Source organism: Roseovarius gaetbuli (genome assembly GCF_900172365.1).
GTDB lineage: Bacteria > Pseudomonadota > Alphaproteobacteria > Rhodobacterales > Rhodobacteraceae > Roseovarius > Roseovarius gaetbuli.
Genome location: NZ_FWFJ01000030.1, coordinates 1 through 46,139 on the forward strand (window position 1 = coordinate 1; position 46,139 = coordinate 46,139).

Genomic DNA, 46,139 nt, shown 5'->3' on the forward strand with positions numbered 1-46,139 from the left:
CGATCAAGGACGCGACCGTGAAACGTTTCCACTACGACGACCACAATCAGCTCCGCACCCACCTGGCGGACTTCATGGCAGCCTACAACTTCGCACGCAGACTCAAGACCCTCAGCGGGCTCACGCCTTACGAATACATCTGCAAGATCTGGACATCTGAGCCAGACAGATTCATCTTAAATCCGATCCACCAGATGCCGGGACTGAACACCTAAGAAAATACGCAAAAAGGAAGAAGCAAGGCCAACCCTGCTTCTTCCCTTCTTCTTGGCCAAAATACTCCGGGGGAGTCGCCGCTTGCGGCGACGGGGGCAGCGCCCCCGCCTTACGTTTGGATCAAACGCGACCCTTCCACGGCACAAGCCAGTTTTCCGCCTTTCGCATCATGATGTCGATGCCATAGCCGATGATCCCGATCAGGATGATCCCCATGATCACGATATCGGTAAGCTGAAAGCGGCTGGCGACCATGATCATCATGCCCGCGCCTTTTTCGGCCGCGACAAGCTCGGCGGCGACAACCGTGCCCCAACAGACCCCCATCGCGACACGCGCGCCGGTAAAGATCTCGGGCAGGCTGTTGGGCACGATCACATAGCGCATCAGCTGCCATTTGCTAGCCCCAAGGGAATAGGCCGCATGCACCTTGGAAATCGCCACGCCGGACACGCCTGCGCGCGCCGAAATGGTCATGATCCAGAGCGCCGCCAGGAACAGCAGGATGATCTTGCCGCTCTCGCCAATCCCCGCCCAGATGATCACCAGCGGGATCAGGGCAAGCGGCGGCACCGGGCGCATGAATTCGACAATCGGGTCGAACCAACCGCGGAACCAGTCACTTAGTCCCATGGCATAGCCAAGCGGAATCCCCACCAATGCGCCAAGCGCAAAGCCGACGATGACCCGGAACAGCGACCAGTAGAGATGCTCGAAAAGGGTAAAGTTCTGATAGCCCTGCTCGGAAATCTCGGCCACGCGCGAGACCACCGATTCCGGCGGCGGAAGCCAGATCGGCTCCATCTGCATGCCCTTTGCGGGCGCGAAATTCATCGAGCCCTTGGCGGTGATCACAACCGTGCCATTGGCGACCTTGGCGGTATCACCGGGACCAACGGGCTGGCCGTCAATCGCCACGACTTTGGCGCCCTCTTTGCGGGTCACCTCATCGTTCTTGTCCATCAGCAAAAGCGACGAGCGCCAGGCGCCGACGGTGATGACGTCATTCTTGGCGATGCCATCGCCGGGCTCGATCTCGCGATCACTCACCTCTTCGCCCACCTTGAAAACGCGGGCATAAACCGTGGCGTCATCGCGGGTGCCGTCAGGGCCCTCAAGCGTATAAACGAACTCGGTATCGCCAATAAACGGCCCCGGTGCATGGATCGGCACCCATTTGCTTCCGGTGAAGGCGCCCCAGAGCAGAAAGATCGTCAAGACTGAAATCACGCTGGCCCAACGATCCGGGCGCACGGCGCTTTCATCGCCAAAGGTCACCGTCTTGAGCGAGGTGTAATCGTTCATCTGGCGGAATTTGCTGACACCCTTGCGCACGGCGAAAAAGGCGGCCACGAAAATAGCAACATAGATGATCAGAATGGTCATGCCTCTGCCTCCTCGGTGCGGCCCATGATCTCTTCTTCCATATCCCAGATCATCGACAGGATTTCTTCGCGCTTTGCGCCAAAGTCGGGGTGTTTCTTCACTTCGCGCAGGTCTTGCCCGACCCCCATTTCAGCAAAGGGCAGGCGGTATTCCTTGTGAATGCGGCCCGGTCGCGGCGCCATCACCAGCAAACGTTCGCCCAGCAACAGGGCCTCTTCCACCGAGTGGGTGATAAGCACGATCGTCTTGCCGGTCTCCTTCCAGAGCTTCAGAACCAGCCCCTGCATCTTTTCGCGGGTCAGCGCATCAAGCGCACCAAGCGGTTCGTCCATCAAGATCACATCCGGGTCATTGGCGAGACAGCGTGCAAGCGCCACGCGCTGTTGCATGCCGCCAGACAGTTCGTAAACCGCCTTTTCCTTAAAATCCTTGAGCCCAACCACCTCTAGCAGGTGGTCGACATTGCCGCCGTACTCCGCCTCGCGTTGCCCCTTCATGCGGGGGCCAAAGCTTACGTTTTCGCGCACGCTCATCCATTCAAACAGCGCGCCTTGCTGAAACACCATGCCGCGCTCTGCGTCCGGGCCGGTGACGCGGTGATCGTTCAGCGTGATCTGACCCTCGGTCGGGGCCAGAAACCCGGCCAGAATGTTCAAAAGCGTGGTTTTGCCACAGCCCGACGGGCCAAGCACACTCATCAATTCGCCTGTCTTGAGTTCAAGCGAGACATCCTGCAGGGCCTGCACGTGCGTACCGTTCGGCAGGTCGAACCGCATCGAGATATTTTCGATGGAAAGTGTAGACATCCCCACCCCCTGTTTTCGTTGGAATTGATTGTGCAGAGGCCCGCCCGCGGCACGGACGGGCCCCTGTCTGTCACGTCGCTCGCGGCTTACATGCCGTTGGCAGCGGCCAGCGGACCAGTGTTGACGTTGTTTTCATAGGTCTCAAGAGCGGCGTCGATACTCTTGGCTTCGACGAAAACGTCCGCCACGCCTTTCATGAACTCCTGTGCGCCGCCGCCCAGCCATTTGGCCGAGAGCTGCTCTTCCACAGAGGGGAACACAAAGGTGTCGATGGTCGAGGCCGTGGCCTCTACATCCATGCCGCTGTCCTTGGCGATCACCGGCAGCATCTCGTCGCGATTGGCCGCATCGGCCCACATCGCGTTCGCATCTGCGGTCACCTTGAGGAACTTGGCAACCAGATCGGGGTTTTCCGCGACAAAGCCAGCCGGGGCACTGGTCACGTCAAACACCAGAATGCCAAGCGCTTCTTTTTCGGCACCAGTCAAAAGGACATTGCCGTGCTCCTTGGCACGACGCAGGCTTCCGCCCCAGCCACAGAACATGTCAACAGCACCCTGCGCGATGGCTGCGGCACCCTCGGGCGGGGCCATGTTGACCACGTCCATGCTTGCGATATCGACGCCGAAATGGCTCATCTGCTTGAGGAAACCGTAATGCGCGGCGGTGCCAAGCGGCACGGCCACTTTCTTGCCGGCGAGCTCGCCCGCGTTGGTCTTGTCGATCTCAAGCGCTTCGGCGACGACACAGTTGTCGTTCTCGGCATAAGACACGGCCACATCGAGAACCTGAAGATCCTGACCGGCACTTGCGGCCACAACGAAGGGCGGCACGCCCTGGCTGACCGAAAGATGCACATCGCCGCTGGCCATGGCCGCGCTCATCGCGGTGCCGGTGTCAAACGCACGCCAGTTTACCTTGACGCCCATCTCTTCGTCATAGGTGCCCTTTTCCTTGGCGTATTGGAACGGCATCGGCCATTCGAGGAAATACGCCACGGTGATTTCCTGTGCTGTCGCAGCACCGGCAGTTACCGCAAAGGCAGCACCGGCTACGGCCGTCATCAGCTTTGATTTCAATTTCATATCGTTCATCTCCCGTTGGTTACGTTGCTTTTTATACCTGATACCGCACTTTTCGGCGGGTTAGGATGCGTCCGGCCCTTGATCAGATCGGCACACTTGGCGGCAGGCACCGCCAAAGAGTGAACCCGATCCAACGGAACCGATCAACGCAATAATAGCAGACCTAAGATCATTTCAGCATTTCAGAAAAGAGGTTTTCGAATAGCATCAAACTCGGCAAGTTACCGCCGCCTGCGGAGCAAAATCATTTTTTATCAATAGATTACTCGGAGATTTCATGGTCAAATCTGATTTTTGGCCTTAAATATTGGCCTCATCTGGCCCTATTCGCATGGCGGATTTCACGGCTGATATATAGTCAGAACCAAATGGACAACGATCACAGGCTCGCGCGTTGCGCCGGGCCTTAACCCGATGGAGCATCACGATGGACGGCAAAATTCTCGACAATGACATCTCTCGCGTGGTCGAGGCCGACCGCGCCCATGTCTGGCATCACCTTATTCAGCACGCGGCCTGGACCGGCGAGGCGCCCAAGGGCGACCCGCGCATCATCGTCGAAGGGCGCGGCATGCGGGTCTGGGATCAAAAGGGAAAAGAGCACCTTGATGCCGTCTCGGGCGGGGTCTGGACCGTCAATGTAGGCTATGGCCGCGAACGGATTGCCAATGCGGTGCGCGATCAGCTGATCAAGCTGCCGTATTTCGCAGGCTCGGCCGGCTCGATCCCCGGTGCGCAGTTTTCCGAGCGGCTGATTGCGAAAATGCCGGGTCTGACGCGGGTCTATTACACCAACTCGGGCTCCGAGGCGAACGAGAAGGCGTTCAAGATGGTGCGCCAGATCGCGCACAAGCGCCATGGCGGCAAAAAGCACAAGATCCTCTATCGCGAGCGTGATTATCACGGCACCACCATCGCCTGTCTTTCGGCCGGCGGCCAGGACGAGCGCAACGCCGAATACGGCCCCTACACCCCCGGTTTTGTGCGCGTCCCGCACTGCCTTGAATACCGCGCGCAATGGGATCTTGAGGGCGAGGACTACGGCATCGCCGCCGCCAATGCGATCGAAGAGGTGATCCTGGCCGAGGGCCCCGATACCGTCGGCGCGCTCTGTCTTGAGCCGGTCACGGCAGGTGGCGGCGTGATCGTTCCGCCCAAGGGCTACTGGCCCCGCGTTCAGGAAATCTGCCGCAAGTATGACATCCTGTTGCACATCGACGAGGTCGTCTGTGGCGTCGGGCGCACCGGCACCTGGTTCGGCTATCAGCATTACGGCATCGAGCCCGATTTCGTGACCATGGCCAAGGGCGTTGCCTCTGGCTATGCCGCCATCGCGTGCTGCGTGACCTCCGAGCGGGTGTTCGAGATGTTCCGCGATGAATCCGGTGATCCGATGAGCTATTTCCGCGATATCTCGACCTTTGGCGGCTGTACGGCCGGTCCGGCGGCGGCGCTCGAAAACCTCTCGATCATCGAGGAAGAGGATCTGTTGGGCAATACCGTGGCGATGGGCGAGTATATGCTCGACCAGTTGCGCGCGCTTCAGGACAAGCATGCGGTGATCGGCGAGGTGCGCGGCAAGGGTCTGTTCCTTGGTGCCGAACTTGTCAGTGACCGCACCAGCAAAGAGCCCGCCAACGAGAAACAGGTTCAGGCGGTGGTGGCCGATTGCATGGCGCAGGGCGTGATCATCGGGGCGACCAACCGCTCCATTCCCGGCTTCAACAACACGCTGTGCTATTCGCCCGCGCTGATCGCGACCAAGGACGATATCAATCAAATCGTCTCGGCGACCGACGCGGCGCTGACCCGGGTGTTCGGCTAGGCAAGACGCACTTTCATTTACGGATCACCCCCAGCACTGCAACATGTGCCGGGGGTTTTCATGTCCCGCGGTTGCCCCTAGGCAAATGCCATCCAGATCGCCACCCCGCCAAGCATCGCCGCCAGCCCCCGGTTCAGCAAAACCGCCTGATCGGGGCGCGACCAGAGCCGCGCAAGCCGCGTGCCAAGCGCGGCCCAGAGGGCAAAGGCCAGCATGTTGTTGAGGGTAAACACCGTCGCAATCCCCAGCACACCAAGGCCGGGGACCGCGCTGAACTGGGTGAACATCAGCGCGATGATCACATAGGCCTTGGGGTTGAACAGCAAAAGCACCATGCCGCCACCAAACCCCATCGGCCGCGCGGCCCGCACATCGCCATCCCGCATCGTCCCGGCCCGCCAGAGCCCGAGCGCAAGGCACATGACATAGCCCGCGCCGATAACCTGAAGCACCTGCGCCACGCCCGGCGCGGCTTGGGTTGCGGCACCAAAGCCCAACCCGATCGCCAGAGTCACCGCCCATGTCGCAATGTGATAGCCAAAGCTCGCAGGCCATGTCGCCGCCAGACCAAAGCGCGCGCCCATGGCGGCAAAGATCATGTTGCCCGGCCCCGGACTATAGGCCAGCGGCAACAAAAAGATCAGCAAGGCAGAGATCGGAGGCCCCATGACGGCACTCCTTTACCGACAAGAGGTACCGCAATCGTTTTGCCAGGCGACCCGTTTCCTGCGCAAAGCAAAGCCCGGATGTTGCCATCCGGGCCGCCAAAACCGAGACGCGCAGGCAAGAGCGCGGCGAGGGTCGCCTTAGAGCATGTCGCGTTCACTCAAAATTCACGCGACATGCTCCAACCTATTGATTTCGCATGTTCGAGAAGCTCAAAACCGGTTCCCACTTTTGAGCAACATGCTCTAGATCACCACGACCTCAAGCGGCGGAAAACCGTTGAACCCAACCGAGGAATAGCTCGACGTATAGGCGCCACAGTTGCGGATGATGATCCGGTCGCCGGACTGAAGCCCAAGCGGCATGGCCACCGGGCGCTTTTCGTAGAGCACATCGGCACTGTCACAGGACGGACCCGCCAGAATGCAGGGGCCAGTCGCCTCATGCTCGCGCTCTGTCAGAAACTGATAGCGGATCGCCTCGTCCATGGTTTCGGCCAGACCCGAGAATTTGCCGATATCAAGATACACCCAGCGACAGATATCATCCTCGGATTTGCGGCTCACCAAAAGCACCTCGGCGGCGATCATGCCGGCCTCGGCGACCATGCCGCGACCCGGTTCTGCCATCACGCGGGTGGCACCGGGAAAGCGCGGCTCGACCATCGCCATGACCTGCGCGGCATAGGCCTGCGGGGCTTCGATCTCTTCGCCGTAAAACGCCGGGAACCCGCCGCCGATATTGATCATGTCAAGGTCAAAGCCGGTCGCGCGGGCCTCGGCCCAAACGCCTGCAACCTGATCCAGCGTCTCGCGCCACATTTCGGCGCGGCGGGTCTGGCTTCCGACATGAAACGACAGCCCAACCGGCTTGAGGCCAAGTTCGCGGGCACGGCCCATCAGGTCGCCCGCCATTTCAGGCGCACAGCCAAACTTGCGGCTCAGCGGCCAGTCGGCGCCGGTCGCACCCACCAGAAGACGAATGTAAACCTCGGCGCCCGGCGCGTGGGTCGCGATTTTTTCAAGCTCCATATCACAATCTGCCGCAAACAGGGTGATCCCTGCGCCGTGGGCAAAGGCGATGTCGCTTGCGCGTTTCACGGTATTGCCGAACGAGATGTGCGCAGGATGCGCGCCAAGGCCTAGGCAAAGCTCGATCTCGCCGCGCGAGGCCGCATCAAAGTGGCTGCCTTCGGCGATCAGAAGCTCGATGATCTCGCGGGTCGGGTTTGCCTTGACGGCATAATGAATGTCAGCCCGGCCAAGACCGGCCTTGAGCGCACGATACTGACGCGCGACCGTGTCACGGTGAACCACCAGCGTCGGGTGATCAAAAGTGGTGCGTCGGATGTAATCGACGATCACGGAAGAGGTGTCAAAGGGTGCAAAAACGGCGTCGCCGCCCGCAAGGGGGTTCACGTAAGCGTTCATGGTCATATCTCCAATCAGACCCGGGCTTTCACCCGACCAGTTCATAACGGGAGACGTTACCGTCGCTACGTAAACACGTGTGGCAGAACCACCGGCCAGAGGCGCGTGCGTTGGCGTCTATAAAGCGCACTTAGGGCTGCGATTGAGTCGGTGCAACAATTTTCTCGGACCCGCGCCATTATTTTCTGTGTGGCGGCAAAATCGACAAAAAAACCCGCGCCTCTCGGCGCGGGTTTCTTGATGCTGTTGCGCATGCTTGTCGGCTTAGCGGCTTTCGTCCTCGTCCTCGTCGTCATCATCTGACGCATCGGGCAAGTTGAACAGGCTTTCGGCATCGTATGTCTTTTCGCGCTCTTCCGGCTGGTAATCCTGGCCAAGCGTGAAGGATTCGAGGCCTTCGATCGCGGTCGGGATCTTGGGCTCTGACTCCATGCCAAGGCTCTGCTCGGTGCTCAGCAGCTTGCGACGCTCGTCATCGCTCATCGCCGCGCCTTCGCGGGCCTTCTTGGCGCTGGCCTTTTGCACGGCGGCATCAAGCTCGGATTGCTTGCACAGCCCAAGGGCGACCGGGTCAATCGGCTGAATATTGGCGATGTTCCAATGGGTCCGCTCGCGAATCGCCTGAATGGTCGGCTTGGTGGTGCCGACGAGGCGCGAAATCTGGCTATCGGCCAACTCGGGGTGGAACTTCACCAGCCAGAGAATCGACGCCGGACGGTCCTGGCGCTTGGACAGCGGAGTATAGCGCGGGCCACGGCGTTTTTCCTCGCCCTGCGCGGCGGCGTTGAACTTGAGCTTAAGCTTGTGCAGCGGGTTTTTCTGCCCGGCTTCAATCTCTTCCTCGGTCAGCTGATTGTTGGTGACCGGGTCAAACCCCTTGACGCCTGCGGCCACATCGCCATCGGCAATGCCCTGCACTTCAAGCTCGTGCAGCCCGCAGAAATCCGCGATCTGCTTGAAATTCAGCGTCGTGTTATCCACCAGCCAGACGGCGGTGGCCTTGGCCATGATTGGTTTAGACATCTCAGGTCTCCTTCACGCATATCTTTCCCGTCGCCTGGAGGGGCGGTTCCGGTCTGGCCGGAACGGGTTTCCATTGTCGGGGAACTTGCCGAGTATATAGTAGCCTCAGAAGCAAAATGAAAGTCCAAAGAATGCTGGTGTTTCTGCTTGTCATCTTCAACCTGTTCAGCGCGCCCGCTTTGGCACAATCGGATCGCGCCGGAGAGTTCGACTATTACGTTCTCTCGCTGAGTTGGTCACCGACATGGTGCGCGCTCGAAGGCGACGCGCGCCGCTCGCCGCAATGCGAAGAGACCACCGATCATGGCTGGGTGCTGCACGGGCTCTGGCCGCAGTATCACCGCGGCTTTCCCGCCCATTGCCAAACCGCCGAGCGCCCGCCGTCACGCCAGATGACAAACGCCATGGCCGATATCATGGGCACACCCGGCCTGGCCTGGTATCAGTGGAAAAAACACGGCGCCTGCACCGGGCTTTCGGGGCCGGATTACTATGCCCTGGCGCGTCAGGCCTATAACAGCGTCACCCGTCCACCGGTCTTTCGCAAACTCTCGAAACCGGTAAAACTGCCCGCTTCGGTGATCGAAGAGGCCTTCCTCAAGGCCAATCCGGGGCTGGAGCCCGATATGCTGACCATCACCTGCCGCGAGGGCCGCATTCAAGAAGCGCGGCTTTGCCTCTCAAAGGATCTCACCCCGGTGCCCTGCGGGCGTGATGTGGTCCGCGACTGCCGCATGAAAGACGCGCTGTTTGATCCTATCCGGTAACGGCTCGGCACCATCTCACCCTGGCTTTCATCGTTCCATAAATACTCAAAATCCGGCGCTCACCATGCTCCAACCACCCGCAGGATCAGAACCACGATCGTCACCGGCACCAGAATCGCATGCAGCACGTGATCAAACCAGTTGCTGCTGCCCCAGCCCATGACCCAAAGCGCCTGCCCCATCACCGCAACGATCGGCAAGAACACCTGCCCCGTCAACGCGCCGTATCCACAGAGCGCCAGCACCATCACCGCCACAGGCAGAGGCGCATAGCCAAACCGGTAAAGATCGACAGGCACCACCCCCATGGCCGAGGCCAGAAAGACAAGGTAGGCCAGCAGGAACACCACCAGCTCAAAGCTACCGAAGGGGATCACCGCAACGCCCATGCCCGCCGCAATCTGGCGCAGAGCCAGCGCCGGTAACATCACGCCCAAAGGCGCCAAAAGCGCCATCAGCCCCGCCACCGGCAACCAGCCGCGCAGCAAAAGCACCACAAGCGCCATCGCGCCGACGCCAACCGGCCCCGCTATTGCAAAACCAACCCAAGCCATCACCAGGGCAAGCGCGATCCATTCTATCGCCGCGCTCATTGCGCCGCCACCCAGGGACCGTTGAACACATGCACGCGGATACCGCCTTTGCCGCCGGTGGAATAGGCCAGCGCAATATCATCGCCAACCCGGCGCAGCATCGGATAGCGCAGTGCACCCTCGCCGGTGAAGCGGTACACCTCGTGCCAGGTTGCGCCCTCATCCCCGCTCAGCACGAGCCGAAGAACATCAGGGTGATCCGCATCATCATTCATCGCCACCAATATCCGCCCCTCGCCAAGCGACAGTGCCGCGACCGGCGCGCTTGGGTTGGCGATTTCAAGCGCCTCGGCGCGCGACCAGCTTTGGCCGCCATCGCTCGTTCGGCTAAGCCAGAGCGTCCCGCTGCGGTCAAAATCGCGCAGAAAGGCAAGCGCGCGGGTCGCGTCAAGCGGCACGATCATCGGCTGAATGGGTTTCACCCCGGTGCCGGTCATGCGGCGCTGATCGCGAACCCGTCCTCGCGGATCAAAGCGCACAAGCGCACCATAGGTCGAACCCATCTCGAAATAGGTCGGCAGGGCGTGGCTGCCATCGCCGTAGGCGACCATTGGCGATTTCACCAGAAACGAGCGGTTGAGGATCGGCGAAAGGTTAAGCTTGCTGGCCCTGACAGGCCCGCGCGCGCCCATCGCGACCCCTGCGATTGCGGCCATGGCCCAGCCCCCGACCGATACGGCGGTTGTATAGAGATGACCGGGGGCGGCGTCATTTTGAATGGTATTGCCAAGGGTCACCACCAATTGGCGCGGCTCGAACGCGTCCGCAAGCGCGCCTCGGGTCAGGTGGCGTTCGGGGGCTGAGGCCTGCCAGCCATCACCGTCGCGCGTCACATGGCTGGCGAAGATATCGACATCCGGCTGTGCTTCGGCCGAGCCCTGAAACCAGATCACCGAAAAGCCGACAGGCCCCTGTATGATCGCGGGCGCGTGGGCCTGCCCTTCTGGCGCGGTGTAATCCAACACCGTTTCAAAGCGTGGCGCGCCCACCTCGGGCAAGGCCTCTGGCAGGGCAAACCGCCAGTTGAGCGGCACATCGCGCCGGATCGCCCAGAGGCTCAGGCAAAGGCTTAGGCCCGCCAGTGCAAGGATCGACAGGACCAGCAGTGTCACCCTAGCCGACCTTCAGGACGATCTTGCCGATATGGCCGCTGGTTTCCATCCGGGCATGCGCCTTGGCGGCATCGGCAAGCGCAAATTCGGAATCCATCACTGGCGCGATCTTGCCCGCCTCAAGCAGCGGCCAGACGTTGGCCAAAAGGGCCTCGGCGATCCGTGCCTTGGCCAGATCGCTTTGCGGGCGCAGGGTGCTTCCGGTGATTGTCAGGCGGCGCATCATCACCGGGGCGAAGTTCAGCTCGACCTTCGGCCCTTGCAGGAACGCGATCTGCACCAGCCGCCCGTCGTCGGCCAAGGCCTTGACGTTGCGCGGCAGGTAATCGCCGCCGACCATGTCGAGGATAAGATCGGCCCCGCCCTCGGCGCGGATCGCATCGACGAAATCGTCGCTGCGATAGTTGATCGCCCTCTCGGCGCCAAGATCTTCGCAGACCTTGCATTTGTCATCCGACCCGGCGGTTGTGAAAACGCGCGCGCCAAATTCGCGCGCGAGCTGGATCGCGGTGGTGCCGATGCCGCTTGACCCGCCATGCACCAGGAACCGCTCACCGGCCTTTAGGCCACCGCGCTGAAACACGTTCGACCACACCGTGAAATAGGTCTCTGGCAGACAGGCCGCCTCTTTTAGCCCCATGCCAGTGGGCACCGGCAGACAATGCGCGGCAGGCGTGGCGACATATTCGGCGTAGCCACCGCCGGGCAAGAGCGCGCAGACCTGATCGCCAAGGGCAACCCCGCTTACGCCTGCGCCAAGCGCGACAACCTCGCCCGCGCCCTCGAGACCGGGCAGATCGCTTGCGCTGGCGGGCGGCGCATAAAGCCCGGCGCGTTGCAGCGCATCGGGCCGATTGACCCCGGCATAGGCCAGCCTGATCACCACCTCGCCGGTGCGCGGCTCGGGGCGCGGGCGGGTGGTTGGCACCAAAACCTCGGGGCCGCCCGCGCGGGTGATTTCAACCGCCTGCATCGTCTTGCTCATGTCTCTGATTCCTTGTGGTTAGGTGGGGCCGTTCCAACGCCCCGGCATGCCAGTGGTCGCGCCACCCTGCGGCGCACGAATCCGGGTCAGAAAGCCAAGCGGCCCGGCCATCAGCCCCGACATCAGGCGATTGTCGCGCGCCTGTGCCTTGAATTTTTCGATCTGCATGACATCCTCGATCCTGCGATCAAGGAATTCCCATGTGCGCGCACTGTCCTCGCTGTCGTCGCCCAGCCAATAAAGCACAGTCGCGCCGTAAACCCCCGAGAGCGTTGCGCGCTTGGTGTACCAGTTCACGTCATCCGAGGTATCGCCGAGCGCCAGCCAGATCCGATCACAGGTCTGCCAGATGGCGCGGGCGCCGTCGGCGGCATAAATCGGCAATGAAAACAATGTCATACCGCGGCGCACCAGCTCTTTGTCCTCGACCGCCTCAAGCCGGGCGCGGACCGCGAAGGCAATTCGGTCACGAAACCGCATGTCGCCCAATTCAGCCGCCTCAAGGCGCGCAAGCATGGCCTGATCGCCCGCCTCGTGATAGGCCAAGGCAAGATCAACCGCGCCGCGCGGACAGATCGCAGCGACCAGTCCGGGATCAATATCCGCATCACTTGCAGCCGCCTTCAAGGTCGCCTCGCTCCAGCCGTCAAACGGCACATGCATCTTGGCGGCATCGAGCAGTCGGGTGATCAAATCGGGGTCATGCATGGGCTTTTCCTCTTCGCTCTGCGCACACTAGACAAAACTGAGGTGCTTTGCTATACGGCGCCTTCCTGCAAATCCTTGCAACTCAACTTAGAAAGGTGGTGAAAACCACATGCAGGTTAGTGTTCGCGACAACAATGTCGATCAGGCGCTTCGTGCCCTGAAGAAAAAGCTGCAGCGCGAAGGCGTTTTTCGCGAAATGAAGCTCAAGCAACATTTCGAGAAACCGTCCGAGAAAAAAGCGCGCGAGAAAGCTGAAGCGATTCGGCGTTCCCGCAAGCTGGCGCGTAAGAAAGCACAGCGCGAAGGGATGGTCTAAGGACCGCTCAGGCAGTTTTTGCCGACACGGGGTTTTCGCATCCCGAAAATAGAAGACCGGTTTTCGGACCAGATGCGTGAAGCTTTTGACGACCCCCGAGCCTATGCTTCGGGGGTTTGTCGTTTTGGGACCACCGTCATCGGGGGCGCGGCCCCCGTCGCGCAAGGCGCGACTCCCCCGGGATATTTAGAGCAAGAAGAAACCAGCCGGGTTTGGCCAGTCTCATTTGGCCGGTCTCAGTTGAGTTGGCAGATCGGCGCGCCACGCAACAAAGAGGTGACAAAGCGCCCTTCGGCGGTGTCGCGGATTGCATAGCCATAGCCGCGAAGCCGGTGTTTCCATTCGCGCTCAGACACCGCCAGGTGGCGCTCACGCATGACCATGTCACGGATGCTTGCGGGGGTTTCTGTTGTTTGACGTTCCATCGTTTCCTGCCTCACTACAATTAAGCACTAAGGCAGGGATAGTTTACGCTTGTGGCGGTAATTGTACTGGAATGTGGCGGGCTCGGGGTATTGTTTGGACTACTTACATGGTCGCATCGACCTTGGGCAATTGCGGGGTCACGTCGCGGCGCGCGGCGGCGGCGGCCACGAGTGCGCGGAAAATCCCCATCTGGCGGTGCGCGTAAAAAAGGTGCTCGGGATGCCACTGAACGCCGATGGCAAAGGGCTCTGACACGCGCTCGATCGCCTGGATCATGCCACCGGTGTCACGCGCGGCAACCCTCAGGCCGCGCCCCAGACGATCCACCGCCTGAGAGTGCAGCGCATTCACCTTCATCGGGGCCGTGCCCGCCACGCCGGCAAGCCGCGTGCCCGGTTCCAGACAGACGGTTTTGCGCGGCAAGATGGTGCGGATATGATCGCTTGAGGTATAGGTGGCATAGGCATCCTGATGCAAAGACCCGCCCAGCGCGATGTTGAGCATCTGACTGCCGCGACAAATGCCAAGCACCGGTTTGTTGCGCTCGAACGCTGCCAGAACCATGCCGCGTTCAAGCGCGTCGCGATCCGGGTCAAGCCGGGCCGTGGTGACAATCCGCCCGCCGTAAAGATCGGGCGAGATGTCGTCACCACCACCGATGATGATACCGTCCACCGCGTCGATATCCGCGTCGCGCCCGGCCACCCACCGGGTTGAACGCCCGCCCGCAAGCCAGACATTCAGCGCGATCAGCGGATAGATCCGCCAGCCGGAGCGCCGCGAGGTGGTCACGCCGATCAGGGGTTTGCGTTTGCTCATGCCGAAATACGGTCCAGCCCCGCCGCCTTGAGAATCGTGCCGCAGCGCGCCGCCCAGCTCTTGCGGCTCAGGGTCAGAACCCCGTGATCATCGTCCCAGGCCCTGGACAGCTCTGCCAGCAAACCGGCGTCTTGCGCCACGCGCTCGACCAAAAGCCAGCGGTTCCATTCATCGACAATGGACCAGTCGGCCTCGTCTATGCGGCAATCTGGCAGGCGAAAGTGAAAGGTCGGGCGCGCCGATGTCTTGTCGGAAATCGCCGCCGCGATCCGGTCGGGATCGAAATGCGCAAAGATCGGCAGCATATCGAGTCCGCGATTTCGGCTTGGGGTGTATTCAAGGTAGATGCCGGTCACCTGATCGCGGCTGGCACCCGGCCCGGCGGCGATAAGCGCGCGCACAAAGTCGGTCGGATACGGATCGGTAAAGGGCAACACGCGACGCGCATCGTCAATCGGGTTGGCGGTGCGAATCCAATCCTCGATCAAGGCATAGGCCAGAAGCGGATGCACGATATCGGCGTCAGACTCACTTGCGATTTCGATGTTGAGGTGCAGACCGAAGCCAAAGAACCAGCCGGCACCGCTTCCCAATCCGCCCGCCGCGCGCAGGGCGGCGCGCAGATCATCGAGCCGACGCAGGCCCGCCTGATCCAAAGGCTCGGTCACGATTTCAACCGGGATCACCTCGCGGCCGATATCAAGCGCCAGATCGCGCAGCTTGCTTTGCTGGGCATTGCGAAGAAAGACGTCGAGGTAAATTTCGACATCGCCGATTTCGCTGTCTTTGATTGTCCAGAACGGGCCGTCACCCTGCTTGGCCGTCCCGCCAAGCGTGTCGGCGCAAATGCGCGCGACGCGGGCCTCATCCAAGCCGCCAAGTTCGATCTCGACCCCGACAAGGCGGGGATCGCCCTTGGCGTTAAGGGGCTGCGGCAGAGGGGTAAACTCGGGCATGATGCGGTCGCCTTTCACAAATCGAGAGAGCCGCCTAACAGGCCGATCACCGGGTATCGCCCCTGACCCTGCGTCGGCCTAGCCGCCAAGCCCGGCATCGGCCTCGATCTCGCGCCGCGATTTGCGGGCGCGTTCGGTGGCCGACTTGAGCTGACCACAGGCGGCCATGATATCCTCGCCGCGCGGGGTGCGGATCGGGCTTGCGTAGCCGGCGTTGTAGATGATGTCGGCAAAGGCACGAATCCGGTTGTTGCTTGAGCGCTCATAGGGGGCACCGGGCCATTCGTTGAACGGAATAAGGTTGATCTTGGCCGGAATGCCCTCGATCAGCCGCACAAGGCGGTGCGCATCCGCGTCGCTGTCATTGACGCCCTTGAGCATCACATATTCAAAGGTAATGCGCTCGGAGTTGCTGACCTTGGGATAGCTGCGCAGGGCCTCAAGCAGCACCTCGAGGTTCCATTTCTTGTTGATCGGCACAAGGCGGTCGCGCACCTCGTCGGTGGTGGCGTGGAAGGAAATTGCCAGCTGACAGCCGATTTCCTGCGCCGTGCGGGCAATTTCCGGCACCACGCCCGAGGTCGACAGGGTGATGCGGCGACGTGAGAGTTGGATGCCCTCGGGGTCCATCGCGATCTTCATAGCGTCGCGGACGTTCTCGAAATTATAAAGCGGCTCGCCCATGCCCATCAGGACGATGTTGGACAAAAGCCGGGTTTCATCCTTGGGCGCGCCCGGTTCAGGCCATTCATTCAGATCGTCGCGCGCCATCATCACCTGGCCGATGATTTCGCCAGCGGTCAGGTTGCGCACCAGCTTTTGCGTGCCAGTGTGACAGAAAGAACAGGTCAGCGTGCACCCGACCTGGGAAGAAATGCACAGAGTGCCGCGCGTTTCTTCGGGGATATAGACGACCTCGACCTCATGACCGCCTGCGATGCGCACAAGGTATTTGCGGGTGCCATCCTCGCTGACCTGCTTGCTGACGACCTCGGGGATGGCGATCACGAAGCTCTCGGCAAGCTCGGCGCGAAAGGCCTTGGACAGGTTGGTCATTTCGGCGAAATCACGCACGCCCCAGCCATAGATCCACTGCCAGATCTGGCCGACCCGCATCTTGGCCTGCTTTTCCGGCGTGCCATGCGCGATCAGAACCTCGCGCATCTGCTCTCGGGTCAGGCCGACAAGGTTCATCGGCCCCTCGGGCATCTTGCGGGGGATCGTCAGCACGTCCTGCGTGATCGGGGCAGTCTGGGTCATGGTCATTCGCGCGGTTAGGGTATGGATGCATCCACATATAGGATTCGCGCGGGAATTACACACCTTTCCGGGGCTTCAGGCGCATAGCCGCCACGCTTTGTGCGCAAATCGCCGCCGCTTCGTCAGGTGCAGCTCAATCAGGTGCGCGGCGCCTGCCCAAGTCGCGCGACCGGCAGGTGACAGGGACAGGTGACCAGATGGTCGTTGACCATGCCCACCGCCTGCATGAAGGCATAAACGATGGTCGGCCCGCAGAATTTGAAACCACGTTTCTTCAAATCCTTCGAAATTCTTACGGAAAGATCGGTCTGCGCCGGAACCTCTGCAAGGCTCTGCCACTTGTTCTGAATCGGGGCGCCGCCAACATAATCCCAGAGAAAACGATCGAATCCGCCCTCGGCCTCGATTTGTTGCCAGACACGGGCATTTCCAATCGCCGCTTCGATCTTGCCACGGTGACGGATGATGCCCGGATCACCCAGCAGGCGAAGCACGTCTTCCTCGCCCCATGTGGCGACAATATTGGGGTCAAACCCTTGAAAGGCCGCGCGAAAATTCTCTCGCTTGCGCAGGATGGTGATCCAGCTCAGCCCCGCCTGAAACCCGTCGAGGATAAGCTTCTCCCAGAGCGCGCGGCTGTCATATTCGGGCACGCCCCAATCGGTATCGTGATAGGCCTCGTAAAGCGCATCCATCCCAACCCAGCCGCATCTTTCCATCGCGCCCATGCCCCCTTTTTCCGAACTCAAGCAAATATGTTTAAAATCAAACTTTTAAGCCTTGCTTAACGGAAATACCCCAACTTGTGAAGCACGCCATTTCGGAGATACGCATGGGGCAGAAGAATAAATGGGCCGACGTACCGGCCGGGCACGACAACCCGCTCGCCTATGCCATTACGGCGCGGGATCGGTCCGTCATAGATATGGTCAATCAAGCGGTGCAGCATAAACAGGTCATGTTGGCCTATCAGGCGGTCGTGCCTGCGGGCAGGCAAGACAAACCGGCCTTTTACGAGGGGTTGATTCGGGTTCTGGATGACACCGGTCGGGTCATTCCTGCGCGGGGATTCATAAACGAGATAGAAACAACCGAAACCGGCCGAATCGTTGACTGTCTGGCGCTGGAAAAGGGTCTGAAGACGCTGACAGAATATCCTGATTTGCGGCTGGCGATCAATATGTCCGCCCGCTCGATCGGCTATACCCGCTGGATGCGCACTCTCAAACGCGGCCTTGGTGAAGACCCGACAATTGCCGAGCGGCTTATTCTTGAAATCACCGAGAGTTCGGCAATGCTAGTGCCAGAGCTGGTGATTGGTTTCATGAATGAATTGCAGCGCAAGGGCATCAGCTTTGCGCTTGATGACTTCGGCGCGGGATACACGTCGTTTCGCTATCTCAAGGATTTCTACTTTGACATCCTCAAGATCGACGGGCAGTTCATCCGCGATATCGCAAATGATCCCGACAATCAGGTGCTGACCGCCGCCCTGACCAGTGTTGGCCAGCAATTCGATATGGTCACCGTCGCCGAGAGCGTCGAAAAACCCGCCGATGCCGCCTATCTGACAGAGCTTGGGGTTGACTGCCTTCAGGGATATTACTTTGGCGCCCCGACGATAAGGCCGCCCTGGCTTGATAGTGCCCTTGACCAGGCCAGCGCTTGAATGTGACACTCCGTCCGTTGCCGCAATGCGGCATCTACTATATGACGCCGCGTAAAGGCAGAGATGGTTTCGGTCGCCGCACCTAACGCAGGCATCCCGCACGCCACTCTGCGCTGGCAAATCCTGGTGGAGGACACACATGACCAACGTAGTAATCGCATCCGCAGCCCGTACAGCTGTCGGATCATTCGGCGGCGCATTCGCCAACACACCCGCACACGATCTGGGTGCCGCCGTTCTTGAAGAGGTTGTCGCCCGCGCCGGGATCGACAAATCTGAAGTTTCCGAAACCATTCTCGGCCAGGTTCTGACCGCGGCCCAGGGGCAAAACCCAGCCCGCCAGGCGCATATCAATGCCGGCCTGCCGATTGAAAGCTCTGCCTGGAGCATCAACCAGGTTTGTGGCTCGGGTCTTCGCGCCGTGGCCCTCGGCGCCCAGCATATTCAGCTTGGCGATGCCGCCATCGTCTGTGCCGGTGGTCAGGAAAACATGACCCTCAGCCCCCATGCCGCCAACCTGCGCGCAGGGCACAAAATGGGCGACATGAAGTATATCGATACGATGATCCGCGATGGCCTTTGGGATGCGTTCAACAACTATCACATGGGTCAGACCGCCGAGAACGTCGCCGACAAATGGCAGATCACCCGCGATATGCAGGATGAATTCGCCGTTGCCAGCCAGAACAAGGCCGAAGCCGCGCAGAAGGCCGGCAAATTCGACGACGAGATCTTGGCCTTTACCATCAAGACCCGCAAGGGCGACATCGTGGTTGATAAAGACGAATACATCCGCCACGGCGCGACCATGGAAGCCATGCAGAAACTGCGCCCGGCCTTCACCAAGGACGGCAGCGTAACCGCCGCCAATGCCAGCGGGTTGAATGACGGTGCCGCCGCCACCCTGTTGATGAGCGCCGACGAGGCCGAGCGTCGCGGGATCGAGCCGCTCGCGCGTATCGCATCTTATGCCACCGCCGGTCTTGACCCGTCGATCATGGGCGCGGGCCCGATCCACGCCAGCCACAAGGCGCTCGAAAAAGCCGGTTGGTCGGTTCAGGATCTCGATCTTGTCGAAGCCAATGAGGCCTTTGCCGCACAGGCCTGTGCCGTCAACAAAGAGATGGGCTGGGATCCGGCAATCGTGAACGTAAACGGCGGCGCGATTGCAATCGGCCACCCGATCGGTGCCTCGGGCTGTCGTGTTCTGAACACGCTGTTGTTCGAAATGAAGCGTCGTGGTGCCAAAAAAGGCCTCGCAACGCTTTGCATCGGCGGCGGCATGGGTGTCGCGCTCTGCGTCGAGCGCCCCTGAGCCTGAACGGCCAAGCTGCGATTCGCAGTCAAGGGGCGCCTGAACCGGCGCCCCTTTTTTAAAGCCCAAGGGCATTATTCTTTACAGAGTTGACCGCATAGCGGGCATTTTACCGCGCAATAATGTTGCGCATCCGCACGCACAATAGTAACCAAGTTACCAACACCTAAGCCAGATTGGAGGACACCATGGCAAGAACTGCACTCGTCACCGGGGGAACACGCGGGATCGGCGCGGCCATCTCGAAAGCCCTGAAAGCCGAAGGACACAACGTCGCCGCCACCTATGCCGGCAATGACGAGGCCGCCGCCGCCTTCACCGCCGAAACCGGCATCAAGACCTACAAGTGGAACGTCGCCGACTATGACGAAAGCGCCGCAGGCATCGCACGCGTCGAGGCCGAAGTCGGGCCCATCGACATCGTTGTCGCCAATGCCGGCATCACCCGCGATGCGCCGTTCCACAAGATGACGCCCGATCAGTGGCATCAGGTGATCGACACCAACCTGACCGGCGTTTTCAACACGGTTCACCCGGTCTGGAACGGCATGCGCGAGCGCAAATTCGGCCGCGTCATCGTTATCAGCTCGGTCAATGGCCAAAAGGGTCAGTTCGCGCAGGTGAACTATGCCGCGACCAAGGCCGGTGACATCGGCATCGTGCGCAGCCTCGCCCAAGAAGGCGCGCGCGCCGGCATCACCGCCAATGCCGTCTGCCCCGGCTATATCGCCACCGAAATGGTCATGGCCGTGCCCGAGAAAGTGCGCGAATCGATCATCGCACAGATCCCGGCCGGTCGCCTTGGCGAACCCGAGGAAATCGCCCGCTGCGTGACCTTCCTTGCGTCAGAGGATGCCAGCTTTATCAATGGCTCGACGATTTCTGCCAACGGCGCACAGTTCTTCTCGTAATGCGCCGCGCAATTTGCGCAGGTTAAAATATCAAAGGGCCGGTCCATGCGACCGGCCCTTTTTCATGAGAGTAAGTGTTCGTACCATCATCGCCTAAACTCAACCCCTCCCTGCCGACCTATGGGGCCCGCAGGGGGTGACTGGCGATGCGACTGCGAGAGGTCAGGCCGAAACCGAAAGTCTTTCGATTTCTTCCTTCAAGCGCAGTTTCTGTTTCTTGAGTTCAGCAATTTCCAAAGTGCTGGTGCCCGGGGCGCGTTGTGCCACCTCCACCTGTTCCGAGAGCGTGATATGTTTTTTCTTCAGTTCCTCGATGTGTGAACTCAAGCTCATGGGCCGTCTCCTCTTCGGTTTAAAGTCAACTCCACCAGTCCACCACAGTTTTACAAATCTGTCACGCTGCGCGCGCAGCATAAGCGGAAATTTTCCGATAGAATTGTCGTTAAATCAGACGGGAAAAGGCAGAGCCGCCGCATTTCGCAGCACCTGATCGGTCAAATCGGTATATTTTTCACCATCCTGCACGTGCTCGGGACCCTCATGCAAGAGCCAGCCATCGTGCAGGCAAAAACCGGCCCGCCCGCCTTTGCGCCCACGCAACAGAACAAGCCGCGCCGCACGACCGCGCCGGGGGATCAGTGGCAAAACCTCAAGGCTTCCCAAATGCATTGCGGCGGCCGCCATAAGATCAGGCAGGCGTTCGGCGCGCTGAATAAAAGTGACGCTGCCTTTTTGCGCCACCCGCCGCGCCGCCGCGCTTATCCAATCGCCAAGCGACAGATCCTCGCCCATGGCCCGTTCGCGGCCTGCGTCGCGCGCGGCGGTGCTTTGGCGGCGATCAAAATAGGGCGGGTTGGCGATGACATGGTCAAATTGCTGCTGGCGCAGGGCGTCGGGCATGTTGGATAAATCGCCCGTCACCACTTCAAGCGCGATATCGTTTGCCTTTGCATTGCGCCGCGCAAGATCGCCGTAGGCCGGTTGCACCTCTAGCCCTGTGAGGATCAAACCGGGCACCCGCGCCGCAAGGCACAGCCCCGCAACGCCCCCGCCACAGCCAAGATCAAGCACCCGCTCGCCCGCGCGCGCAGGCACGCTGGCGGCCAGAAGAACCGGATCGACCCCGGCACGATAGCCGACTTTGGGTTGGGCAATCACAAGACGCCCTCCAAGAAAGGCGTCATGGCTTAGCTCGGTCGCGTCAAAGCCGTCACGCCTCAAGGTCGAACCCATTGTCTAGAAGGGTCACACGCGCCGCCGCAAGATCATCGTCGGCCACCATAAGACGGCGCGGGAAAATCCCGATTGAACCCTCAAGGCTGCTCATATTTACGTCTATTTCAAAGCAGTCTATACCCTCGCCCTGAAGCAGGGCCTGCGCAAAAGCGATGGACGTCAGATCATTCGTGCGTAAAAGCTGTTTCATGGAACCGACATAAGGACACCAAAGGCGATTTGTCGAGTGGTGTTGACAGGAGTGTTATGGGATTGGATCAAGCCGCCACCAAGCCGCACGAACAACTGGCCGCGCATCTGGCGGGCAAGATGGATGCGGTCAATACCCTGATCCGGGCGCGCATGGCCTCGCGGCATGCGCCGCGCATTCCACAGGTCACCGCGCATCTGGTCGAGGCGGGCGGCAAGCGCCTGCGCCCGATGCTGACGCTGGCGGCGGCGGATCTTTGTGGCTATGGCGGCGACTATGACGTGCATCTGGCCGCCACGGTCGAGTTCATTCACACCGCCACGCTTTTGCATGACGACGTGGTGGATGAAAGCGCACAGCGGCGCGGCCGCCCCACCGCCAACCTGCTCTGGGACAACAAATCAAGCGTTCTGGTCGGCGACTACCTGTTTTCGCGCGCCTTTCAATTGATGGTCGAACCTGGATCGCTTCGGGTACTGGATATTCTTGCCAATGCCTCAGCCACCATCGCCGAGGGCGAGGTGCTTCAACTGACGGCCTCGCGCGATCTGGCCACGACCGAGGATATTTATCTGCAAGTGGTGCGCGGCAAGACCGCCGCGCTTTTTTCCGCGGCCACCGAGGTGGGCGGCGTGATTGCCGACGCACCCGAGGATCAGATCAAAGCGCTGTTTGACTATGGCGATGCCCTTGGGATTGCGTTTCAGATCGTTGATGATCTTCTGGATTATCAGGGCGACACCAAGGCGACGGGCAAGAACGTCGGCGATGATTTTCGCGAACGCAAGCTGACCCTGCCGGTGATCAAGGCGATTGCCGCCGCCGATGCCGAAGAGCGCGCATTCTGGAAACGGGTGATCGAAAAGGGCGATCAGCGCGACGGCGATCTTGAGCATGCGATAGGCTTGCTGAAAACTCATGGCGCGCTTGATCAGACCCGGCAAGAGGCGCTCGAATGGGCCGCAAAGGCCAAGACCGCACTGGCCGCCCTGCCCGAGAATCCGGTGCGTCAGATGTTGCTTGATCTTGCCGATTACGTGGTGGCGCGGATCAGCTAAAGCATGTTGCTCAAAAGTGGGAACCGGTTTTGAGCTTCTCGAACATGCGAAATCAAAACCTTAGAGCATGTCACGTGAATTCGAATGAAGACGACATGCTCTAAGCGGCGTTTAGCCGGGTTGCCACAACCCACCAACCGGGGCGATCCTGTGCCAGCCGTCCGGCGGCAGCAGAGGCGCGTTCGGCACTGTCGTAAAGCCCGAAACAGGTGGCGCCAGACCCCGACATGCGCGCCAACTGGCATCCCGGCGTATCAAGCAGGGTCGCAAGCACCTCTGCGATGATCGGCTCTTTGGCGATAGCGGGGGCTTGCAGATCATTGCGCTGTGTCGCCAGCCACGCCATGAAATCGCTGGTCTCCGGCCAGGTCGGCAGAGGCTCGGGCATGGCCGGATTGTCGCGCGTCGTCAGCCCGGCAAAGATCTCCGGCGTCGCCACCGCAACGCCCGGATTGACCAGCACCGCATAAAGTGGTGGCACCCCGGCAAGCGGGGTTACATCCTCGCCAATGCCGCGCATCCACGCCGCGCCGCCTGCAAGGCAAACCGGCACATCCGCCCCAAGCGACAGCACATCGCACGGCACCGCCACACCCGCCATCTCGGAAAGCGCGCGCAGGGTCGCGGCCGCGTCACTTGACCCACCGCCGATCCCGGCGGCGGCAGGCAAGTACTTTTCAAGCATGATATCAGCCGAAACGCCGATCAAAGCGGCGGCTTTCAGCACCAGGTTACCAGCATCGACCGGAACCCCCGCCGCCATTGGCCCGGTCACCGTCAGACGGGTCGCCGTGGCCGGGCGAACGGTGATCCTGTCACCAAAATCGGCAAAAACAACAAGCGAATCCAACAGGTGATAGCCGTCATCCCGCCGCCCCGTCACATGCAGTGTCAGATTGATCTTGGCCGACGCGCGCGCCTCAACCACCGTCATTCACGACCTTCAGCGCCGGGGCGCCCTCATCGGCGAGAACCTTGTCGAGCCCGACCTCAAGCTTGGCGCGAATACGGTCGGCATCAACATCAGGCGAGGGCGTGCTATCGTGCAGCGACAGGGCACGGCGCCATTGAAAGCGCGCCTCGACCTTGCGGTCCACCGCCCAGAGAACATCGCCAAGATGGTCATTGACCACCGGATCAACCGCCATCAGTTCGGCGGCGTGTTCCATGTGAACGATCGCCTCGTCATAGCGGCCCATGCGATAAAGAACCCAACCAAGCGAGTCGACGATATAGCCGCTATCTGGGCGCGCAGCGACGGCGCGTTCGATCATGCCAAGCGCCTCGTCAAGGTTGATGCCCTTTTCAACCATCGAATACCCGAGATAGTTTAGAACCTGCGGGTGATCCGGGTTAAGCTCAAGCGCGCGTCGAAAATCGGCCTCGGCCTTGTCCCAATTGTCCAGCCGCTCATGGCTTATGGCACGGGCGTAATGCACGAACCACTGATCGGTGTCGCGCTCGGCATAAAGCGCAAGCGCCTTGTCGTAGGCGGTTACCGAGGCCGTGAAATTCTCCAGCTCGCGGTAAAGATCGCCCGCTGCGACATGCACGGTCGGCAGGTCCGGATAGGTCTGAGCCAGCTGCTCCAGCACCTCGATGGCGGCATCGGTCCGGCCTGCGCGGCGCAACACATCGCTGCGCCCCAATTCGGCGGCATGAAACGACGGATGATCGCGCGGCACCTTCTTGAAGGCCGCGATCGCAAGATCATGCCGGTCCATCTGTTCCAGAAGTTCGGCGCTCATGATCACCGCGTCGATGTGATCAGGCTTGATCGCCTCGGCAATGCGGGAATACAGCAGGATATATTCGTCGTTGGCTTCTTGCATCAAGGCACGGCCAAGCGAATAGAACACCTCGGCAATGCCATCGCCGGCATTGGTGATCTGGGCAAACGGCACGCGATTACCGGCCTCAAGATCGGCGCGGAGCTGGGCAATTTCGGGGTCAAGATCAGCGCCGAAGGTGTCGTCGATCACGGTGACGGCACGATCCTGAGCGTCAAGCTGGCTGAGCACCTGCGCCCAGGCGATGACACCACGGCGGGTGCGTTGCATCGGGCCGTCGGCCTCGCCCGAGAAAACCTTGTCGGCGCCCTCAAAATCACCGACCGAGGCCAGCGCAAGCGCCTTGTGATAGATCGCAAAGCTGCGCAGCCCGCGTTCTTCGGCCACCGCATCAAAACGTTCAAGCGCGGCACTCATATCGCCCTTGCCAAGATCGGCCCATGCCGCAATCAACCCATCGGCAAGCGCGCCGACGCCGCGATCATCCTGAACACGGGCGAGGATCGCGTCGTATTCACCCTTGCGGGTTTCATCCGCCACAAGCGCCATCTGAGCGATCTGGCTGCGCAACCCGTCGCCTTCGATCTTGCGGGCAATCGCCACGGCGCGATCCAGCTGACCAAGCGCCAGATAGGCGAGGGTCGCATTTTCAAGAATGGCCGGGTTTGACGGGTCCTTGGTGAGAACCTGGGCATAATACTGTGCGGCGGCGGCAAAATCGCCCTGATAACGGGCCTGGCGCGCGGCCAGATAGGCACCGCTTGGCTCGGAGGCCAAAATCGAAGGCGTGGTGACCTGCAAAGCAGCAACGAATGCGAGGACCGAAAGAGATTTGATTTTCACGCGAAGCCGCCTTTTTTATCCGAATTCAGATCAAAGGTAATATGCCCGCCCCCCCAAGGCAATGCGGCGCGAGCCATTTGCCGCGCCGCCGCCTTATATTCACGCGATGGTTACATATTGGGATAGTTCGGCCCGTCGCCCCCCTGCGGGGTGGCCCAGTTGATATTCTGACTCGGGTCCTTGATATCGCAGGTTTTACAATGCACGCAGTTCTGGAAGTTGATGACAAAGCGCGGGTCTTTGCCCTCTTCGCGCACCACCTCGTAGACGCCCGCCGGGCAATAGCGCTGTGCCGGCTCGTCATAGGTCGGCAGGTTCACGCCGATCGGCACCGAGGCGTCCTTGAGCTGGAGATGCGCAGGCTGGCTTTCTTCGTGATTGGTGAAGGAAAACGCCACGTTGGTGAGGCGATCAAAGCTTAGCTTGCCGTCGGGTTTCGGGTAATCAATCGGCTTGTGCTTGGAGGCCGGTTCGGTCGCGGCGGCATCGGTCTTGCCATGGCCCAGCGTGCCCAAAAGCGAAAAGCCAAAGGTGTTGGTCCACATGTCGAACCCGCCAAGGCCAAGCGAGGTCAGCAGGCCGTATTTCGACCAGAGCGGCTTGACGTTGCGCACCTTTTTAAGGTCTTTGCCGATGGCGCCACCGCGCACCTCGGCCTCGTAATCGCTCAATTCGTCACTGGCGCGACCGGCGGCCAATGCGGCATGGGCGGCCTCGGCCGCAGCCTTGCCCGAAAGCATGGCGTTATGGTTGCCCTTGATGCGCGGCACGTTGACCATGCCCACCGAACAGCCCAAAAGCGCCACGCCCGGTGCCACCATTTTCGGCATCGACTGAAACCCGCCCTCGGAAATCGCGCGCGCGCCGTAAGCCACGCGTTTGCCGCCCTTGAGAAGGTCGGCGACCATCGGGTGATGCTTGAAGCGCTGGAATTCCATGTAAGGGAAAAGATGCGGGTTCTTGTAGTTCAGGTGAACCACGAAGCCGACGTAAACCTGATTGTTCTCAAGGTGATAGATGAATGACCCACCGCCCGCGTTGCTGCCCAGAGGCCAGCCCATGGTGTGGGTGATCGTGCCCTCGCGATGCTTGTCGGGGTCGATTTCCCAGATTTCCTTCATGCCGAGGCCGAATTTTTGCGGCTCCTTGCCATGGGACAGGTCGTATTTGGCGATCACTTCCTTGGCGAGCGACCCGCGCACGCCCTCGGAGAGGAAGACGTATTTGCCGTGCAATTCCATGCCCGGCTCGTAATTCGGGCCTTCGGTGCCGTCGGGGTTCTTGCCAAACTCGCCGGCGACCACACCCTTGACGCCGCCCTTGTCGTCATAGACCAGCTCCGAGCACGACATGCCCGGGAAAATCTCAACGCCAAGCTCTTCGGCCTGCTCGGCCATCCAGCGACAGACATTGGCCATCGAGACGATGTAATTGCCGTGGTTGTTCATCAGCGGCGGCATCGGAAAGTTCGGCACGCGGATTTTACCGCCCTCGCCGAGCATGTAAAAGTTGTCCTCTTTTACCGGCGTGTTAAGCGGCGCGCCCTTGGCCTTCCAATCGGGGATAAGCGCGTCAAGACCGCTTGGATCAAGCACCGCACCCGACAGGATATGCGCGCCAACCTCAGAGCCTTTTTCAAGCAGGACAACCGCGCAATCGGGATCAAGCTGCTTGAGCCGGATCGCGGCCGAAAGCCCCGCAGGCCCCGCCCCCACGATCACAACATCATATTCCATCGCTTCGCGCGTCACATCCGTCATTGACCTTATCCTCTTTGCGGTGCGCGACGGGCCTCGGCCTTGCGCGCAATAAAGTTGCTGCGTGACTATCGTGCCCGCGCCTTCACCGTCAATTGAAACACGACGTTAAACCGATAGGAAAACGGCAACTTGTCACGTTTTGCGGCGCGAAAACGCCGTGAATTCCTATAACCTATTGCAATCGGGCCGGGGCTTCGGGCAATCTGGTGTCAAATACGATGACTAACCTGACGGGGCCTGCTTTGCGCGGCCCCGCTTTAACAATGGACGAGTGTAATGGAAAAGATCCCGATGACCGCCGGCGGCCATGCCGCGCTTGAGGTCGAGCTGAAACAGCTCAAGTCCGTTGAACGGCCCGCGATCATCCGCGCCATTGCCGAGGCGCGCGAGCATGGCGACCTGTCGGAAAACGCCGAATATCACTCTGCCAAGGAAAAGCAGTCCTTCATCGAGGGGCGCATCAAGGAGCTTGAGGGCATCCTGAGCCTTGCCGAGGTGATCGACCCCGCCAAGCTATCGGGCACCATCAAGTTTGGCGCAACCGTCACGCTTGTGGATGAGGATACCGACGAGGAAAAGACCTATCAGATCGTTGGCGAACACGAGGCCAGCATCGAAAAAGGGCTTTTGAACATAAAATCGCCGATTGCCCGCGCCCTGATCGGCAAGGAAGAGGGCGATAGCGTCGAAGTGCGTACGCCCGGTGGTGATCGCGCCTATGAAGTGTTAAAGGTCGCCTTTATCTGACGGACCAAATCACATGCCTCCTCGCAATATTCCGCCGTCCGGCACCAAGGGCGGGTTTACCCAAGGCAAATCCGACCAGATCACGACCATCGAAATGGTGGCCGTGGTCCTGTCGCTGTTGTGGCTGGTGGGCACGGCGTTGTTTTTCCTGGTGCTCACACCGCGCGAAGAGGCGGGTGGGAATGCCCTGCAATTCGTGATCGTGTTGATCGCGGTCTTCATGCCCGTGGCGATGATCTGGGTCGGGGCCACGGCGGCCCGCGCCAGCCGGGTGATGCGCGACGAAAGCCAACGGTTGCAGGCGGCGATTGATGCCATCCGACAGGCCTATGTCAGCCAGAATCAGGCCGGCGGCTTTGTCATGGACACCTCGGTCAACCAAAAGCTTGATGAAATCGCCGCCGCACAGCGCAAGACCGAAACCGCGCTGACCACCTTTTCCAGCACCCGCGTCGGACAGCCAGAGCCGCGCCGCATGATCGCGCCGCCAAGCCCCGAGGCCAGCAGCGATGCTCAGGTCGCGCTTCCGCTTGGCACCTCGGCCGAAGACATGCAGCCGCCGCTGGAGCGGCCAGATTTCATTCGCGCCCTGAATTTCCCCGAAAACCCCGAGGACAAGGCCGGCTTTGCGGCCTTGCGCCGCGCCCTCAAGGATCGCCCCACCGCACAGCTTATCCGCGCGGCGCAGGATATCCTGACGCTGATGTCGCACGACGGGATTTACATGGACGATCTGCGCCCAGATATGGCGCGGCCCGAAATCTGGCGGCGTTTTGCGGGCGGCGAACGCGGGCGCACCGTGGCCGCGCTTGGCGGCGTTCGGGATCGCTCGTCGCTGGCCCTGACGGCGGCGCGGATGAAACAGGATGCGATCTTTCGCGATGCGGCGCATCACTTTTTGCGGCTGTTTGACCGGATGTTCTCGCAATTCGCCGACACCGCCAGCGATAGCGAGATTTCCGAGCTGTCAGAGACCCGCACCGCGCGGGCCTTTATGTTGCTGGGCCGGGTCGCGGGCACCTTCGACTAGGGCGCTCAGATCTCGGTCACGTCGCGCATGGCAGAGGGCGTACCGGTCCCTCGCCAGATCAACCAGGCCACCCCCAAAAGATCGGGAATGCCCGCAAGCCCGCGCTGTAGGTTGTTATAATGCGAGCTGCCCGCCATGCGCGCCGCATGGCTGACCGAAACGGCAATGACATCCCAGCCATCGCGCTTGATCAGGGCCGGTAGAAACCGGTGGATATGCCGGAACCACGGCAGGTTCAGATAGGCATCGCGGCGAAACACCCGCAAGGCACAGCCTGAATCGCAAGTGCCGTCACGCAGCATCGCCTGTCGCAAGCCATTGGCGAAACGCGAGGCATAGCGCTTGGACAGACTGTCCTTACGGTTTTGGCGTTCGCCCTGCACAAGGCCGACACCTTTGGGCGCGGCATGAAAGGCAGCGACCAGCGCGGGGATGTTTTCGGGCGGATTTTGCCCATCGGCATCCAGCGTCGCAATCAACGGCGCGCTTGCCGCCTGAATGCCGGTGCGAAGCGCCGCCGATTGCCCAAGGCTCACCGAATGGTGCAGCGCGCGCAGCATCGGATAGGTGGCGCGCAACGTCTTGAGACAGGCGGCGGTATCGTCTTTCGATCCATCGTCAACCACGACGATCTCGGCCTCGAGCGGGCCTGCAATCTCGGCCAGTCGGCGGATCAGGTCGGGTAGGTTTCCGGCCTCGTTATGGGCTGGCAAAACGATACTGAACCACTACCGGCTGGCGCCGGTAGGATCAGCGATGTGCTGTTCCAGGTACTGAAGTACGATGTCTTCCGTAATGGCACCGTTGGTGGTTGAAAAGTATCCTCGGCCCCAAAATCGGCAGCCCCAGTAGCGCTTTCGGATGGCTGGAAACTCCCGTTGCACCTTGTGGGACGAACGGCCCTTCATCTTGCGCACCAGATCCGAGATGGCGAGCTTCGGCGGCACCGAGACGAACATGTGGACGTGATCGCTCGACAGCACCCCGCGCAAGATGTCGACCTCGTTCTCGCGGCAGACCTGCCGACAGATGTCGCGCACCCGCAGTCGCAGTGCCCCCGTCAGCACCTTATAACGGTACTTGGTCGACCAGACGATGTGGTAGCGGTGATAGAAAACGCAGTGTTTGCCGGTGTCATATTGCATGATCGTACCCTCAGAAAAATGAGCCTCCGACCCGGCTGCGGCTCATTTTTCTGAGGGTACGATCATAAAGCGATTCTTTCACGCTGAAGCGGGTCCGACTGGAAGTCGGAGGGTTTGCTCCACGGCGTGGATACTCAATGCATATGTCATTGCGTCATCTCCTCTATATTCCAGACGGCCCAGGTGCCTTTCTTGCGGTACCTCACGGTGTTTTGCGGCGCCCAATCAGGGCGCACGCCCTCTGTGAGGCGTCCGACGATCAACCCATCCGGGTTTTTCTTCGCAAAGGCCGCAATCGCCGCCTGATCCGGCAGCAATGTCAGCGGCGCGCGCAGGCGACCGGCAAAGTGAAAATCGCCATGATAATCCGGCCCTGCGTGGCCAATCCTGCCGTCCTTCTCTGCAAGGATCGTCGCGATCTCGACCGGCGACATGATCTTGCCCGCAGGCCCGATGAAATACGCCAGGTTCAAGGCCAGTCCGATCGCCGGAACCGCCAGCCAGACCAGCCCTGGCCGACGCATCATGCCAGCCACCACAAGGGCAAGCGGAATGAGAACGACAATAGCAAGGCGCAGGTCAAGAAAATCGGCGATCGACGCCCCCAAGGCGCCGCTTGGCATGACCAGAAGGGTGATCATCGCGATGACAAGCACGTCGGCAACGATCCATGGCTTGCCGATCCGTTCGGGCCAGCGGTTTGCTAGCAAGAGCGCCGCCGCAGGCATGGCAGGTAAAAGATAGGCGGGCTGTTTGCCGCTGATCAGGCTGAACAGGATGAACGGCCCCAAAAGCCAGAGCCAGGCGAATTTTTCGGCATTGTCCAACGGTCGGACCTGCCAGAAACCACGGATCGCAATCCACGGGAAAAGCAGCATCGGCAGAATACCCAAGTAGTACCAAACGGGGCGTGCGTGGGCAAAACTGTTGACGACGCGCCCGGCGCTCTGGGTCCAGAGGGTCGCCTCTCGATAGGCGGCGTCGCCCGTCACATAGGCAGGCACCAGCCAGAGCGCGACGAGGATGATCGCCACCGCCAAGGCCGCAAGCGAGCCGGCGATGCTAAAGCGGCCCGCCCCGGCCCACCAGCGCATACCAAGCAAAAGCGGCATCACATGCACAAAGATCACCGGCCCCTTGGCATAGACACCGAACCCAAGCGCGGCGCCAAAGACAAGCCAGTTCAAAAGGCGCGGCTCTGGTGTCGCGCCAATCCGCCAAAGCGCGGCGGCGCAGGTCACCATCGCCAGCATCAGGATGCCGTCGAAATTGGTCTCGCCCGCGAAGAAATAAAACGGCACCATCGTGCCCAGAACCGCGATCGCAGCATTGCCGAAATCGCCCCCCGGGCGCATCCGGTCGGCCAATCTGCCGGTCAGCCAAAGCGCCAGCAACGATAAGGCCGGCGCCACGAGCCGCGCGCCATATTCGGTCACGCCGGGCAACCAGACCAGGTTGATCAGCCAGAACAACAGCGGCGGTTTTTGGCTATAGGACACGCCATTCTTGAAAGGCACCAACCAGTGATTGCCGGTCAGCATTTCCCAGGCCACCGAGAGATACCGGGTTTCGTTCGTGGGCATCATCGGCCTCATCAGAACGTCGAGCACGAACAGGGTGCCCACGACCAGAAGGACGATGTAGCGCTGCGGTGCGCCGGACGTCGCTTGCGCCTTGAGGGGATCACTCATGCGGTGGCGCTTCGGATCAGGAAAAGGTTGCGGGCGTAGACCACAAGGCCCATGCCTTGCCCAATGATAAAGACCGGATCCATGCGCCAGATCGCATAACTCAACAAGGTCGCGCCCCCGGCCAGCGACAGCCACCAAAAGACCACCGGCATCACCGAATTGCGCGCCCGCTCGGATGCTATCCACTGCACAATAAAACGTGAGGAAAATAGCAACTGACCGAGGAACCCGACATAGACCATCGGATTTTGATTTAGGATTTCGGTCATGCTCTGTCTCTTCTTAGAGTTATCTGGAGGAATATCAGGTCAAAACGACCCTTCGCCCCATCTTTGCGTGGCGGCTTATGGGGTGCAGCTTACGCGTGGCTTACAGCCTTTGATTACCTGCCGCGCTGCGCCGCAAAGTGCACGCTTTGCGCGTCTTAACGCCGAAACGCTTCTTGCTCCGTTGAAAAATTGCCGCCATGATGATGCCGAATTGGGAGAAAACGACAATGCGCAAGTTTCTCGTCGTGCTGGATGACAGCCGCGAATGTCTGAACGCCATGCGGTTTGCCGCCATGCGGGCGGCCCATACCCAGGCCGGCGTTGAAATTCTGGCGGTGATTCCACCCGAAGAGTTCAACCATTGGATCGGCGTCGGCGATATCATGCGCGAAGAACAGCGCGAGCGCATCGAGGCGCATTTTCAGGTCTTTGCCAAATGGATGCGCGACAAGCAGGGTGTCGACCCAGAGCTTGTGATCCGCGAGGGCGAGCCGGCCGATGAAATCATCGCGCAGGTTCAGGCGGACCCGGACGTTGGCGTTCTGGTGCTTGGCGCGGCGACCGGCAAAAAGGGCCCTGGCCCGCTGGTGACACAGCTCACCAAAACCGCAGGGTCTTTGCCTATTCCGATCACCATCGTGCCGGGCGATCTGTCGAAAGAGCGTCTTGAAGCGATCACCTGAGGCAACAGTTTAGAACCGTTCCAAACCTTGACAGATTGCGCCCCGACACTCATATCAAGGTCACACACGAAAGGTGCCGCCATGTTCATCCAGACCGAATCCACGCCCAACCCCGCCACACTCAAGTTTCTGCCCGGTCAGACCGTGCTTGAAACCGGGACTGCCGATTTTCCCACGTCCGAGGGGGCCGAGAAATCGCCGCTGGCCGAGCGTATCTTTAAGGTCGCGGGCGTGTCGGGCGTGTTCTTTGGCAATGACTTCGTGACCGTCACCAAGGCCGAGGCCACCGAATGGGACCATATCAAACCCGCCATCCTTGGCGCGATCATGGAGCATTACCAGTCGGGCCAATCGGTCATGGCCGGTGACGCGACAACCGCGTCGGGACATGCCGATCACAGCGGCGAAGATTCCGAAATCGTCGGCCAGATCAAAGAGCTTCTGGATACCCGCGTGCGCCCCGCCGTGGCCCAGGATGGCGGCGACATCACGTTCCATGGGTTCGATCGCGGCGTTGTCTACCTGCACATGCAGGGCGCTTGCGCCGGGTGCCCGTCCTCGACGATCACCCTGAAAATGGGCATTGAGAACCTGCTGCGCCATTACATTCCGGAAGTGACCGAGGTTCGCCCCGTTGGTGTCTGACACGCTGGTTCTGGGATTTGACACATCGGCCGCGCATTGCGCGGCCGCTTTGCTGTCGGGCGAGACCATTCTTGCCAGCCGCTCCGAAGAGATGGGGCGCGGTCAGGCCGAGCGCCTGATGCCGCTCTTGCAAGAGGTGCTTGCCGAGGGCGGCACGACATGGGGCGATCTTGCGCGCATCGGTGTCGGTATTGGCCCCGGCAATTTCACCGGCATCCGCATTTCCGTCGCCGCCGCGCGGGGGCTTGCCCTAGCGCTTGATATCCCGACCATCGGGATAAGCACCTTTGACGTGATTGATCGCCTGAACGGTGCGAATCATGTTGCCGTGGTGCCCGCGCCCCGCGATCAGGCCTATAGTCGCGCGCCCGGCGGCAGCCCCCGGCTTGTGCCCCTCGCCGAGGCAGAGGCCAACGGGCTTGCCCCCGCCCTGCCGCCCGAGCCTGCGCTTTTGGCGCAGACCATCGCGCGGCTTGCGGCGGTGTCACCGGCCGATGGTCCCGCACCTGCGCCGCTTTACATTCGCCCCGCCGATGCCGCGCCTGCGCGTGACCTTCCCCCGGTTATCCTTGCCGATGACGCCTGAGGACATGGCCCGCACCCATGCGCGCGCCTTTGCCGGGCAATCGCGCGGCTGGTCGGCGCAAGAGATCGCCGATCTTTTCCAAAGCCCGCTGGTCTTTGCCGTCGGTGATGCGCGCGCCTTTGCACTTGGCCGCGCGATTGCCGGTGAGGCCGAGCTTTTGACGCTGGCCACCGATCCTGATCATCGCCGCCTCGGCCTCGCCCACGCCTGTCTTGCCGCGTTTGAAGCGACGGCGCAGTCACGCGGCGCGCGCACCGCTTTTCTTGAGGTGGCGGCGGACAATACGGCCGCGCGCGCGCTTTATGGGGTTTCGGGGTATCAAGAGATCGCCTGTCGGACCGGATATTACGCCCACGCGGATCGTGCGGCGGTTGATGCGCTGATCCTGCAAAAATCATTTGCCTGAGCTTTCTGGCCCTAAAGCACCCGAAAAATAGGTCCAGTTCAAGAAAATCATCAGGCCTGCGGCCCTCGCGCCCACCGGCCCCCTTGCATTGCAAAGCGACATGGGGCTAGGAATTGCCATGCAGATCTACCTCCCCATAGCCGAGGTTTCGGTAAACGCCTTCCTGCTTTTGGGGTTGGGCGGCATCGTGGGCATTCTATCTGGCATGTTCGGGGTTGGCGGCGGGTTTCTCATGACGCCGCTTTTGTTCTTTATTGGCATCCCCCCCGCCGTCGCCGTCGCCACCGAGGCCAATCAAATCGTCGCCTCGTCGTTTTCCGGCGTGCTGGCGCATTTCAGGCGTAAAACGGTTGATCTGAGGATGGGAACCGTCCTGTTGATAGGCGGTCTGCTTGGCGCCGGACTTGGCGTTTTCATCTTCAACTATCTCAAATCGCAGGGTCAGGTCGATCTGCTGGTCAAGCTTTGTTATGTGGTCTTTCTGGGCATCATCGGCGGGATGATGTTCATCGAGAGCCTGAACGCGATCCGCAACACCCGCAAGGGCAAGGCCCCCAAACGCAAGAAACACGGCTGGGTGCACGGCCTGCCGTTCAAGATGCGCTTTCGCACCTCGGGCCTTTACATCAGCGTGATCCCACCGCTTATCGTCGGGGTGGCCGTGGGTATTCTGGCCGCGATCATGGGCGTTGGTGGCGGGTTCATCATGGTGCCCGCGATGATCTATCTGCTGGGCATGCCCACCAAGGTGGTTGTCGGCACCTCTCTGTTTCAGATCATCTTTGTCACCGCCTTTACCACGATGCTGCATGCGACCACCAACTTTACCGTGGATATCGCGCTTGCCGTTCTGCTTTTGGTGGGCGGGGTGATCGGCGCACAGATCGGCACCACCATCGGCACCAGGATGAAGGCCGAACAGCTTCGGATTCTGCTGGCGATCATGGTGCTGGCGGTCTGTGGCAAGCTGGGCCTCGATCTGCTTCTCGAACCCTCCGAGCTCTATTCGCTTGGCACCGGGGGTGGACATTGATGCTTCGTCTCGCGCTTGCCCTTTGCCTTTTGGCCATGCCGTTGCAGGCAGAAGAGGTCGTACTTGGGCTTTCAAGCGACAAGGTTGCGATCACCGCCACGTTTGAGGGCTCTGACATCCTGATCTTTGGCGCGGTCAAACGCGAGGTCGCGATCCCCGAGACCCCGCTTGACGTGATCATCACCGTCGCGGGCCCCTCGGTTCCGGTAACGGTACGGCGCAAGGACCGGCGGTTTGGCATCTGGGTCAATACCGAGATGGTCGAACTTGACGCCGCGCCCAGCTTTTATGCCGTGGCCACCACCCGACCGCTCGACAAGGTTCTAAGCAACACCGAAGACCTGCGCCACCGGGTGTCGATCGGGCGCGCGATCCGGTCGGTCGGGGCCGCCACAATGGCCGAAGACGCCGAGCGCTTTACCGATGCCCTGATCCGTATCCGCCGCGACAAGGATGCCTATCAGACGCGTGAAGGCGCCGTGGCGATTGACGAGCAAACCCTGTTTCGCACCTCGATCAGCCTTCCGGCCAACCTGACCGAAGGCGCCTATCAGACCCGCATTTTCCTGACCCGCGAGGGCCGGGTGGTATCAGAGTTCGACACCACGATTGATGTGCGCAAGGTTGGGCTTGAACGCTGGCTCTACAGCCTGTCGCGCGAACAACCGATGCTCTACGGGCTGATGTCACTCGCCATCGCCATCGCCGCCGGCTGGATGGCCTCGGCCGCATTCCAGGCGCTTCGGCGCGGGTAAATGCCCTGTGACGGGGCCTGCGGCGGGCAAGTGCAAATGAATTGCGTATCAAACCGACTCTGCTAGGCTGCGCGGCATGACCCACTTTTTTCCCGCGCGATACCGCGCGACACCGACGTTCGCCTAAGCCTATGATGCACCGCACGCGTCTTGCGTTATTGGCCCTGATAGGTCTGGTTGGCACTGCAACGGCCCAGCCGAATGACCTTGTCTGCCAGCCCTCCGGCAAGTCGGAGGGCCACGGCGCGCTTGCGGCGTTGATCGACGGGATGGAGCCGGTTTTTCAGGCGTTCCCCGAGTATCGCGAGCTGATTGCCCGCAACGCCACTGATATCTGTCTGTCCGCCAGCCTTTACGACGCGCGCGGCTATTTCAGCCCCGAGGACAACAGGATCGTCCTGCAGATGGATTTGCCGCGGCCCACACAGGTCGCAATCCTGATCCACGAGTTGCGCCACCTGCAACAATACACGACAGGCAGCTGCCCGACCGATCACCTTGCGATGTCGGAAAATGCCCGCGCGACCCTCGCGCTCGAGGCCGACGCCAGTGCGATAAGCCTGTTTATTGCCAATGCCCTCAAAGACGCGGGACAGCCTGACATCTGGCAGGCTCTGGCGAATTGGCCGACCCACACGGATATCGCGGCGGCCTTTGCGGCGGAGCTTGGGACAAGTGCCGATCCTCACCGCGCAACAACCGCCGCCTTTGCGCAATGGTATGCTTCGGAGTGGCGGCGCGACAATTATTACCGCGCCTCGTGCAGCTCTTATCTGGACCGTCAGGACAGTACGAAGACGCTGCCCCGGTATGAGAAAATCGCGCCCGGATTCTTCGAGCATCTTTGCATAATGCCGGATGGGTCACCCTACGACTGCGGCGCGTCGGGTGAGGGCCAAAGGCCCTAAGACCCTCGCCTTATCCCCGGCCGATATAGGGCATCTTGGTTGCCATCACGGTCATGAACTGCACGTTGGCCTCGGGCGGCATCTGAGCCATGTGCAGGACCGAGCGCGCGGCCTCATTCACATCCATCATCGGCATCAAGGTCGCCGCGGGATTGTCCGCCAGAATACGCGCGTTGAGGTCATCGACCAATTCGGTGCGCGCATTGCCGATGTCGATCTGACCGCAGGCGATATCAAAGGCGCGGCCGTCCAGCGAAAGGCTCTTGGTCATGCCGGTGATCGCGTGCTTGCTTGTGGTGTAACAAATCGAACCGGGGCGCGGATTATGCGCCGAGAGCGAGCCGTTGTTGATGATCCGCCCGCCCTGTGGATTCTGACGCCGCATCTGGGCAAAGGCGAGGCGCGCGGCGATGAACATACCCCGGACGTTGACGTTGATCACCTGATCAAAGGCGTCGACCTCGACCTCGTCAATCGGCGCCGAGGGGCCGAACATGCCGGCATTGTTGAACAGCGCATCAAGACGGCCCACCTTGGCGGTAAAGCCATCAAACGCGGCCTGCATCGCGCCCGGATCGGTCACATCGCAGGGCAGCGCGGTGGCGTTTGCATGCGCCGTGGAAATATCGTCAAGCACATCTGCGCGCCGCGCAATAAGACCAACCTGCCAGCCCGCGTCAAGAAACACCTCTGCGGTGGCCCGCCCAATGCCAGAGCTTGCCCCGGTGATCACGATGGATTTCATTCTTCTTCCTCCAGTTTCAGCGGCGCAGGCGCGGCTTTTAGATCGTCCACGCCCAAGGGAACACTCGGTTTCGACAGGCGGTTGCGCACCACCCAATGAAGCCGCTCTTCGGCGCGGGTGATCGCCACATAGGCAAGGCGCTTCCAAAGCGGCTGCCCGGCCTCGGAGCGGCCCATGCGCGCGGCGGCATAGATATCGGGGGAAAACACCTGAACATCACGCCACTGGCTGCCTTGGGCCTTGTGGATGGTCACCGCCGCCCCATGCAAAAAGGTCGCCCCCATATTGGCGGCAAAGGGGATAAAGGGCTCTTCCTCGTCGGGCTTTTCGATCTTGATGATGCTGGCGGCGCTGACCTGCGGGTCTTCGGCGCCGACCACATGCAGGCGCGAAAATCCCGGCCTGCGGCCCGGCCCGAGATAGACCACCTGCGCCCCCTTGATTAAACCGCGCGCCTCAAGATCAAGGCGCTTCTTGCGGTGCTTGAGGGGCAATTCGATGCCGTCGCAAATCAGCGGCTCGCCGGGCAAAAGCTCGGTCTCAGGGGCGCCATGCACCGCGCGGAAGGCGTTGATAAGACGGATTCGGGTGGCATTGCGCCAGACAAGCACCGGGCTTCGCGCCATAAGGTCGACCTCGACGCGCTGCGCCCATTGCACCCGCTCATCGCGAGCGGCGGCCTGTTCGATCATCCGCTCGAAATCGTGAAACTCAAGCGCCGGGTCGGCAAGCGCATGGGCCAGATCAAGGATCGGGTTATCAGCGTCCTGCCGGTGTACACGGCTTAGCTCAAGACGCGCAGGGGCAGGCAGACCCTCGAAAACCATTCCGCCCTGTGATTTCACCGGGGCAAGCTGTGCCGGGTCGCCGAACAACAACAGCGTCGGGAAAATATCCTTGAGGTCGTCAAGCTGCTTTTCGTCAAGCATGCTTGCCTCGTCGACAAAACCGATATCAAGCGGATCATCGCGCCGCTTCCAGCCGGTGATGAAATCCGACCCGCGCAACCCCGCCGCCGCCAGGGCGCCGGGAATGGATTTTTGCCCCTGATAGAACGCAAGGGCGCGATCAAGCGCCAGATCGGTCAGCCCTTCGATCACCGGGCGTTCGCCCTGCCCCGCCAGCCATTCGGCGATCTTTTCATATTCGGGGTGATAGACCGGGGTATAAAGAATGCGGTGAATGGTGGTGGCCGGCACGCCGCGCAGGCGCAGAACGCTGGCCGCCTTGTTGGTCGGGGCAAGAATGGCAAGGGTGCGCCGATCCGGGCGCTTGCGCCCCTCGTAATCGCCCGAAACAATATCAACGCCCGCCTCTTCAAGCGCGTGATACAGCGCCGCGAGAAGCAGGGTTTTGCCCGATCCGGCCTTGCCCACAACGGCCATAACGGCCTGTTTGCCCTCTTGCAGCGGGGTCAGCATCGAGTCGTCAAGATCGACCCCTGCGCCGCGCAGCATCTGGGAAATGCGGTCATGCGCTTCGGCCTGATCGGGAGAGTATGTAAGCGCCTGATTTGTCATGGCGCGACCCTAGCGTCACGCCCCGCCCGGCACCAGCGAAAGACGCAGATTCAGGGTGCGCTTTGCCTCAGGCGGACAGCGCCGACGTCGCCCCGACCGCGCGCCAGAACCAAAGCTCCGATACCTCGGGCGAGAGGCCCGCCCGCTGAGCCACCCGCAACCGCGAGTCATCCGAAAAGCCCCAGAGGCCAACGCTGATCTGATCACGCCCTTCGCCCATTGAGCCGACAATCGTCGGGGATGCGCCGATCATCCGGTAAATCCGCACCATCCGCGCATCAAACACACCGACGTATTGCTTGATGCCAAAGCCGCGCATCACCTCGCCGCCCGCCAGCATGAGCGCGCCCGCCACATTCGGCGCCGCGCCGCGCGCAAGACAAAAGCGGGTGCATTCCCAGATCGAAGGGTCGGCGATCTTCTTGCCCCCGGTCAGATGGCCGAAATGCTCGTTCACCATCACCCGGCCAGTTGTGGGCAAAAGCCGCATTGATCCGCCATGGCGCCCATCCGGCCCCTGCCAGATCACATAGAGCGGGTTCAGCGCATCATATTCGTCACGCTCTTCGCCCGAGGGGGTCACCGAGACATCCCAACCCAGGCGCGCCTTGAACTGATCCGCGCGGTCGCGAAACATCGTGTCGCGCGGACGTGGGTAATGATCCAGATCGTTTGCAAAAATATAACGCAGCATGAAAGCCCCCTCGTTTGCCTGCAATAGGGCTAGCGGGCAATTCTTAAGGGCCGATTGCCCCTGCGTACGGTGCAACACCTTGGCTTTTTATGGGCCTTGACCTCGCGCCGGGGCCTTCCCTATTGCAGCACCAACAGATACTGTCTGGCGAAAATACCGGGGGCGCCTTTTGGGCAGCATCCCCGACATCAGGGGAAGCGGCACATGGCGCATATTATTGTCGTCGGAAACGAAAAAGGCGGCGCGGGCAAATCAACCGTGTCGATGCATGTGGCATCGGCCCTTGCCCGCATGGGCCACAAGGTCAGCGCGCTTGATCTCGACCTGCGCCAGAAAACCTTTGGCCGCTATTCCGAGAACCGCGCCAAGTTTATCGAAAAATCCGGCCTCGATCTGCCAAGTCCGCGCTATCACGACCTTCCCGAGGTGGATCAGGATCAGCTCAAGCCCGGCGAAAACGTCTATGATCGCCGCCTTTCGGCCGCCGTGGCCGAGCTTGAAACCGATAGCGATTTCATCATCATCGACTGCCCCGGTTCGCATACCCGGCTAAGCCAGGTCGCCCATAGCCTTGCCGACACCCTGATCACACCGCTCAACGACAGCTTTATCGACTTTGACCTGCTTGCCCATATCGACAGCGACGGCAAGAAAATCCTCGGGCCGTCGGTCTATTCCGAAATGGTCTGGAATGCCCGCCAGTTGCGCGCGCAGGCCGGGCTCAAGGCGATCGACTGGATCGTGGTGCGCAACCGCATGGGCGCGCAACAGATGGTGAACAAGAAAAAGATGGGCGAGGCAATTGATAACCTTGCCAAGCGCATCGGCTTTCGCGTGGCGCCGGGGTTCAACGAGCGGGTCATCTTCCGCGAGCTGTTTCCGCGCGGCCTTACGCTGCTTGATCTCAAGGATATCGGGGTCAAGGGGTTGAACATCTCGAACATCGCCGCGCGTCAGGAATTGCGCGATCTGATCAAGGCGCTGAACCTGCCGGGGGTCGAGGTCAACTTCTGATCTCGCCCACTCAGATGCGCGGCTGAACGGGCATTTTTGCCCGCCTGCGCGAGCGCAGAAGGATCAGGTTAGAGACAAACAACACGCCGATCACCACCACGCCGCCGATGATCGCCCATGGGCCGGGGTCTTCGCCGACGACCCACCACACCAAAAGCGGCGCCAGCACCGATTCAAGCAGGATCAGTAGAGCCACCTCAGCCGAGCTGATGTAACGCGGGCCGAGAGTCAAAAGACAGGTCGAGACGCTGATGAACGCGCCATGCGCAAGGATCAGCGGCCATTGGTTTGCAAAGACCGGCCCCGGCGTCGCCATCGGCCACATCACAAGCGACGCCACCAGAAACGCGACCGGAATGGCCGGGATCATCGAGGTGGCGCGCACCTGTCGCGCGGCGGTCATCGCGGCGGCAAAGCTTGCCGAAACCCCCAAGGCCACCAGATCCCCCTGCCAGCTTGCGCCCTTGGTTTCACCAGAGCCCCAGGCGATGATACCAAGGCCGACAAAGACCCCCATCATCGTGAAAACCATCCCTTGGCTGATCGGCTCGCCGAGGAAAATCCGGCTGAACACGGTCGCGAAAACCGGCATCGAGGCGATGATGAACACCACGTTGGCGACGCTGGTCCAGGTCACGGCCAGCACGAACCCCGGCGCGGTGGCGGCAATCAGAACCGTATAGATCAGCCCCGCCACGCCGGTGCGCGCGACCTTGGCAAAACCGCGCGTGCCCTCAAGCGCCAGAACCCCGATCAGGATCACCGTGCCCGCCGTCACCCCGCGCCAGAAAGAGATCGTCGGCGCATCCGCCTCGATCAAGCGCACGAAAAGCGAATCCGGCACGACGAAAAGAACGCCAAGCGCGGTGATCAAGAGGCCTTTGAGATGCTCATTCATGGGCCAATGAGTGGCCACAATTTCGGCCAAAGTAAACCCTGCCGCCCCCTCGCCAAGCCGGGGCAACCCGGTTTATGCTGGCGAGGCCTCAGCAAAGGAGCCGCCCCATGCCCGCCCCGAAAAATTCCTTCAAGGCCGCCCTCGCAAACGACGAGATGCTCTATGGATGTTGGGCGGGCTTTGGCGATCCTTACGCGACCGAGGTGCTGGCCACTGCCGGGTTCGACTGGCTGGTGATTGACGGCGAGCATGCGCCGAACGATCTGCGCAGCATCAGCGCCCAGATTGCCGTGCTGTCGGGCAAGCACAGCCATCCGGTCGTGCGCCTGCCGATGGGCGAGGATTGGGCGATCAAACAGGTGCTTGATGCGGGCGCGCAGACCCTGCTGATCCCCATGGTCGAAAGCGCCGATCAGGCCCGCGCCCTTGTACGCGCCATGCGCTATCCGCCCGAGGGTATTCGCGGCTCTGGCGCCGCCCTTGCGCGGGCCTCGCATTTCTCGACAATTCCCGATTACATCGCCACCGCCAACGCACAGATGTGTCTTTTGGTGCAGGTCGAAACCGTCGACGGAATCACCGCTCTGGACGAGATTCTAGAGGTCGAGGGCGTTGACGGCGTCTTTATCGGCCCCTCCGACCTTGCCGCCGATATGGGTCATATGGGCGACAGCAGCGCGCCGCCGGTGGCGCGCGTCATCAAGGACGCGCTCGCCCGGATTGCGGCCTCGGACAAGGCCGCCGGTATCCTTGCGCTCGATCACGCCACCGCACAGGAATATGCCGGTTGCGGCGCACAGTTTCTGGCGGTCGGGATCGACGTCGTGATGCTTGCGCAAACTGCACGCGCAACCATGGCGAAATGGCGCGATGATGGCTGATCTCTGGCTTTTGGCCGATGTTGGCGGCACCTCTACCCGTGTCGGCCTTGCGCGCGACGGGCGGCTTGATCGGGACAGCACGGACAGCTTTCGCAATGCCGATTTTTCGGGGCTGGCCGATATCCTTGATCACTACCTGACCGGCCACCCAACCCCGCCAAGCGCGCTCTGTGCCGGGGTTGCGGGGCCGGTGCGGCGCGGCACGGCGCAGCTCACCAATCTTGACTGGTTCATCGACAGCGCCGAGCTGGTAAACGTGACCGGCGCGCAGGATGTCCATCTGATCAACGATCTGGCGGCGCAGGGCTATGCTCTGGATGATCTGGACCCGGCCGATGTCACGCCGCTGATCGACGGGGCCACGCCCCCACCAGAGGCCGCGCGCTTGGTCATGGGCCTTGGCACGGGCAGCAATATCGCCGTGGTGCACCGCACGCCCCAAGGCCTGTTCATACCCCCCGCCGAGGCCGGTCACAGCAGCCTTCCGCACTCTGACGATGCCATCGGTGCCCTGATCGTCGGGCTTGCGGGCAAGGACGCCCACCGCCCGCTTGAAGCGCTGCTTTCCGGGCCGGGCCTTACCCACCTGCATGCCTATTTTAGCGGTGACACCCTCACCCCGAAAGAGATCATCGCGGCGCATCGGACGGGCGACGCCGGGGCATCTGCCAGCCTCACGGCCTTTGCGCGGCTCTTGGGCACCGTGCTTGGCGATCTGGCGCTCAATCACCTGCCGATGGGCGGGATTTACCTGATTGGCGGCACAGCCAGCGCGGTAGCTCCCTTTCTTGTGCAGATGGGCTTGGCCGAGACCTTTACCGCCAAGGGCCCCTATAGTGCCCTGATGCGCGAAATGCCCATTTCCCTCATCAGTGACGACACTGCCGCCCTGCTTGGCTGTGCCCGCTATCTGCGGCAGCGCAAAAGCTAGAACATCTTCGCCATTGCCCCACTTCCACAGCGGTCCCGGCTCTGCCATAATGCCCCCCAACCAACAAAAAAAGAGCAGCGGCATGAACGATCTTCTCTCCTCGGCCACCACATCCGATTATGATGCCTCCTCGATCCAGGTACTCGAGGATATGGAGCATGTGCGCCTGCGCCCCGGCATGTATATCGGCGGCAAGGATGATCGCGCGCTGCATCATATGGTGGCCGAAATCATCGACAACTCGATGGATGAGGCGGTCGCCGGCCATGCCACCTGGATCGAGGTCGAGCTGCATGAAAACGGCCATGTCACCGTGCGCGACAATGGCCGCGGCATTCCGATTGATCCGCACCCCAAGGACCCAAGCAAGACTGCGCTTGAGATCATCTTTTGCACGCTGAACGCGGGCGGCAAGTTTTCCGGCGACAGCTATGAAACCTCGGGCGGTCTGCATGGGGTTGGCTCTTCGGTGGTCAATGCCCTGTCGGATCATCTTCGGGTCGAGGTGGCGCGCAACCGCGAGCTTTACATGATGGAGTTTTCGCGCGGCATCCCGCAGGCGCCTCTGGCAAAGATCGGCGCGGCGCCGAACCGGCGCGGCACCTCTGTGACCTTTCACCCGGACCCGGAAATCTTTGGCTCTCTCAAGCTCAAACCGGCGCGGCTTTTCAAGATGTCGCGGTCCAAGGCCTATCTGTTTTCCGGCGTTGAAATTCGCTGGAAGTCGGCGATTGCCGATGGCGAGACCCCGCAAGAGGCGACCTTCAAGTTTCCCGGCGGGCTTGCCGATTACCTTGGTGAAACCCTGAACGGGGCCACCACCTATGCCGAGCGCCCCTTTGCCGGCACGGTCGATTTCAAGGACAAATACAACGTCCCCGGCAAGGTCGAATGGGCGATCAACTGGACCCCCTCGCGCGACGGCTTTATTCAGTCCTACTGTAACACCGTCCCCACCCCCGAGGGCGGCACCCACGAGGCCGGATTCTGGGCAGCGATCCTCAAGGGCATCAAGGCGTATGGCGAACTGGCCAACAACCGCAAGGCGGCCCAGATCACCCGCGAAGACCTTGCCACAGGGGGCTGTGCGCTTGTGTCGTGCTTTATCCGCGAGCCGGAATTTGTCGGCCAGACCAAGGACCGGCTTGCCACCACCGACGCCGCCCGCATGGTCGAGGGCGCGGTGCGCGATCACTTTGACAACTGGCTTGCGGCCGATACCAAATCGGCGGGGGCGATCCTTGATTTTCTGGTGCTGCGCGCCGAAGAACGGCTTCGTCGCCGTCAAGAGAAAGAGACCCAACGCAAGACCGCCACCAAAAAGCTGCGGCTGCCGGGCAAGCTTACTGATTGCTCGTCCAACACCCGCGACGGCACCGAATTGTTCATCGTCGAGGGCGATAGCGCGGGCGGCTCTGCCAAGATGGCGCGCAACCGGGTCAATCAGGCGCTTTTGCCGCTCAGGGGCAAGATCCTCAACGTGCTTGGCGCGGCGAGTTCCAAGCTTGGCACCAATGCCGAGATTTCCGACCTGACACAGGCGCTTGGCGTCGGGCTTGGCAGCAAGTTCAGCCTTGATGACCTGCGCTATGACAAGATCATCATCATGACCGACGCCGATGTCGACGGCGCGCATATCGCGGCGCTTTTGATGACGTTTTTCTTTACCCAGATGCGCCCGATGATCGACGCGGGCCACCTCTACCTTGCCTGCCCGCCGCTGTTCAGGCTGACGCAGGGGGCCAAGCGGGTCTATTGCATTGACGAGGCAGAGCGCGACGAGTGGCTGGAAAAGGGCCTTGGCGGCAAGGGCAAGATCGACGTCAGCCGGTTCAAGGGTCTGGGCGAGATGGACGCGAAGGACCTCAAGGAAACCACGATGGACCCGAAGTCACGCAAGCTTATCCGGGTGACGATAGACGAGGATGAACCGGGCGAAACCAGCGACCTTGTCGAGCGTCTGATGGGGAAAAAGCCGGAGTTGCGGTTCCAGTATATCCAGGAGAATGCACGGTTCGTGGTGGAGCTGGATGTTTGAGGGGTAAGAAATGGTAAAGATTTTTGGCGCGTTTCTAAGCATAGTTTTTCTAGTCGCAGTTTGCATTGGAACTATTTTCTTAGCGTATTATGGCTGGAATATCGCAGCCGCAGTGGTCAAAGGCGCAAAAACGTTAGAACCAAACATTTATGTGCCTTTGGTTGTGACATTATTGACGGCATCTATTGGCCTTGCAGCCACTCTTTACACGCAAACCAAAACACGCATACGGGAAACCGAGGGGTAATCCCCCCATTTTCAATGGGGTCCAGCCGTAGAAATCACGCAGCTGTTTTCAGTTTCATAGCGGGTGTTATGCCGCCGATGCCCATGTTGGGGCGCTCATTGTTGTAAGTCCAGAGCCATTGC

51 protein-coding genes and 1 pseudogene are annotated in these 46,139 nt (G+C 60.9%); 23 read left to right on the plus strand and 29 right to left on the minus strand.

The window, feature by feature from the left end:
- Positions 1-215, plus strand: a pseudogene (locus ROG8370_RS13710) (IS3 family transposase); the annotation flags it as partial.
- A 121-nt stretch (positions 216-336) separates the two neighbouring features.
- On the opposite strand, the gene ROG8370_RS13715 reads toward ROG8370_RS13710, so the two are convergent.
- From ROG8370_RS13715 to ROG8370_RS13725, 3 genes are all read right to left on the minus strand, one after another.
- A complete protein-coding gene (locus ROG8370_RS13715; RefSeq protein ID WP_085827751.1) occupies positions 337-1,602 on the minus strand; it encodes an ABC transporter permease in 1,266 nt (421 codons plus the stop codon).
- Positions 1,599-2,408 (minus strand): taurine ABC transporter ATP-binding protein, encoded by an 810-nt coding sequence (locus ROG8370_RS13720; RefSeq protein WP_085827752.1) that lies wholly within the window; start codon positions 2,406-2,408, stop codon positions 1,599-1,601. The genes ROG8370_RS13715 and ROG8370_RS13720 overlap by 4 nt, the downstream gene beginning before the upstream one ends.
- Positions 2,409-2,494: 86 nt before the next feature.
- A complete protein-coding gene (locus tag ROG8370_RS13725) occupies positions 2,495-3,493 on the minus strand; it encodes a taurine ABC transporter substrate-binding protein (protein WP_085827791.1) in 999 nt (332 codons plus the stop codon).
- Positions 3,494-3,920: 427 nt separating this feature from the next.
- Here ROG8370_RS13725 and ROG8370_RS13730 point away from each other — a divergent pair, with 427 nt between their 5' ends.
- Positions 3,921-5,318, plus strand: coding sequence for an aminotransferase family protein (locus ROG8370_RS13730; RefSeq protein WP_085827753.1), 1,398 nt, complete (start codon positions 3,921-3,923; stop codon positions 5,316-5,318).
- Positions 5,319-5,395: 77 nt separating this feature from the next.
- On the opposite strand, the gene ROG8370_RS13735 is transcribed toward ROG8370_RS13730, so the two are convergent.
- From ROG8370_RS13735 to ROG8370_RS13745, 3 genes are all read right to left on the minus strand, one after another.
- The gene (locus ROG8370_RS13735) at positions 5,396-5,986 is read right to left on the minus strand and encodes a LysE family translocator (RefSeq protein WP_085827754.1); all 591 of its coding nucleotides are present in this window, start codon (positions 5,984-5,986) and stop codon (positions 5,396-5,398) included.
- A 243-nt stretch (positions 5,987-6,229) separates the two neighbouring features.
- Complete coding sequence (locus ROG8370_RS13740; RefSeq protein ID WP_245827385.1) at positions 6,230-7,414, minus strand: type III PLP-dependent enzyme; 1,185 nt, start codon at positions 7,412-7,414, stop codon at positions 6,230-6,232.
- A gap of 264 nt (positions 7,415-7,678) precedes the next feature.
- On the minus strand, positions 7,679-8,437 hold the full coding sequence (locus tag ROG8370_RS13745) for a DUF1013 domain-containing protein (RefSeq protein WP_085827756.1): 759 nt from the start codon (positions 8,435-8,437) through the stop codon (positions 7,679-7,681).
- Positions 8,438-8,553: 116 nt separating this feature from the next.
- On the opposite strand from ROG8370_RS13745, the gene ROG8370_RS13750 reads away from it, so the two are divergent.
- A complete protein-coding gene (locus tag ROG8370_RS13750) occupies positions 8,554-9,204 on the plus strand; it encodes a ribonuclease T2 family protein (protein WP_085827757.1) in 651 nt (216 codons plus the stop codon).
- A gap of 59 nt (positions 9,205-9,263) precedes the next feature.
- Here ROG8370_RS13750 and ROG8370_RS13755 read toward each other — a convergent pair whose 3' ends face one another.
- Genes ROG8370_RS13755 through ROG8370_RS13770 form a run of 4 tightly spaced genes read right to left on the minus strand, consistent with a single transcriptional unit; the run spans position 9,264 to position 12,602 of the window.
- The gene (locus ROG8370_RS13755) at positions 9,264-9,797 is read right to left on the minus strand and encodes a hypothetical protein (RefSeq protein WP_085827758.1); all 534 of its coding nucleotides are present in this window, start codon (positions 9,795-9,797) and stop codon (positions 9,264-9,266) included.
- Positions 9,794-10,909, minus strand: a complete 1,116-nt coding sequence (locus tag ROG8370_RS13760) for an exo-alpha-sialidase (protein WP_085827759.1) — start codon at positions 10,907-10,909, stop codon at positions 9,794-9,796. The genes ROG8370_RS13755 and ROG8370_RS13760 overlap by 4 nt, the downstream gene beginning before the upstream one ends.
- A 1-nt stretch (position 10,910) precedes the next feature.
- Positions 10,911-11,894, minus strand: a complete 984-nt coding sequence (locus ROG8370_RS13765) for an NAD(P)H-quinone oxidoreductase (protein ID WP_085827760.1) — start codon at positions 11,892-11,894, stop codon at positions 10,911-10,913.
- 18 nt (positions 11,895-11,912) lie between these two features.
- On the minus strand, positions 11,913-12,602 hold the full coding sequence (locus ROG8370_RS13770) for a COQ9 family protein (protein ID WP_085827761.1): 690 nt from the start codon (positions 12,600-12,602) through the stop codon (positions 11,913-11,915).
- A gap of 109 nt (positions 12,603-12,711) precedes the next feature.
- Between ROG8370_RS13770 and rpsU the strand changes: the two genes are divergently transcribed.
- A complete protein-coding gene (gene rpsU / locus ROG8370_RS13775; RefSeq protein ID WP_073198326.1) occupies positions 12,712-12,918 on the plus strand; it encodes a 30S ribosomal protein S21 in 207 nt (68 codons plus the stop codon).
- A 236-nt stretch (positions 12,919-13,154) separates the two neighbouring features.
- Here the strand turns inward: rpsU and ROG8370_RS13780 are convergent, their stop codons facing one another.
- From ROG8370_RS13780 to ROG8370_RS13800, 5 genes are all read right to left on the minus strand, one after another.
- Entirely contained in the window at positions 13,155-13,343 is a 189-nt protein-coding gene (locus ROG8370_RS13780; RefSeq protein WP_085827762.1) for a hypothetical protein, read from the minus strand.
- Between the two features lie 103 nt (positions 13,344-13,446).
- A complete protein-coding gene (locus ROG8370_RS13785) occupies positions 13,447-14,163 on the minus strand; it encodes a gamma-glutamyl-gamma-aminobutyrate hydrolase family protein (RefSeq protein ID WP_085827763.1) in 717 nt (238 codons plus the stop codon).
- Positions 14,160-15,119: an amidoligase family protein gene (locus ROG8370_RS13790; protein WP_085827764.1), complete on the minus strand. Its 960-nt coding sequence runs from the start codon at positions 15,117-15,119 to the stop codon at positions 14,160-14,162. The genes ROG8370_RS13785 and ROG8370_RS13790 overlap by 4 nt, the downstream gene beginning before the upstream one ends.
- A gap of 78 nt (positions 15,120-15,197) precedes the next feature.
- Positions 15,198-16,379: a dual-specificity RNA methyltransferase RlmN gene (gene rlmN, locus ROG8370_RS13795; protein ID WP_085827792.1), complete on the minus strand. Its 1,182-nt coding sequence runs from the start codon at positions 16,377-16,379 to the stop codon at positions 15,198-15,200.
- 137 nt (positions 16,380-16,516) lie between these two features.
- On the minus strand, positions 16,517-17,098 hold the full coding sequence (locus tag ROG8370_RS13800) for a DNA-3-methyladenine glycosylase I (RefSeq protein ID WP_085827793.1): 582 nt from the start codon (positions 17,096-17,098) through the stop codon (positions 16,517-16,519).
- Between the two features lie 113 nt (positions 17,099-17,211).
- Here ROG8370_RS13800 and ROG8370_RS13805 point away from each other — a divergent pair, with 113 nt between their 5' ends.
- From ROG8370_RS13805 to phbB, 3 genes are all read left to right on the plus strand, one after another.
- Complete coding sequence (locus tag ROG8370_RS13805) at positions 17,212-18,048, plus strand: EAL domain-containing protein (protein ID WP_085827765.1); 837 nt, start codon at positions 17,212-17,214, stop codon at positions 18,046-18,048.
- Between the two features lie 139 nt (positions 18,049-18,187).
- Positions 18,188-19,363, plus strand: a complete 1,176-nt coding sequence (locus tag ROG8370_RS13810) for an acetyl-CoA C-acetyltransferase (RefSeq protein ID WP_085827766.1) — start codon at positions 18,188-18,190, stop codon at positions 19,361-19,363.
- 188 nt (positions 19,364-19,551) lie between these two features.
- The gene (gene phbB / locus ROG8370_RS13815; protein ID WP_085827767.1) at positions 19,552-20,274 is read left to right on the plus strand and encodes an acetoacetyl-CoA reductase; all 723 of its coding nucleotides are present in this window, start codon (positions 19,552-19,554) and stop codon (positions 20,272-20,274) included.
- A 162-nt stretch (positions 20,275-20,436) separates the two neighbouring features.
- On the opposite strand, the gene ROG8370_RS13820 is transcribed toward phbB, so the two are convergent.
- From ROG8370_RS13820 to ROG8370_RS13830, 3 genes are all read right to left on the minus strand, one after another.
- On the minus strand, positions 20,437-20,607 hold the full coding sequence (locus ROG8370_RS13820; protein ID WP_085827768.1) for a YdcH family protein: 171 nt from the start codon (positions 20,605-20,607) through the stop codon (positions 20,437-20,439).
- Between the two features lie 114 nt (positions 20,608-20,721).
- On the minus strand, positions 20,722-21,507 hold the full coding sequence (locus ROG8370_RS13825; RefSeq protein ID WP_085827769.1) for a tRNA1(Val) (adenine(37)-N6)-methyltransferase: 786 nt from the start codon (positions 21,505-21,507) through the stop codon (positions 20,722-20,724).
- On the minus strand, positions 21,485-21,700 hold the full coding sequence (locus ROG8370_RS13830; RefSeq protein WP_085827770.1) for a putative signal transducing protein: 216 nt from the start codon (positions 21,698-21,700) through the stop codon (positions 21,485-21,487). Before ROG8370_RS13830 ends, ROG8370_RS13825 begins: the two co-directional genes overlap by 23 nt.
- 56 nt (positions 21,701-21,756) lie before the next feature.
- On the opposite strand from ROG8370_RS13830, the gene ROG8370_RS13835 reads away from it, so the two are divergent.
- Positions 21,757-22,758, plus strand: a complete 1,002-nt coding sequence (locus ROG8370_RS13835; protein ID WP_085827771.1) for a polyprenyl synthetase family protein — start codon at positions 21,757-21,759, stop codon at positions 22,756-22,758.
- A 100-nt stretch (positions 22,759-22,858) separates the two neighbouring features.
- Here the strand turns inward: ROG8370_RS13835 and ROG8370_RS13840 are convergent, their stop codons facing one another.
- From ROG8370_RS13840 to ROG8370_RS13850, 3 genes are all read right to left on the minus strand, one after another.
- On the minus strand, positions 22,859-23,686 hold the full coding sequence (locus tag ROG8370_RS13840; RefSeq protein WP_170925249.1) for a 4-(cytidine 5'-diphospho)-2-C-methyl-D-erythritol kinase: 828 nt from the start codon (positions 23,684-23,686) through the stop codon (positions 22,859-22,861).
- Entirely contained in the window at positions 23,679-25,391 is a 1,713-nt protein-coding gene (locus tag ROG8370_RS13845; RefSeq protein WP_085827773.1) for a tetratricopeptide repeat protein, read from the minus strand. Before ROG8370_RS13845 ends, ROG8370_RS13840 begins: the two co-directional genes overlap by 8 nt.
- 110 nt (positions 25,392-25,501) lie before the next feature.
- Positions 25,502-27,151: an electron transfer flavoprotein-ubiquinone oxidoreductase gene (locus ROG8370_RS13850; RefSeq protein ID WP_085827774.1), complete on the minus strand. Its 1,650-nt coding sequence runs from the start codon at positions 27,149-27,151 to the stop codon at positions 25,502-25,504.
- A gap of 276 nt (positions 27,152-27,427) precedes the next feature.
- Between ROG8370_RS13850 and greA the strand changes: the two genes are divergently transcribed.
- Both greA and ROG8370_RS13860 read left to right on the plus strand, forming a co-directional pair.
- Positions 27,428-27,898, plus strand: coding sequence for a transcription elongation factor GreA (gene greA / locus ROG8370_RS13855; RefSeq protein WP_085827775.1), 471 nt, complete (start codon positions 27,428-27,430; stop codon positions 27,896-27,898).
- Between the two features lie 13 nt (positions 27,899-27,911).
- Positions 27,912-28,928, plus strand: coding sequence for a hypothetical protein (locus ROG8370_RS13860; protein WP_085827776.1), 1,017 nt, complete (start codon positions 27,912-27,914; stop codon positions 28,926-28,928).
- A 5-nt stretch (positions 28,929-28,933) separates the two neighbouring features.
- On the opposite strand, the gene ROG8370_RS13865 is transcribed toward ROG8370_RS13860, so the two are convergent.
- From ROG8370_RS13865 to ROG8370_RS13880, 4 genes are all read right to left on the minus strand, one after another.
- Complete coding sequence (locus ROG8370_RS13865; protein ID WP_085827777.1) at positions 28,934-29,641, minus strand: glycosyltransferase family 2 protein; 708 nt, start codon at positions 29,639-29,641, stop codon at positions 28,934-28,936.
- A 15-nt stretch (positions 29,642-29,656) separates the two neighbouring features.
- Positions 29,657-30,073, minus strand: a complete 417-nt coding sequence (gene tnpA, locus ROG8370_RS13870) for an IS200/IS605 family transposase (RefSeq protein WP_085825361.1) — start codon at positions 30,071-30,073, stop codon at positions 29,657-29,659.
- 146 nt (positions 30,074-30,219) lie between these two features.
- On the minus strand, positions 30,220-31,764 hold the full coding sequence (locus ROG8370_RS13875) for an ArnT family glycosyltransferase (RefSeq protein WP_085827778.1): 1,545 nt from the start codon (positions 31,762-31,764) through the stop codon (positions 30,220-30,222).
- On the minus strand, positions 31,761-32,033 hold the full coding sequence (locus ROG8370_RS13880; RefSeq protein WP_085827779.1) for a lipid-A-disaccharide synthase N-terminal domain-containing protein: 273 nt from the start codon (positions 32,031-32,033) through the stop codon (positions 31,761-31,763). The genes ROG8370_RS13875 and ROG8370_RS13880 overlap by 4 nt, the downstream gene beginning before the upstream one ends.
- Here ROG8370_RS13880 and ROG8370_RS20225 point away from each other — a divergent pair.
- The 8 genes from ROG8370_RS20225 to ROG8370_RS13915 all read left to right on the plus strand — a co-directional run bounded on the left by ROG8370_RS20225 (position 32,032) and on the right by ROG8370_RS13915 (position 37,049).
- Complete coding sequence (locus ROG8370_RS20225; protein WP_139838160.1) at positions 32,032-32,289, plus strand: hypothetical protein; 258 nt, start codon at positions 32,032-32,034, stop codon at positions 32,287-32,289. The two genes, ROG8370_RS13880 and ROG8370_RS20225, sit on opposite strands and share 2 nt — an antisense overlap.
- The gene (locus ROG8370_RS13885) at positions 32,261-32,716 is read left to right on the plus strand and encodes a universal stress protein (RefSeq protein ID WP_073198358.1); all 456 of its coding nucleotides are present in this window, start codon (positions 32,261-32,263) and stop codon (positions 32,714-32,716) included. The genes ROG8370_RS20225 and ROG8370_RS13885 overlap by 29 nt, the downstream gene beginning before the upstream one ends.
- 81 nt (positions 32,717-32,797) lie before the next feature.
- Entirely contained in the window at positions 32,798-33,361 is a 564-nt protein-coding gene (locus ROG8370_RS13890; protein ID WP_085827780.1) for a NifU family protein, read from the plus strand.
- The gene (tsaB, locus tag ROG8370_RS13895) at positions 33,351-33,947 is read left to right on the plus strand and encodes a tRNA (adenosine(37)-N6)-threonylcarbamoyltransferase complex dimerization subunit type 1 TsaB (protein ID WP_085827781.1); all 597 of its coding nucleotides are present in this window, start codon (positions 33,351-33,353) and stop codon (positions 33,945-33,947) included. The genes ROG8370_RS13890 and tsaB overlap by 11 nt, the downstream gene beginning before the upstream one ends.
- A gap of 4 nt (positions 33,948-33,951) precedes the next feature.
- Positions 33,952-34,353, plus strand: a complete 402-nt coding sequence (locus ROG8370_RS13900; RefSeq protein ID WP_245827389.1) for a GNAT family N-acetyltransferase — start codon at positions 33,952-33,954, stop codon at positions 34,351-34,353.
- A gap of 118 nt (positions 34,354-34,471) precedes the next feature.
- Positions 34,472-35,386, plus strand: coding sequence for a sulfite exporter TauE/SafE family protein (locus ROG8370_RS13905; protein ID WP_085827783.1), 915 nt, complete (start codon positions 34,472-34,474; stop codon positions 35,384-35,386).
- A complete protein-coding gene (locus ROG8370_RS13910; RefSeq protein WP_085827784.1) occupies positions 35,386-36,141 on the plus strand; it encodes a TIGR02186 family protein in 756 nt (251 codons plus the stop codon). Before ROG8370_RS13905 ends, ROG8370_RS13910 begins: the two co-directional genes overlap by 1 nt.
- A 134-nt stretch (positions 36,142-36,275) precedes the next feature.
- Entirely contained in the window at positions 36,276-37,049 is a 774-nt protein-coding gene (locus ROG8370_RS13915; protein WP_139838162.1) for a DUF6782 family putative metallopeptidase, read from the plus strand.
- A gap of 10 nt (positions 37,050-37,059) precedes the next feature.
- On the opposite strand, the gene ROG8370_RS13920 is transcribed toward ROG8370_RS13915, so the two are convergent.
- The 3 genes from ROG8370_RS13920 to ROG8370_RS13930 all read right to left on the minus strand — a co-directional run bounded on the left by ROG8370_RS13920 (position 37,060) and on the right by ROG8370_RS13930 (position 40,008).
- Positions 37,060-37,794, minus strand: a complete 735-nt coding sequence (locus ROG8370_RS13920; RefSeq protein ID WP_085827786.1) for an SDR family oxidoreductase — start codon at positions 37,792-37,794, stop codon at positions 37,060-37,062.
- A complete protein-coding gene (locus tag ROG8370_RS13925) occupies positions 37,791-39,314 on the minus strand; it encodes an AAA family ATPase (protein ID WP_085827787.1) in 1,524 nt (507 codons plus the stop codon). The genes ROG8370_RS13920 and ROG8370_RS13925 overlap by 4 nt, the downstream gene beginning before the upstream one ends.
- A gap of 67 nt (positions 39,315-39,381) precedes the next feature.
- Positions 39,382-40,008, minus strand: coding sequence for an acyl-homoserine-lactone synthase (locus ROG8370_RS13930; protein ID WP_085827788.1), 627 nt, complete (start codon positions 40,006-40,008; stop codon positions 39,382-39,384).
- Between the two features lie 204 nt (positions 40,009-40,212).
- Here ROG8370_RS13930 and ROG8370_RS13935 point away from each other — a divergent pair, with 204 nt between their 5' ends.
- Positions 40,213-41,022, plus strand: a complete 810-nt coding sequence (locus ROG8370_RS13935) for a division plane positioning ATPase MipZ (protein ID WP_085827789.1) — start codon at positions 40,213-40,215, stop codon at positions 41,020-41,022.
- 10 nt (positions 41,023-41,032) lie between these two features.
- Here the strand turns inward: ROG8370_RS13935 and ROG8370_RS13940 are convergent, their stop codons facing one another.
- A complete protein-coding gene (locus ROG8370_RS13940; protein WP_085827794.1) occupies positions 41,033-41,920 on the minus strand; it encodes a DMT family transporter in 888 nt (295 codons plus the stop codon).
- Positions 41,921-42,027: 107 nt separating this feature from the next.
- Between ROG8370_RS13940 and ROG8370_RS13945 the strand changes: the two genes are divergently transcribed.
- From ROG8370_RS13945 to ROG8370_RS20230, 4 genes are all read left to right on the plus strand, one after another.
- Positions 42,028-42,801 carry an aldolase/citrate lyase family protein gene (locus ROG8370_RS13945; RefSeq protein ID WP_085827790.1) on the plus strand — a complete coding sequence of 258 codons (774 nt, stop codon included), beginning with the start codon at positions 42,028-42,030 and terminating at the stop codon, positions 42,799-42,801.
- The gene (locus ROG8370_RS13950; RefSeq protein ID WP_085827796.1) at positions 42,794-43,732 is read left to right on the plus strand and encodes a glucokinase; all 939 of its coding nucleotides are present in this window, start codon (positions 42,794-42,796) and stop codon (positions 43,730-43,732) included. Before ROG8370_RS13945 ends, ROG8370_RS13950 begins: the two co-directional genes overlap by 8 nt.
- 82 nt (positions 43,733-43,814) lie before the next feature.
- Entirely contained in the window at positions 43,815-45,770 is a 1,956-nt protein-coding gene (gene parE, locus ROG8370_RS13955; RefSeq protein ID WP_085827795.1) for a DNA topoisomerase IV subunit B, read from the plus strand.
- A gap of 10 nt (positions 45,771-45,780) precedes the next feature.
- Entirely contained in the window at positions 45,781-46,017 is a 237-nt protein-coding gene (locus tag ROG8370_RS20230; RefSeq protein WP_139838163.1) for a hypothetical protein, read from the plus strand.
- Positions 46,018-46,139: the final 122 nt, after the last annotated feature.

Excerpts from the sequence above, each read along its gene's own strand:
- ROG8370_RS13715 (WP_085827751.1), bottom strand. The coding sequence starts at position 1,602 with ATGACCATTCTGATCATCTATGTTGCTATTTTCGTGGCCGCCTTTTTC.
- ROG8370_RS13720 (WP_085827752.1), bottom strand. The coding sequence starts at position 2,408 with ATGTCTACACTTTCCATCGAAAATATCTCGATGCGGTTCGACCTGCCG.
- ROG8370_RS13725 (WP_085827791.1), bottom strand. The coding sequence starts at position 3,493 with ATGAAATTGAAATCAAAGCTGATGACGGCCGTAGCCGGTGCTGCCTTT.
- ROG8370_RS13730 (WP_085827753.1), top strand. The coding sequence starts at position 3,921 with ATGGACGGCAAAATTCTCGACAATGACATCTCTCGCGTGGTCGAGGCC.
- ROG8370_RS13735 (WP_085827754.1), bottom strand. The coding sequence starts at position 5,986 with ATGGGGCCTCCGATCTCTGCCTTGCTGATCTTTTTGTTGCCGCTGGCC.
- ROG8370_RS13740 (WP_245827385.1), bottom strand. The coding sequence starts at position 7,414 with ATGAACGCTTACGTGAACCCCCTTGCGGGCGGCGACGCCGTTTTTGCA.
- ROG8370_RS13745 (WP_085827756.1), bottom strand. The coding sequence starts at position 8,437 with ATGTCTAAACCAATCATGGCCAAGGCCACCGCCGTCTGGCTGGTGGAT.
- ROG8370_RS13750 (WP_085827757.1), top strand. The coding sequence starts at position 8,554 with ATGAAAGTCCAAAGAATGCTGGTGTTTCTGCTTGTCATCTTCAACCTG.
- ROG8370_RS13755 (WP_085827758.1), bottom strand. The coding sequence starts at position 9,797 with ATGAGCGCGGCGATAGAATGGATCGCGCTTGCCCTGGTGATGGCTTGG.
- ROG8370_RS13765 (WP_085827760.1), bottom strand. The coding sequence starts at position 11,894 with ATGAGCAAGACGATGCAGGCGGTTGAAATCACCCGCGCGGGCGGCCCC.
- ROG8370_RS13770 (WP_085827761.1), bottom strand. The coding sequence starts at position 12,602 with ATGCATGACCCCGATTTGATCACCCGACTGCTCGATGCCGCCAAGATG.
- rpsU (WP_073198326.1), top strand. The coding sequence starts at position 12,712 with ATGCAGGTTAGTGTTCGCGACAACAATGTCGATCAGGCGCTTCGTGCC.
- ROG8370_RS13780 (WP_085827762.1), bottom strand. The coding sequence starts at position 13,343 with ATGGAACGTCAAACAACAGAAACCCCCGCAAGCATCCGTGACATGGTC.
- ROG8370_RS13785 (WP_085827763.1), bottom strand. The coding sequence starts at position 14,163 with ATGAGCAAACGCAAACCCCTGATCGGCGTGACCACCTCGCGGCGCTCC.
- ROG8370_RS13790 (WP_085827764.1), bottom strand. The coding sequence starts at position 15,119 with ATGCCCGAGTTTACCCCTCTGCCGCAGCCCCTTAACGCCAAGGGCGAT.
- rlmN (WP_085827792.1), bottom strand. The coding sequence starts at position 16,379 with ATGACCCAGACTGCCCCGATCACGCAGGACGTGCTGACGATCCCCCGC.
- ROG8370_RS13800 (WP_085827793.1), bottom strand. The coding sequence starts at position 17,098 with ATGGAAAGATGCGGCTGGGTTGGGATGGATGCGCTTTACGAGGCCTAT.
- ROG8370_RS13805 (WP_085827765.1), top strand. The coding sequence starts at position 17,212 with ATGGGGCAGAAGAATAAATGGGCCGACGTACCGGCCGGGCACGACAAC.
- ROG8370_RS13810 (WP_085827766.1), top strand. The coding sequence starts at position 18,188 with ATGACCAACGTAGTAATCGCATCCGCAGCCCGTACAGCTGTCGGATCA.
- phbB (WP_085827767.1), top strand. The coding sequence starts at position 19,552 with ATGGCAAGAACTGCACTCGTCACCGGGGGAACACGCGGGATCGGCGCG.
- ROG8370_RS13820 (WP_085827768.1), bottom strand. The coding sequence starts at position 20,607 with ATGAGCTTGAGTTCACACATCGAGGAACTGAAGAAAAAACATATCACG.
- ROG8370_RS13825 (WP_085827769.1), bottom strand. The coding sequence starts at position 21,507 with ATGGGTTCGACCTTGAGGCGTGACGGCTTTGACGCGACCGAGCTAAGC.
- ROG8370_RS13830 (WP_085827770.1), bottom strand. The coding sequence starts at position 21,700 with ATGAAACAGCTTTTACGCACGAATGATCTGACGTCCATCGCTTTTGCG.
- ROG8370_RS13835 (WP_085827771.1), top strand. The coding sequence starts at position 21,757 with ATGGGATTGGATCAAGCCGCCACCAAGCCGCACGAACAACTGGCCGCG.
- ROG8370_RS13850 (WP_085827774.1), bottom strand. The coding sequence starts at position 27,151 with ATGACGGATGTGACGCGCGAAGCGATGGAATATGATGTTGTGATCGTG.
- greA (WP_085827775.1), top strand. The coding sequence starts at position 27,428 with ATGGAAAAGATCCCGATGACCGCCGGCGGCCATGCCGCGCTTGAGGTC.
- ROG8370_RS13860 (WP_085827776.1), top strand. The coding sequence starts at position 27,912 with ATGCCTCCTCGCAATATTCCGCCGTCCGGCACCAAGGGCGGGTTTACC.
- tnpA (WP_085825361.1), bottom strand. The coding sequence starts at position 30,073 with ATGCAATATGACACCGGCAAACACTGCGTTTTCTATCACCGCTACCAC.
- ROG8370_RS13875 (WP_085827778.1), bottom strand. The coding sequence starts at position 31,764 with ATGAGTGATCCCCTCAAGGCGCAAGCGACGTCCGGCGCACCGCAGCGC.
- ROG8370_RS20225 (WP_139838160.1), top strand. The coding sequence starts at position 32,032 with ATGCTCTGTCTCTTCTTAGAGTTATCTGGAGGAATATCAGGTCAAAAC.
- ROG8370_RS13880 (WP_085827779.1), bottom strand. The coding sequence starts at position 32,033 with ATGACCGAAATCCTAAATCAAAATCCGATGGTCTATGTCGGGTTCCTC.
- ROG8370_RS13885 (WP_073198358.1), top strand. The coding sequence starts at position 32,261 with ATGCGCAAGTTTCTCGTCGTGCTGGATGACAGCCGCGAATGTCTGAAC.
- ROG8370_RS13890 (WP_085827780.1), top strand. The coding sequence starts at position 32,798 with ATGTTCATCCAGACCGAATCCACGCCCAACCCCGCCACACTCAAGTTT.
- ROG8370_RS13900 (WP_245827389.1), top strand. The coding sequence starts at position 33,952 with ATGGCCCGCACCCATGCGCGCGCCTTTGCCGGGCAATCGCGCGGCTGG.
- ROG8370_RS13905 (WP_085827783.1), top strand. The coding sequence starts at position 34,472 with ATGCAGATCTACCTCCCCATAGCCGAGGTTTCGGTAAACGCCTTCCTG.
- ROG8370_RS13910 (WP_085827784.1), top strand. The coding sequence starts at position 35,386 with ATGCTTCGTCTCGCGCTTGCCCTTTGCCTTTTGGCCATGCCGTTGCAG.
- ROG8370_RS13915 (WP_139838162.1), top strand. The coding sequence starts at position 36,276 with ATGCACCGCACGCGTCTTGCGTTATTGGCCCTGATAGGTCTGGTTGGC.
- ROG8370_RS13920 (WP_085827786.1), bottom strand. The coding sequence starts at position 37,794 with ATGAAATCCATCGTGATCACCGGGGCAAGCTCTGGCATTGGGCGGGCC.
- ROG8370_RS13925 (WP_085827787.1), bottom strand. The coding sequence starts at position 39,314 with ATGACAAATCAGGCGCTTACATACTCTCCCGATCAGGCCGAAGCGCAT.
- ROG8370_RS13930 (WP_085827788.1), bottom strand. The coding sequence starts at position 40,008 with ATGCTGCGTTATATTTTTGCAAACGATCTGGATCATTACCCACGTCCG.
- ROG8370_RS13935 (WP_085827789.1), top strand. The coding sequence starts at position 40,213 with ATGGCGCATATTATTGTCGTCGGAAACGAAAAAGGCGGCGCGGGCAAA.
- ROG8370_RS13940 (WP_085827794.1), bottom strand. The coding sequence starts at position 41,920 with ATGAATGAGCATCTCAAAGGCCTCTTGATCACCGCGCTTGGCGTTCTT.
- ROG8370_RS13945 (WP_085827790.1), top strand. The coding sequence starts at position 42,028 with ATGCCCGCCCCGAAAAATTCCTTCAAGGCCGCCCTCGCAAACGACGAG.
- ROG8370_RS13950 (WP_085827796.1), top strand. The coding sequence starts at position 42,794 with ATGGCTGATCTCTGGCTTTTGGCCGATGTTGGCGGCACCTCTACCCGT.
- parE (WP_085827795.1), top strand. The coding sequence starts at position 43,815 with ATGAACGATCTTCTCTCCTCGGCCACCACATCCGATTATGATGCCTCC.
- ROG8370_RS20230 (WP_139838163.1), top strand. The coding sequence starts at position 45,781 with ATGGTAAAGATTTTTGGCGCGTTTCTAAGCATAGTTTTTCTAGTCGCA.